The sequence below is a fragment of the Janthinobacterium sp. MP5059B genome, from assembly GCF_001758645.1.
GTDB classification, from domain to species: Bacteria; Pseudomonadota; Gammaproteobacteria; order Burkholderiales; family Burkholderiaceae_D; genus Janthinobacterium; species Janthinobacterium lividum.
In genome coordinates this window covers 1-57,671 of sequence record NZ_LRHX01000011.1, presented here as the reverse complement: position 1 = coordinate 57,671, position 57,671 = coordinate 1, and the positions used below count along the sequence as shown (strand labels likewise).

The 57,671-nt window shown below is 63.8% G+C and carries 47 protein-coding genes and 4 tRNA genes (1 of these 51 running past the window's edge); 31 read left to right on the top strand and 20 right to left on the bottom strand.

All coding sequences use genetic code 11. The features are described 5' to 3' along the window. The 8 genes from JAB1_RS14880 to JAB1_RS14845 all read left to right on the top strand — a co-directional run. Positions 1-752 carry the 3' portion of a crosslink repair DNA glycosylase YcaQ family protein gene (locus JAB1_RS14880; RefSeq protein WP_254672105.1) on the top strand. Its footprint begins 526 nt before the window's first position, so only the last 752 of its 1,278 coding nucleotides appear in the window; the start codon falls outside the window, past its left edge; its stop codon occupies positions 750-752. Then, entirely contained in the window at positions 749-1,741 is a 993-nt protein-coding gene (locus tag JAB1_RS14875) for a DUF2804 domain-containing protein (protein ID WP_070280453.1), read from the top strand. Before JAB1_RS14880 ends, JAB1_RS14875 begins: the two co-directional genes overlap by 4 nt. 111 nt (positions 1,742-1,852) lie before the next feature. Further along, complete coding sequence (locus JAB1_RS14870) at positions 1,853-4,519, top strand: bifunctional acetate--CoA ligase family protein/GNAT family N-acetyltransferase (RefSeq protein ID WP_070280452.1); 2,667 nt, start codon at positions 1,853-1,855, stop codon at positions 4,517-4,519. Between the two features lie 116 nt (positions 4,520-4,635). Next, complete coding sequence (locus JAB1_RS14865) at positions 4,636-5,292, top strand: hypothetical protein (RefSeq protein ID WP_139144566.1); 657 nt, start codon at positions 4,636-4,638, stop codon at positions 5,290-5,292. 193 nt (positions 5,293-5,485) lie between these two features. After that, the gene (locus tag JAB1_RS14860; protein WP_070280489.1) at positions 5,486-8,065 is read left to right on the top strand and encodes a DUF349 domain-containing protein; all 2,580 of its coding nucleotides are present in this window, start codon (positions 5,486-5,488) and stop codon (positions 8,063-8,065) included. Continuing rightward, on the top strand, positions 8,062-8,535 hold the full coding sequence (gene moaE / locus JAB1_RS14855; protein WP_034778112.1) for a molybdopterin synthase catalytic subunit MoaE: 474 nt from the start codon (positions 8,062-8,064) through the stop codon (positions 8,533-8,535). Before JAB1_RS14860 ends, moaE begins: the two co-directional genes overlap by 4 nt. A gap of 121 nt (positions 8,536-8,656) precedes the next feature. Continuing rightward, positions 8,657-11,263 carry an ATP-dependent chaperone ClpB gene (gene clpB, locus JAB1_RS14850; protein WP_070280450.1) on the top strand — a complete coding sequence of 869 codons (2,607 nt, stop codon included), beginning with the start codon at positions 8,657-8,659 and terminating at the stop codon, positions 11,261-11,263. Between the two features lie 160 nt (positions 11,264-11,423). After that, entirely contained in the window at positions 11,424-12,539 is a 1,116-nt protein-coding gene (locus tag JAB1_RS14845; protein WP_070280449.1) for a polyamine ABC transporter substrate-binding protein, read from the top strand. Positions 12,540-12,622: 83 nt separating this feature from the next. Here the strand turns inward: JAB1_RS14845 and JAB1_RS30550 are convergent, their stop codons facing one another. The 3 genes from JAB1_RS30550 to ppk1 all read right to left on the bottom strand — a co-directional run bounded on the left by JAB1_RS30550 (position 12,623) and on the right by ppk1 (position 15,499). Continuing rightward, positions 12,623-12,748 carry a hypothetical protein gene (locus tag JAB1_RS30550; protein ID WP_254926692.1) on the bottom strand — a complete coding sequence of 42 codons (126 nt, stop codon included), beginning with the start codon at positions 12,746-12,748 and terminating at the stop codon, positions 12,623-12,625. 172 nt (positions 12,749-12,920) lie between these two features. After that, a complete protein-coding gene (gene sixA, locus JAB1_RS14840; RefSeq protein ID WP_070254143.1) occupies positions 12,921-13,379 on the bottom strand; it encodes a phosphohistidine phosphatase SixA in 459 nt (152 codons plus the stop codon). 26 nt (positions 13,380-13,405) lie between these two features. Beyond that, on the bottom strand, positions 13,406-15,499 hold the full coding sequence (gene ppk1, locus JAB1_RS14835) for a polyphosphate kinase 1 (RefSeq protein ID WP_034778120.1): 2,094 nt from the start codon (positions 15,497-15,499) through the stop codon (positions 13,406-13,408). A 271-nt stretch (positions 15,500-15,770) separates the two neighbouring features. Between ppk1 and pstS the strand changes: the two genes are divergently transcribed. The 14 genes from pstS to JAB1_RS14765 all read left to right on the top strand — a co-directional run bounded on the left by pstS (position 15,771) and on the right by JAB1_RS14765 (position 30,296). After that, the gene (pstS, locus tag JAB1_RS14830) at positions 15,771-16,820 is read left to right on the top strand and encodes a phosphate ABC transporter substrate-binding protein PstS (RefSeq protein WP_034778123.1); all 1,050 of its coding nucleotides are present in this window, start codon (positions 15,771-15,773) and stop codon (positions 16,818-16,820) included. Positions 16,821-17,043: 223 nt separating this feature from the next. Then, positions 17,044-18,030 (top strand): phosphate ABC transporter permease subunit PstC, encoded by a 987-nt coding sequence (pstC, locus tag JAB1_RS14825; RefSeq protein WP_254672103.1) that lies wholly within the window; start codon positions 17,044-17,046, stop codon positions 18,028-18,030. 29 nt (positions 18,031-18,059) lie between these two features. After that, complete coding sequence (gene pstA, locus JAB1_RS14820) at positions 18,060-18,905, top strand: phosphate ABC transporter permease PstA (protein ID WP_070280447.1); 846 nt, start codon at positions 18,060-18,062, stop codon at positions 18,903-18,905. Between the two features lie 26 nt (positions 18,906-18,931). After that, entirely contained in the window at positions 18,932-19,726 is a 795-nt protein-coding gene (gene pstB / locus JAB1_RS14815; RefSeq protein WP_029496304.1) for a phosphate ABC transporter ATP-binding protein PstB, read from the top strand. A gap of 47 nt (positions 19,727-19,773) precedes the next feature. Then, a complete protein-coding gene (gene phoU / locus JAB1_RS14810) occupies positions 19,774-20,484 on the top strand; it encodes a phosphate signaling complex protein PhoU (RefSeq protein WP_034778131.1) in 711 nt (236 codons plus the stop codon). Between the two features lie 5 nt (positions 20,485-20,489). After that, entirely contained in the window at positions 20,490-21,179 is a 690-nt protein-coding gene (locus JAB1_RS14805) for a response regulator (RefSeq protein ID WP_034755074.1), read from the top strand. Between the two features lie 11 nt (positions 21,180-21,190). After that, positions 21,191-22,507: a phosphate regulon sensor histidine kinase PhoR gene (phoR, locus tag JAB1_RS14800; protein WP_034778134.1), complete on the top strand. Its 1,317-nt coding sequence runs from the start codon at positions 21,191-21,193 to the stop codon at positions 22,505-22,507. A 77-nt stretch (positions 22,508-22,584) separates the two neighbouring features. Next, on the top strand, positions 22,585-23,781 hold the full coding sequence (senA, locus tag JAB1_RS14795; RefSeq protein ID WP_254672101.1) for a selenoneine synthase SenA: 1,197 nt from the start codon (positions 22,585-22,587) through the stop codon (positions 23,779-23,781). A 33-nt stretch (positions 23,782-23,814) separates the two neighbouring features. Then, the gene (locus JAB1_RS14790; RefSeq protein WP_070280446.1) at positions 23,815-25,761 is read left to right on the top strand and encodes an ATP-dependent helicase; all 1,947 of its coding nucleotides are present in this window, start codon (positions 23,815-23,817) and stop codon (positions 25,759-25,761) included. A gap of 219 nt (positions 25,762-25,980) precedes the next feature. Continuing rightward, positions 25,981-26,895 carry an NAD-dependent epimerase/dehydratase family protein gene (locus tag JAB1_RS14785; RefSeq protein WP_070280483.1) on the top strand — a complete coding sequence of 305 codons (915 nt, stop codon included), beginning with the start codon at positions 25,981-25,983 and terminating at the stop codon, positions 26,893-26,895. 380 nt (positions 26,896-27,275) lie between these two features. After that, complete coding sequence (locus tag JAB1_RS14780; RefSeq protein ID WP_070280481.1) at positions 27,276-27,659, top strand: DUF5668 domain-containing protein; 384 nt, start codon at positions 27,276-27,278, stop codon at positions 27,657-27,659. Then, positions 27,649-28,464, top strand: a complete 816-nt coding sequence (locus JAB1_RS14775; protein WP_070280445.1) for a DUF5668 domain-containing protein — start codon at positions 27,649-27,651, stop codon at positions 28,462-28,464. The genes JAB1_RS14780 and JAB1_RS14775 overlap by 11 nt, the downstream gene beginning before the upstream one ends. Before the next feature lie 6 nt (positions 28,465-28,470). Then, positions 28,471-29,547, top strand: a complete 1,077-nt coding sequence (locus JAB1_RS14770; protein WP_070280444.1) for a histidine kinase — start codon at positions 28,471-28,473, stop codon at positions 29,545-29,547. Positions 29,548-29,558: 11 nt separating this feature from the next. Beyond that, entirely contained in the window at positions 29,559-30,296 is a 738-nt protein-coding gene (locus JAB1_RS14765; protein WP_070280443.1) for a LytTR family DNA-binding domain-containing protein, read from the top strand. Here the strand turns inward: JAB1_RS14765 and JAB1_RS14760 are convergent. The 3 genes from JAB1_RS14760 to JAB1_RS14750 form a co-directional block, all read right to left on the bottom strand. After that, on the bottom strand, positions 30,285-32,546 hold the full coding sequence (locus tag JAB1_RS14760) for an ATP-dependent DNA helicase (RefSeq protein ID WP_139144565.1): 2,262 nt from the start codon (positions 32,544-32,546) through the stop codon (positions 30,285-30,287). The genes JAB1_RS14765 and JAB1_RS14760 overlap by 12 nt on opposite strands. After that, the gene (locus JAB1_RS14755) at positions 32,543-34,195 is read right to left on the bottom strand and encodes a VRR-NUC domain-containing protein (protein WP_070280441.1); all 1,653 of its coding nucleotides are present in this window, start codon (positions 34,193-34,195) and stop codon (positions 32,543-32,545) included. The genes JAB1_RS14760 and JAB1_RS14755 overlap by 4 nt, the downstream gene beginning before the upstream one ends. Positions 34,196-34,283: 88 nt before the next feature. Then, positions 34,284-34,988: an SMI1/KNR4 family protein gene (locus JAB1_RS14750; protein ID WP_070280440.1), complete on the bottom strand. Its 705-nt coding sequence runs from the start codon at positions 34,986-34,988 to the stop codon at positions 34,284-34,286. 160 nt (positions 34,989-35,148) lie between these two features. Here JAB1_RS14750 and JAB1_RS14745 point away from each other — a divergent pair, with 160 nt between their 5' ends. Together JAB1_RS14745 and JAB1_RS14740 are read left to right on the top strand one after the other, a co-directional pair. After that, positions 35,149-36,366 carry an MFS transporter gene (locus JAB1_RS14745; protein WP_034778162.1) on the top strand — a complete coding sequence of 406 codons (1,218 nt, stop codon included), beginning with the start codon at positions 35,149-35,151 and terminating at the stop codon, positions 36,364-36,366. Positions 36,367-36,374: 8 nt separating this feature from the next. After that, the gene (locus JAB1_RS14740; RefSeq protein WP_070280439.1) at positions 36,375-37,001 is read left to right on the top strand and encodes a metalloregulator ArsR/SmtB family transcription factor; all 627 of its coding nucleotides are present in this window, start codon (positions 36,375-36,377) and stop codon (positions 36,999-37,001) included. A 114-nt stretch (positions 37,002-37,115) separates the two neighbouring features. On the opposite strand, the gene phaP is transcribed toward JAB1_RS14740, so the two are convergent. The 4 genes from phaP to JAB1_RS14720 form a co-directional block, all read right to left on the bottom strand. Further along, positions 37,116-37,727, bottom strand: a complete 612-nt coding sequence (phaP, locus tag JAB1_RS14735; RefSeq protein ID WP_034778166.1) for a TIGR01841 family phasin — start codon at positions 37,725-37,727, stop codon at positions 37,116-37,118. Positions 37,728-37,834: 107 nt separating this feature from the next. Next, positions 37,835-38,029, bottom strand: a complete 195-nt coding sequence (locus JAB1_RS14730; protein ID WP_034778169.1) for a hypothetical protein — start codon at positions 38,027-38,029, stop codon at positions 37,835-37,837. A gap of 47 nt (positions 38,030-38,076) precedes the next feature. Beyond that, positions 38,077-40,329 carry an ATP-binding protein gene (locus JAB1_RS14725; protein ID WP_070280438.1) on the bottom strand — a complete coding sequence of 751 codons (2,253 nt, stop codon included), beginning with the start codon at positions 40,327-40,329 and terminating at the stop codon, positions 38,077-38,079. A 91-nt stretch (positions 40,330-40,420) separates the two neighbouring features. Next, the gene (locus tag JAB1_RS14720) at positions 40,421-40,849 is read right to left on the bottom strand and encodes a helix-turn-helix domain-containing protein (RefSeq protein ID WP_070280437.1); all 429 of its coding nucleotides are present in this window, start codon (positions 40,847-40,849) and stop codon (positions 40,421-40,423) included. Positions 40,850-40,965: 116 nt separating this feature from the next. On the opposite strand from JAB1_RS14720, the gene JAB1_RS14715 reads away from it, so the two are divergent. Further along, entirely contained in the window at positions 40,966-41,817 is an 852-nt protein-coding gene (locus JAB1_RS14715) for an SDR family oxidoreductase (RefSeq protein ID WP_070280436.1), read from the top strand. Positions 41,818-41,903: 86 nt separating this feature from the next. Here the strand turns inward: JAB1_RS14715 and JAB1_RS14710 are convergent. The 4 genes from JAB1_RS14710 to JAB1_RS14695 all read right to left on the bottom strand — a co-directional run bounded on the left by JAB1_RS14710 (position 41,904) and on the right by JAB1_RS14695 (position 42,700). Then, a tRNA-Leu gene (locus JAB1_RS14710) sits at positions 41,904-41,988 on the bottom strand. Positions 41,989-42,056: 68 nt separating this feature from the next. Continuing rightward, a tRNA-Leu gene (locus JAB1_RS14705) sits at positions 42,057-42,141 on the bottom strand. Positions 42,142-42,209: 68 nt separating this feature from the next. Beyond that, positions 42,210-42,294, bottom strand: a tRNA-Leu gene (locus JAB1_RS14700). 321 nt (positions 42,295-42,615) lie between these two features. After that, positions 42,616-42,700 (bottom strand) — tRNA-Leu (locus tag JAB1_RS14695). A 387-nt stretch (positions 42,701-43,087) separates the two neighbouring features. Between JAB1_RS14695 and rnr the strand changes: the two genes are divergently transcribed. The 4 genes from rnr to JAB1_RS14675 all read left to right on the top strand — a co-directional run bounded on the left by rnr (position 43,088) and on the right by JAB1_RS14675 (position 48,047). Next, positions 43,088-45,637 carry a ribonuclease R gene (rnr, locus tag JAB1_RS14690; protein WP_034784001.1) on the top strand — a complete coding sequence of 850 codons (2,550 nt, stop codon included), beginning with the start codon at positions 43,088-43,090 and terminating at the stop codon, positions 45,635-45,637. 15 nt (positions 45,638-45,652) lie between these two features. Continuing rightward, a complete protein-coding gene (rlmB, locus tag JAB1_RS14685; RefSeq protein WP_034784003.1) occupies positions 45,653-46,396 on the top strand; it encodes a 23S rRNA (guanosine(2251)-2'-O)-methyltransferase RlmB in 744 nt (247 codons plus the stop codon). A gap of 192 nt (positions 46,397-46,588) precedes the next feature. Continuing rightward, a complete protein-coding gene (gene cysE, locus JAB1_RS14680; protein ID WP_070280435.1) occupies positions 46,589-47,338 on the top strand; it encodes a serine O-acetyltransferase in 750 nt (249 codons plus the stop codon). A 10-nt stretch (positions 47,339-47,348) separates the two neighbouring features. After that, on the top strand, positions 47,349-48,047 hold the full coding sequence (locus JAB1_RS14675; protein ID WP_070260269.1) for a YceH family protein: 699 nt from the start codon (positions 47,349-47,351) through the stop codon (positions 48,045-48,047). A gap of 15 nt (positions 48,048-48,062) precedes the next feature. Here the strand turns inward: JAB1_RS14675 and JAB1_RS14670 are convergent, their stop codons facing one another. Beyond that, a complete protein-coding gene (locus JAB1_RS14670) occupies positions 48,063-48,431 on the bottom strand; it encodes a tetratricopeptide repeat protein (RefSeq protein WP_070280434.1) in 369 nt (122 codons plus the stop codon). Between the two features lie 7 nt (positions 48,432-48,438). Next, positions 48,439-48,888, bottom strand: a complete 450-nt coding sequence (locus tag JAB1_RS14665) for a DUF4240 domain-containing protein (protein ID WP_070280433.1) — start codon at positions 48,886-48,888, stop codon at positions 48,439-48,441. Positions 48,889-49,080: 192 nt separating this feature from the next. Between JAB1_RS14665 and JAB1_RS14660 the strand changes: the two genes are divergently transcribed. Beyond that, on the top strand, positions 49,081-49,584 hold the full coding sequence (locus tag JAB1_RS14660; protein WP_070280432.1) for a DUF2199 domain-containing protein: 504 nt from the start codon (positions 49,081-49,083) through the stop codon (positions 49,582-49,584). 59 nt (positions 49,585-49,643) lie between these two features. Further along, the gene (udk, locus tag JAB1_RS14655) at positions 49,644-50,288 is read left to right on the top strand and encodes a uridine kinase (protein WP_070260278.1); all 645 of its coding nucleotides are present in this window, start codon (positions 49,644-49,646) and stop codon (positions 50,286-50,288) included. A gap of 24 nt (positions 50,289-50,312) precedes the next feature. On the opposite strand, the gene JAB1_RS14650 is transcribed toward udk, so the two are convergent. From JAB1_RS14650 to JAB1_RS29940, 4 genes are all read right to left on the bottom strand, one after another. Further along, the gene (locus JAB1_RS14650) at positions 50,313-51,482 is read right to left on the bottom strand and encodes an HlyD family type I secretion periplasmic adaptor subunit (protein ID WP_070280431.1); all 1,170 of its coding nucleotides are present in this window, start codon (positions 51,480-51,482) and stop codon (positions 50,313-50,315) included. Beyond that, complete coding sequence (locus JAB1_RS14645) at positions 51,479-53,623, bottom strand: ATP-binding cassette domain-containing protein (RefSeq protein WP_217494300.1); 2,145 nt, start codon at positions 53,621-53,623, stop codon at positions 51,479-51,481. Before JAB1_RS14645 ends, JAB1_RS14650 begins: the two co-directional genes overlap by 4 nt. Positions 53,624-53,651: 28 nt before the next feature. Continuing rightward, positions 53,652-54,947: a TolC family protein gene (locus tag JAB1_RS14640; protein WP_083299754.1), complete on the bottom strand. Its 1,296-nt coding sequence runs from the start codon at positions 54,945-54,947 to the stop codon at positions 53,652-53,654. A 110-nt stretch (positions 54,948-55,057) separates the two neighbouring features. Beyond that, positions 55,058-57,671, bottom strand: a 2,614-nt coding sequence (locus JAB1_RS29940; RefSeq protein ID WP_175445069.1) for a hypothetical protein, incomplete at its 5' end; no start/stop codon positions are given.

The window sequence follows — 57,671 nt, the reverse complement described above, 5'->3', positions numbered from 1 at the left end:
CCTCGGGCGTGCTGATGATCGCCAAGCGCCACAATTTCCAGCGCTATTACGACCTGGCCGAACGCGTTTTGCCGGGCTGGCACGACGGCTTGCTGCCGCCCGAAGAGCAGGTGCGCCGGCGCCTGCTGCTGGCCAGCGTGAAGGCGCTGGGCCTGGCGCGGGCCAGCTGGATCAGCGACTACTTCCGCACCAAACAATCGCGCGCCAGCCTGGCGCACGATCTGCAGGCGCTGGTGGACGAGGGCGCGCTGCTGCGCTGCACGGTCGAGGGCTGGATTGACGCCGTGTACGTGCATGCCGAGCATGGGGACTTGTTGCGCGACGCGGCGGCCGGCAAGCTGGCGTCCACCCTGACGACGATACTCTCGCCGTTCGACCCCGTCGTGTGGGACCGGCGCCGCGCGCTGGAATTGTTCGGCTTTGACTACCGGCTCGAATGCTACACGCCCGCTGAAAAACGCCGGTATGGCTACTTCACCCTGCCGATCTTGCGGCGCGGCGCGCTGGTGGGGCGCCTGGACGCCAAGGCGCACCGCGCGCAGGGGCGCTTCGAGATCAAGTCGCTGGCGCTGGAAGAAGGCGTGCGCCTCAGTTCCCGCCTGGTGCAGGACGTGGCTGGCGCCGTGCAGCGGCTGGCGCTCTGGCATGCCTGCCCGCAGGTCGAGATAGCCCAGGCGCGGCCGGCGGCTTTCGGTGTGCAGCTGGCCGAGGCCCTGCACGACGGCGGCGCTGCCGCAAGGCGGGCCGCATGATGCTGCCGCCGGCGCCTGCCCACTTGCTCGACGCGGATGGCGTGCCTTGTTTTGGCCGCTACACGGGACAGCTGGATGCCTTCGACTGGGTGGCGCTGGCGCCGCCGCATGCGCGCGGCGCCCTCTGGCGCCTGTTCCACCACAAGCGCTGGCACTATGTGGCCTTGTCCACGCCGACCCTGTTCTGCGGCGTGGCCATCGTCGACCTGGGCTGGACCAGCACGGCCTTCGCGTATGCCTTCGACCGCCACAAGGGCAAGATCGTGGCAAGCTTTTCGCAGGATGGCATTCCCGGCCTGTGCGCGTCCGTGGCGCCGCATGCGGGCGCCAGCAGCCGTTTCCGGTTTTTCTCGCAAAAAATCAGCATCGAAGCCCAGCCGCAGCAGCGCTACCGATTGCGGCTCGATTGCGGCCATTTCGGCATCGATGCGGAATTCGGCCCGCCCGTGGCCCCCACCTTGCTGGCCGTGGGACCCGTGGGCGAGGGCGGCAGCGTGCACGCCACGCAAAAGTCGGGCGGCTTGCCCTTGTGGGGCACGGTGCGTTGCGGCGCCATGGGCTACAGCTTGGACGACGGCGTGGCCAGCTTCGATTATTCGAACGGCTTGCTGGCGCGCGAGACGGAATGGCGCTGGGCCTCGGCGCACAGCCTGGACCTGGGTTTCAACCTGCAGGCTGGTTATTTCGGCGCGCATGAAAACGCGCTGTGGCTCGATGGCCAGCTGTATCCGCTGGGCCGCGCGCATTTCGACTTCAATCCCGACAATCCGCTGGCGCCGTGGCATGTATGGACGGACGACGATCTGCTGGACCTGCACTTCAAGCCGGAAGGCGCGCGGCGCGAGGATAAAAACCTGTGGATCGCCGCCAGCCGCTACATCCAGCCGATCGGCACTTTCAGCGGCTGGGTGCGCACCAGCGCGGAGTCTCCCAAGCGCATCGTGGCGCAGCTGGCCGGGGTAACGGAAAGCCACCGCTCGCGCTGGTAGGCGCACTGTTTTTTTGCGAAACGCGCGACAAGGTCAAGTTTTTGTGGCAAGGCATCCTATACACTGGGGCGTTACCAAGTAAGCCATTCCGGCAATCCATGAGGCCAGAACATGAGTATCCGTAATCTCGACAAGCTGTTCAAGCCGGCCTCGGTGGCCCTGATCGGCGCCACGGCGCGCGAACGCAAACTGGGCGCCATCGCCCTGTACAACCTGCTGGGCGGCGGCTACCAGGGAGATATCTGGCCCGTCAATCCCAAGTACGACGAGCTGATGGGCCTGAAATGCTACCGCAGGCTGGCGCACCTGCCCAAGGCGCCGGACCTGGCCATCATCTGCACGCCGCCCGCCACCATCACGGCACTGATCCGCGAACTGGGCGCGCTGGGCACGCGCGCGGCCATCGTCATGACGTCGGGCCTCGACCCCGTGCGCGAGCAGTCGCTGCGCCTGGCCATGTTGAAGGCGGCCAAGCCGCACCTGCTGCGCATCCTGGGCCCCAACAGCATGGGCCTGCTCGTGCCGAAACTGGGCTTGAACGCCAGCTTCGCCCATGTCGGCGCCACCAGCGGCAAGATCGCCTTCGTGTCGCAGTCGGGCGCGCTCGTGTCGGGCGTGCTCGACTGGGCCAACGCGCACGGCGTGGGCTTTTCCAAGTTCATTTCGCTGGGCGCCAGCTACGATATCGATTTCGGCGACCTGCTCGACTATCTGGCCGGCGATATCGACACGGCCGCCATCCTGCTGTACATGGAAGACATCCAGGCGGCGCGCAAATTCATGTCGGCGGCGCGGGCGGCCGCGCGCAGCAAGCCCGTCATCGTCCTGAAAGCGGGGCGCGAGGCGGAAGGCGCTGCCATGGCGGCCTGGCATACGGGTGCGCTGGCCGGCTCCGACGCCGTGTACGACGCGGCCATCCGCCGCGCCGGCATGCTGCGCGTGTATTCGGCCGAAGAGCTCTTCGATGCCGTGGAAACGCTCACGCATATCCGTTCCCAGCGCGGCGAGCGCCTGGCGATTCTGTGCAATGGCGGCGGCCTGGGCGTGATGGCCACCGATGCGCTGGTGAGCAGCGGCGGCAAGCTGGCCGAGCTGTCGCCCGATACCGTCATCGCGCTGGAAAAGGCGCTGCCACGGGGCTGGTCGCACGACAACCCGGTGGGCTTGCCCGGCGACGCGGCCGTGCAGCGCTATGCCGACGCCATCAAGCCGCTGCTCGACGAGCCGCAGGCGGACGCCTTGCTGCTGCTGCACGCGCCCACGGCCATGGTCTCGTCGATCGACATCGCCGAAGCCGTCACGCCGCTGATCAAGGCCACGTCGCGCACGGTGCTGTCGTGCCTGCTGGGCGGCACCACCGTGGCGCCCGCGCGCCAGGTGTTCAACCGGGCCGGCATTCCCACCTACGACACGCCGGAAAAAGCCGTACACGGCTTCATGCAGATCGTGCAATACCGGCGCAACCAGGAAACCCTGATGCAGGTGCCGGCGCAGCTGCCCATGTCGGCCACGCCGCGCCGCGCGCGCGTGCGCGAAATCGTCGCCGCCGCGCTGGCGGCCGGCCAGACGGTGCTGGGCGAATGCCGCTCGAAGGAAATCCTGGCCGCCTACGGCATTCCCGTCGCCACCACGCGCATGGCGGCCGACGTGGAAGAGGCGCTGGCCGTGGCGGCCGACATCGGCTACCCCGTCGCGCTGAAAATCCACTCGCCCGACATCGCCCACAAATCCGACGTGGGCGGCGTGGCGCTCGACCTCGATACGCCCGACATCCTGCGCACGGCCGCCGCCGCCATGCTCAAGCGCGTGCGCCGCATGCGCCCCGACGCGCTGATCGACGGCTTCACGGTGCAGCAGATGGCGCGCCGGCCGCAATCGCATGAATTGATCGTCGGCGTCACCACGGACGCCGCCTTCGGCCCCGTGATCCTGGTGGGGCAGGGCGGCATCGCCGTGGAGGTGACGGCCGACCACGCCATCGGCCTGCCGCCGCTGAACATGGTGCTGGCGCGCGACATGCTGGCGCGCACGCGCGTGTCGAAGCTGCTGGCCGGCTACCGCAACCAGCCGCCGGCCGACATCGACGCCATCTGCTACACCCTGATCCAGGTGGCCGAACTGGTGGCCGACATCGGCGAGCTGGCCGAGCTCGACATCAACCCGCTGGTGGCCGACGCGGATGGCGTGATCGCCCTCGACGCGCGCATCCGCCTGCAGCCGGGCCAGCAGCGCGACCGCCTGGCCATCCGCCCGTATCCGCAGGAGCTGGAAGAGCAGGTGACGTGGATGGATCAGCCGATCCTGCTGCGCCCCATCCGCCCCGAGGACGCGCCGCAGCACATGGACCTGTTCCACGCGCTGGACCCGGACGATGTGCGCCTGCGTTTTTTCACGTCCATGCGCGAATTGCCCGTGTCGCAGCTGGCGCGCCTGACACAGATCGATTACGACCGCGCCATGGCCTTCATCGCCACGCACACGGGACCGGACGGCAAGCCGGAAACCCTGGGCGTGGTGCGCGCCGTGGCGGACCCGGACAATATCCACGCCGATTTCGCCATCGCCGTGCGCTCGGCCCTGAAAGGCAAGGGACTGGGGCACATCCTGTTTGAAAAGCTCGTCGACTACTTCCGCAGCCGCGGCACGGAGGCGCTGGTGGGCGAGGCGATGGCGCGCAACAAGGGCATGCAGCGGCTGGTGAAAAGCTTTGGCGGCGAAGTCACGCCGTCGGAAGAGCCCGGCGTCGTCAATCTGCATATCGGCATGCGCGCGCCGTAAAAGAAAGCGCGGCTGGCCAGCCGCGGGTTTGTGCAGGATCAAACCCGTCCCTGTCGGTAGTCTTTACACTTTCACTTCCAGGATGACATATCCAGCGCGTTTTCGGGAGTGAGTGCATGCTTACGGCAACATATATATTGGTTTCCCTGTCGGTGGAACAGGCCAGCATCCGCATGAGTTTGTTGGCTTTTCAGAAATGCATGCATGTGCAGCTGCGCCACCAGAGACAGCTCAGCCTGGCGCAGCTGCAGTACGCGGGCGACTGGCTGGACCGGCTGTACCAGGGGGGCTACTGGCGCAAGGTGGAGATGTACCTGATCCCCGCCATCCGCCAGGCCGCGCCGCATGCCGATGGTTTGTTGAATGAAATCAACGGTTTGAACCACGCCGCGCTGGAAAGCATCAATATCGTGCAGCAGCGCGCCGGCGCCGCCATCGAGCATTCCGAATTGCAGGCCGAGCAGCTGTGCGCGGCCATCGACGCCTTTTGCGCAGCCTTGCTGCAGCGCCTGGAAAAAGAAGAGCGCGAACTGTTCGCCCTGGCGCGCAAGGTCATCGTTGGCGAAGCGTGGTTTGCCATCGCCTACCAGTTCCTCGCCCACGATGCGCGCGCGCAGGAGGCGCGCCGTGGCAAGGCGCAAGTGCTGCCCTTTGTTTTGCCAGCGCCTTTGCCAGCCCCCTTGCCGGCAGCCGGCGACAGCGCTGAAACGGCAGCGGATGGCGCACAGTCCGCGCCGGCCGTGCCGCCACCGCCGCTGCGCGCGCAGGCTTGAACGGGTAGCGAGCGCACACCCCGCCGGGGGGCGTCCGCCGGAGGGGCGTTTTTGTGATGCTGACTGGCGCGCCGCCATAGGAGAAAATCCAGGGAAAAGATCGCTTTATTCATTTGATAACTTGTTCAGCCCTGTCCGATGCAATACCCCGGGCTTTGTTATGATGGTGGTTTTGATCCACGCGAAACCCGTCATGTTCGAATTTCTCTTCAAGCGTTCTGCCAGCAAGACTGCCGTCCCCGATCCTGTCGTGGCAGAACAGGCCGCCGCCTCGGCGCAGAGCGCATCGCGCCGCGCCGAACAGGTTGCGCGTGCCCATGCCGTGGCCGGCGACGAAGCCGCCGCCTTAGAATTCATCCTGTCCAGCGAATTTGCCGATGCCCGATTGATCGCGGCCGAACACGTCCATGCCTTGCCCCTGCTGGAAAAAGTCCACCAGGCCATGCGCAACACGGACCGCCGCGTGGCCAAGCTGATGCAGGGTCGCATCGACCTGATCCGCCACCAGGCCGCCGAGACGCAGCGCGCCCAGGCCAGCATCGACACGGCCCAGCGCCTGTTGAACGATGACAAGCTGAGCCCGAACCAGGTCGCCGAGCTGGATCGCCAATGGCAAGTCATCAAGGCCACGCCGGAACTGGCGACCGCCTTCGCCGGCGCGCGCGCCGCCCTGGCCGCCCGCCTGGAAGCGCAAGTGGGACTGCAGCGCGCCGTGATCGATGCCGTCGCCGCCGCGCGCGCGCTGGCCAGCAATGGCCAGTCCGCCGGCGACCTGGCGCAGGCGCTGGCCCGTCTGGATGCGGAACATGCGCAGCATGCGCAATCGCCCGAGCGCGCTTCCTTGCCGAAACACCTGGAAAACGATTTCAGCCAGGCGCGCGAGCAGGCGCAATCCGCCTTGCAAGCCCTGCAGCAGCACCAGGCCGTGTTCGATGCGCGCCAGGCCGCACTGGTCGAATGGCAGGCGCAGGACGCCGCCACGCTCGATGCAGACACCTTGAAACGCGCGTGGCAAGCCCTGCCGCGCCTGCCCGAGTCGCCCTTGTCCGACAGCTTGCAGCAGCAATTTGCGGCCGTGCTGGCCAGCGCGCCGGCGCCCGTGCAGGCGGCAACGCCAGAGGCCGCAGCGGCCCATGCCGAGCCAGCGCCGCGCAAGCCGCGCCAGGAACACGCGCCCGTGTCGAAAGAAGCGACGGAGCAATTCTTTAAAGTACTCGACGCCATGGAAGCGGCCCTGCAGGATGGCTTGTTGCACGTGGCTTCCGAGCATGACAAGACCTTGCGCGATAGCAAGCACGGCCGGCTGACGCCTGCGCAGGCGGACCGCCTGGCCCACGTACGCGGTGAGTTCAAGCGCCTGGCCGACTGGGCGCGCTGGGGCGGCAACGTCTCGCGCGAGGAGCTGGTCAAGGCGGGCGAGGAATTGCCGGCGCAAGAACTCCCAATGGCCGAGCTGGCCAAGAAAGTGGGCAGCCTGCGCGAGCGCTGGAAGTCGCTCGACACCCTGTCCGGCCCGGCGCCCAAATCCCTGTGGGAACGTTTTGACGCGGCCTGCAGCCTCGCGTATGCGCCGGCGGCCCAGCATTTCAAGCAATTGGCCGAAGAGCGCCACGGCAATGCGGCCAAAGCCCAGGAACTGATCGCGGAAACGGCGGCCTTGGCGGCCGAAGAGAGCACCGACTGGAAACACGTCGCCTCCGCCTCGCAGCGGCTGCGCCAGGCGTGGACACGCCTGGGCACCATCGACCGCAAGGAAAAGAAACGCCTGGATACGGAGTTCGGCGCCGCGCTGGACGCCCTGTCGAAGCCGCTGGACACCCAGCGCCAGATCGAGACGGCGCGCCGCGAACAATTGATCGTCGAAGTGGGCTTGCTCAAGCCATCGGAGCGCAACACGGTCGACATGCTCAAGGCCTTGCAGGATAAATGGCAGGAACTGGCAAAAGCCCTGCCGCTGGAACGCCGCGCGGAACAGGCGCTGTGGCAGCGCTTCCGCGCCGCCTGCGACGATATCTTCGCCAAGCGCAAGGAAACGGCCCACGCGGCCGACCACGAGCGCCGCGAACACCTGCATGCGCGCGAAGCGCTGTGCGCAGCGCTGGAAACGGCCGTCGTGCCGGAGGGCGACGACAAGTCCCGCACGGCCTTCATCAACCACTTGCTGCGCGACACGCGCGCCGCCTGGAACGCTACCGGTCCCGTGCCGCGCGCCAGCGAAGCGAAGATCGAGCAGCGCTACCACGCGGCCGTGGCTGGCGTGCAAGCGCAAGCGGACGCCATCGCCGAGCGCGCAGGCGCGGCCCAGGCCAACGCCTTGCGCGACAAGCTGCGCCTGGTGCAGGCGCTGGAAGCTACTCTGGCCGAGGGCGATGCCGGCGCCGATGCTGCCGCCTGGGCCGAACGCTGGAGCGCCTTGCCGCCGCTCGACACGCAATACGAACGCAGCCTGCAGCAGCGCTTTGCCGCCGCCCAGGCCGCGCTGGGCGAGGGCGCTGACGCCTACGTGCAGCAATTGCAGGCCAACGAGGCCCGCTTGCTCGAGGAAGTCTTGCGCCTGGAAATCGTCGCGGGTGTCGACAGCGGCGCCGAATTTGCCCGCGACCGCCTGAAGATGCAGGTGGAAGTGCTGCAATCGTCGCTGAAATCGGGCCAGAAGCCGCTCACGCAAGTGTCGCAGCTGATGCAGCTGTGCGCGATTCCCGCCGCCACCGATGCGCGCACGGCCAGCCGCATCGAAACCCTGCTGCGCCGCATCGGAGGGCATGCCAAATGAGTACCAGTGTCCGCGTCCAGCACGCCGATTTTGACTTGAGTCAAGAAATCGCACAATTGCGTGCAGGCAACCCCAAGGTGGGCGCCGTCGTCGGCTTTGTCGGCACGGTGCGCGACATGAACGAGGGACTGGACGTGGCCGCCATGGAGCTCGAGCATTATCCGGGCATGACGGAGAAATCCATCGAGGCCATCGTCGAGCAGGCGCGCGGCCGCTGGCCCTTGTCCGGTGCGCTGGTGATCCACCGCGTGGGCCCCTTGCTGCCGCAGGAGCAGATCGTGCTGGTGGCGGTCTCGTCCGCCCACCGGGGCGAGGCCTTTGCCGCCTGCGAGTTCATCATCGACTACCTGAAGACGGAAGCGCCGTTCTGGAAGAAGGAAGACACGCCCGAAGGGGCGCGCTGGGTCGATGCGCGCGACAGCGATGAGACGGCGCTGGACAAGTGGACGGTAAAAGCAAGCACCATTTGAATCGTATCTGTCGCGCACGCTAGCATTTGCCCAAATGCAGCGGTTTTCTGCTTTGTGTATGCTTGAAAAGTACTGCCTCACCCCAATTTGGTTAACAACTAATTAACCGGGAGCGCTTTTCATGCGACAAGACAAACTCACTACCAAATTACAGGAAGCCCTGGCCGATGCGCAAAGCTTGGCCGTGGGCAACGACAACCCCTATATCGAACCAGTCCACCTGCTGACGGCCCTGTTGAATCAGGACGACGGCGGCGCCCGCTCGCTCTTGCAGCGGGCCGGCGTCAACGTGGGCGGCCTGTCCAAGGCCCTGGGCGCGTCCATCGAACGCTTGCCGAAGGTATCGGGCACGGGCGGCGACGTGCAGGTCAGCCGCGAATTCGTGGCCTTGCTGAATCTGGCTGACAAGGAATCGCAAAAAGCGGGCGACCAGTTCGTGTCCAGCGAAATGGTCTTGCTGGCCATGACGGATGACAAGTCCGACTGCGGCAAGCTGGCGCGCGAAAACGGCCTGACCCGCAAGGCCCTGGAAGCGGCCATCGACTCCGTGCGCGGCGGCAACAAGGTCGATTCGCAAGAGGCCGAAGGCCAGCGCGAAGCCCTGAAAAAATACACGCTGGACCTGACGGAGCGGGCGCGCAAGGGCAAGCTCGACCCTGTCATCGGCCGCGACGATGAAATCCGCCGCACCATCCAGATCCTGCAGCGCCGCAGCAAGAACAATCCCGTGCTGATCGGTGAGCCGGGCGTGGGCAAGACGGCCATCGTCGAAGGCCTGGCGCAGCGCATCGTCAATGGCGAAGTGCCGGAATCGCTGAAAGGCAAGCGCGTACTGTCGCTGGACATGGCTGCCTTGCTGGCCGGTGCGAAATTCCGCGGCGAATTCGAGGAGCGCCTGAAATCCGTGCTGAAGGAACTGGCCATGGATGAAGGGCAAACCATCGTCTTCATCGACGAGATGCACACCATGGTGGGCGCGGGCAAGGCCGAGGGCGCGATGGACGCCGGCAATATGCTGAAACCGGCGCTGGCGCGCGGCGAGCTGCACTGCGTGGGCGCGACCACGCTCGACGAGTACCGCAAGTACATCGAGAAGGATGCCGCGCTGGAACGCCGCTTCCAGAAAGTGCTCGTCGACGAGCCGACCGTGGAAGCGACGATCGCCATCCTGCGCGGCTTGCAGGACAAATACGCGCTGCATCACAAGGTGGAAATCACGGACGCGGCCATCATCGCCGCCGCCGAGCTGTCGCACCGCTACATCACGGACCGCTTCCTGCCCGACAAGGCGATCGACCTGATCGATGAAGCGGCGGCGAAGATCAAGATCGAGATCGACTCGAAGCCGGAAGTGATGGACAAGCTGGAACGCCGTTTGATCCAGCTGAAGATCGAGCGCGAAGCCGTCAAGAAGGAAAAGGACGAAGCATCGTTGCGCCGCCTGGGCCTGATCGAGGAAGAGATCGTCAAGCTGCAGCGCGAATACAATGACTTCGAGGAAATCCTGAAGGCGGAAAAAGCCGTGGTACAAGGCAGCACGCACATCAAGGAAGAGATCGAGCAAGTCAAGCTGCAGATGGAGCAGGCCACGCGCGAGAGCAACTGGCAGAAAGTGTCGGAGCTGCAATACGGCAAGCTGCCGCAGCTGGAAGCCCAGCTCAAGCAGGCTGACAGCGGCATCCCGAAACTCGACCCCGACCAGCCGAAGCTGCTGCGCACGGAAGTGGGCGCCGAGGAAATCGCCGAAGTGGTGTCGCGCGCGACGGGTATCCCCGTGTCGCGCATGATGCAGGGCGAGCGCGACAAGCTGCTGCACATCGAAGAGAAGCTGCATGAGCGCGTCGTGGGCCAGGATGAAGCGATCACGGCCGTGGCTGACGCCATCCGCCGCTCGCGCGCCGGCTTGAGCGACCCGAACCGTCCGTATGGTTCCTTCATGTTCCTGGGGCCGACGGGCGTGGGCAAGACCGAGCTGAGCAAGGCGCTGGCCACCTTCCTGTTCGATACGGAAGAATCGATGATCCGCATCGACATGAGCGAGTTCATGGAGAAGCATTCCGTGGCCCGCTTGATCGGCGCGCCGCCCGGCTACGTGGGCTACGACGAGGGCGGCTACCTGACGGAAGCAGTGCGCCGCAAGCCGTACAGCGTGATCCTGCTCGACGAAGTGGAAAAGGCGCATGCCGACGTCTTCAACGTGCTGCTGCAAGTGCTCGACGATGGACGCATGACGGATGGCCAGGGCCGCACGGTGGACTTCAAGAATACCGTCATCATCATGACCTCGAACCTGGGTTCGCATAAGATCCAGGCCATGGAAAGCGATGATCCCGGTGTCGTGAAGCTGGCCGTGATGGCCGAGGTACGCTCGCACTTCCGTCCCGAGTTCGTCAACCGTATCGACGAAATCGTCGTGTTCCACGGCCTCGACGAGAAAAACATCGGCGCGATCGCGAAGATCCAGCTGAAGATCCTCGAAGAGCGTCTGGCGCGCATGGACATGCAGCTGAGTCTGACGGACGCGGCCTTGCAGCAAATCGCCGAAGCGGGCTACGATCCGGTATATGGCGCCCGTCCGCTGAAGCGGGCGATCCAGCAGCAGATCGAAAATCCGCTGTCGAAGCTGATCCTGGAAGGCAAGTTTGGCCCGAAAGACGAGATCCGCATCGACGCCCAGAACGGCAACCTGGTGTTTACGGGCGCGCAAGTGGGGCTGGACAAGGTGTAATGTTGACCCCAGCGGCGAAAGGCTGTGGTCGGACCCTGAGGGTCCGACCCCGGTCTTTGCTTTTGGGTTGAATCTTAGAAGGGCGCGATCAGGCTAGACCTGATCGCGCCCTTCTTGCTATCATCGGCACTATTTTCTGACTAATTCCGGAGGCGGTACGATGGCAAACACATGGCAAGCAGGGCGGCGCATTGGAGTGGGATTGACCTTGGCGGCAGCCGTGCTGGCATTGCCTGCGCATGCCCAGGAAGAAAAAGTCCTGAACATCTATAACTGGTCGGACTATATCGGCGACGATACGATCAAGAATTTTGAGAAGGAAACGGGCATCAAGGTACGCTACGACGTTTTCGACAATAACGAAATCCTCAATGCAAAACTGGTGGCGGGCAAGTCCGGCTACGACATCGTCGTGCCGACGGCCCAGTGGGCGCGCCTGCAGATCGATGCGGGCTTGCTGCGCAAGCTAGACAAGAGCAAGCTGACGAACCTGGGCAACCTGGACCCGAACCTGCAGGCCAAGCTGTCGAAGATCGACCCGAACAACGATTACCTGGTCGACTGGCTGTGGGGCTACACGACGGTGGGCATCAACGTCAACAAGGTCAAGGCCGCGCTGGGCGGCATGCCCATGCCGGACAATGCCTGGGACCTGATCTTCGACCCGAAATACGCGGCGAAGCTGAAGTCCTGCGGCGTGTCCTTCCTCGACTCGCCGTCGGAAGTGCTGCCGGCCGCCCTGCAATACCTGGGCAAGCCCGCCTATTCGAAAGCGGCCGCCGATTACCAGGAAGCGGGCAAGGTACTGCAGGGCATCCGTCCCTACGTTACCCTGTTCAGCTCGTCCGGCTACATCAATGACATGGCCAACGGTTCCGTCTGCGTGGCGCTGGGCTGGTCGGGCGACATCAATATCGCGCGCCAGCGCGCCATCGATGCGAAAAACGGCAATGTGATCCAGGTGCTGGTGCCGAAGACGGCCGCCCTGATGTTCGACACCATGGCCATCCCGGCCGACGCGCCCCATCCGACCAATGCCCACCTGTTCATCAACTACATTTTGCGCCCGCAAGTGCATGCCAGCCTGAGCAACAAGGTGTTTTACGCGAATCCGAATCCGGCCAGCATCAAGTATGTACGCAAGGACATCGGCGAAAACAAGGCCATCTTCCTGTCGGACGCCGACAAGCAGCGCATGGCCGCACCGGAAGCGACCACGGCTGATATCCGCCGCTTGATGACGCGTATCTACACGAAGTTCAAGACAGGAGTGTAAAACGGGAGTGTAAAAACAAGGATGGCGCGAGGGACGGGCCTGTAGGCCGTCGCTGGCGCCATGCGATATTGCCGAGGTGAGCACTACTCGTGGTAGCGGTCCATCAGCTTGTGGTGACTGCCGCGCATTTCTTCGATCAGTTCAAAGGCGACGAAGCCGATGATGGCGGCGAAGATGGCGATGAAGAGAAAAACGAGGAAGGTTAACATGGTCTTTCAGCCGCCGTTGGACGGCTGTCCGCTGGGTTGCTCAATGTGCCAGAGCAGTGCTCCAACACGTAGTTGATGCAATTAAACTCTAGCAGATCGGCAGCGCTTTACAAGGCTGCCGAGTTGTAATTCCTGCCAGTATTTGTCCCAGCGCACTTTTTGCGCATTTCCTTCATTTCACTACCAGGTCATGCGCCATCACGGCTTTCAAATAGACGCTGATCGGATCGCCCGGTTCGCGCTGGGAAAACCACCATGCGCTGGCCTTGCGCAGTTCCCATTCCTGCTCTTCTCCCGTCAGCAGCAGGGCGGCCGCCTGGCCCAGGGTGGGCTGGTGGCCGACGATGAGCACGGTTTCCTTGCCGCCGGGCCAGTTGGCTGCCTTGAGGATATCTTCCGCCTCGGCGCCGGGCGCCAGTTCCGGCATCAGCTTGAACTTGCGGCCCAGCGCTTCGGCCGTTTGCAGGGTGCGCAGGGCGGGGCTGACGAGGATGCGGCAGTTTTCCGGCAATTGCGAAGCGAGCCATTCGCCCATGCGGCGCGCCTGTTTCTGCCCTTTGACGGTCAGGGCGCGTTCGAGATCGGGAACGCCCGGTTCGGCTTCTGCGTGTCGCCACAAGATGAGATCCATGTTGTGCTCCTCTGTGTTGAAATTGCCTATTCGCCGACCTCCGCGCCCGGCGTGCCCAGTGTGTGCATCAGGTATTGCTGGGCGCTGAACGGCGTTTGCTTGCCGCGTGGCTTGCGGCGCGCATAGTGGCCCGTCGGCTCCAGTTCCCATGCATTTGTATTATCCTTCAAATACGGATTCAGGCCCTCGGCGATCACGCGCCGCTTCAGCGCCCGGTCCAGTACGGGGAAGGCCACTTCCACGCGGCGGAAGAGGTTGCGGCTCATCCAGTCGGCGCTGGCCAGGTAGACATCGTGCGCCAGGTCGTTGCGGAAGTAGTAAATGCGGCTGTGTTCGAGGAAGCGGCCGATCACGGAGCGCACCTTGATGTTTTCCGACAGGCCAGGCACGCCCGGCTTCAGGGTGCAGGCGCCGCGCACGATCAGGTCGATCTTCACGCCATCGGTCGAGGCCGCATACAGGGCGCGGATCACGGATTCGTCGACCAGTGCGTTGACTTTCACGATGATGCGCCCGCGCCGGCCCGAACGGGCAATCTTCGCCTCGTTGCGGATCGCCTTGATGATCTCGCTTTGCAGGCCGAACGGCGCCAGCCACAAATGGTTCAGGTTGTGCGGCTTGGTCAGGCTGGTCAGGTGGATGAAGACTTCGTTCACTTCCACTGCCAGGTCCTGGTTCGCCGTCAGCAAACCAAAATCCGTGTACAGCTTGGTGGTGGTGGGGTGGTAGTTGCCGGTGCCCAGGTGGGCGTAGAAGCGCAAGGAGCCTTCTTCGCGGCGGATGACGAGCGCCACCTTCGCATGGGTCTTCAGTCCCACGACGCCGTACACGACTTGCGCGCCGGCCTGTTCCAGCTTGTCGGCCCAGTTGATATTGGCTTCTTCGTCGAAGCGCGCCATCAATTCCACGATGACGGTCACCTCCTTGCCCATCTTCGCCGCCGTAATCAGCGACTCCATCAGGTCCGAATTCATGCCCGTGCGGTAGATCGTCTGCTTGATGGCGACGACGGAGGGATCGTAGGCGGCGCTGCGGATGAAGTCGATCACCGTCTGGAACGACTGGTAGGGGTGGTGCAGCAGGATGTCGTGCTTGGTCAGGGCGGCAAAGATGTCGTTGCCGATGGCTTTATGCGCCAGACCGGGGAAAAACGGCGGAAAGCGCAGCTCCGGCTGCTTGACGTGGTCGATCATTTCCGACAGGCGCACCAGGTTCACGGGGCCGTTGACGCGGTACAAACGGCTTTGATCCAGGCTGAACTGGTCGAGCAGGAATTGCGACAATTCTGGTGGGCAATTGCGCGCCACTTCCAGGCGCACGGAGGTGCCGAACTGGCGCCCCACCAGCTCGCCCTTCAGGGCCTGGCGCAGGTTCTTGACTTCGTCCTCATCGACCCACAAGTCGCTGTCGCGCGTGACGCGGAATTGCGAATAGGCGATCACTTCGCGTCCGGCGAACAGGTCCGAGATGTGCGCGTGGATAACGGACGATAATAAACAGAAAGACACGCCATCGCCGGAAATCTCGTCCGGCAGCTTGATGACGCGTGGCAAGACGCGGGGCGCCTTGACGATGGCGATCGCCGTGCCGCGGCCGAACGCATCCTTGCCGCTCAGCGAGACGATGAAATTGAGACTTTTATTGACCACTTGCGGGAATGGGTGGGCCGGGTCGAGGCCGATCGGCGTCAGCAGGGGGCGCACTTCGCGGTCGAAGTATTGCTTGACCCACGCGCGCTGCGCCTCGTTGCGGTCGCTGTCGCGCAGCAAATGCACGCCCGCTTCGCGCAGGGCCGGCAAGACGTCGTTATTTAATATCTCGTACTGGCGTTCCACCAGCGCATGGCATTCCTTGCCGATACGCTCCAGGTTGGCAGCCAGGGCAGGGTGGCCCGCCAGCGAACCGCCGATGCTGCCGGCCGCCAGCAGGCTGGCCACGCGCACCTCGAAGAACTCATCCATGTTACTGCTGACGATGCACAGGTAGCGCAGGCGCTCGAGCAGCGGAATGTTCGGATCTTCCGCCTGGGCCATCACGCGCCGGTTGAAAGTCAGTTGCGACAGCTCGCGGTCAAGCAGGATGCCCGATTTGGTCACTTCCGTGTGCAGTTCAGGTTTCATATTCTTTTGTCTTTGCAGATAGTTAATTCTAGCCGTATTTCATCATGTATGACGCGTTGTGAGTGTAATCATGAAATATGACGTAAGCGTGACATAAGCTGTCATAAAGCGTCGCCCGCGCTGTCATTTTTCACGCCGAAAATGGCATTTCCCCGGGCGTAGCCAATTATTTCAGGAATTTTTACCCATGTCATAAAGCTGTCATATTCGCTTGCTAGACTGCGCAGCATTCAACCGGGACTTTGAGCCCTAACAACCCTGAGGACTTGATATGCAAATGAAGCAAATGTTCAAATTTATCGTCGTGGGTGCTTCGGCAGCGATGGCATTTTCTTCCGCTTCCGTCATGGCGGCAGATATGACAGGTGCTGGCGCAACCTTCCCGTACCCGATCTACGCCAAATGGGCTGAGACGTACAAAGCCAACACGGGCAACGGCCTGAACTACCAGTCCGTCGGTTCCGGCGCTGGCATCAAGCAAATCAAGGCCAAGACTGTTGAATTCGGCGCCTCGGACATGCCTTTGAAGGCAGAAGAGCTGGAAGAAGCGGGCCTGATGCAGTTTCCGGCCATCATGGGCGGCGTGGTCACCATCGTCAACCTGGACGGCGTGACCCCAGGCCAGCTGAAAATGACGGGTAAAGTCGTTGGCGACATCTACCTGGGCAAGATCACCAAGTGGAGTGCTCCTGAAATCGCCGCGCTGAACAGTGGCGTCAAGCTGCCGGACACGGAAATCACCGTGGTGCACCGCGCCGACGGTTCGGGCACCTCGTTCCTGTTCACCGACTTCCTGTCGAAAACCAACCCGGAATTCAAATCGAAAATCGGCGCTGGCTCGGCTGTGAAATGGGCCGTGGGCGTGGGCGGCAAGGGTAACGAAGGCGTCGCCGCCAACGTACAGCGTATCAAGGGTTCGATCGGCTACGTCGAGTGGGCTTACGCCAAGAAAAACAAGATGTCGCACACCCAGCTGCAAAACAAGGACGGCAACTTCCTGCAGCCTGACGACGAAAACTTCAAGGCAGCAGCCGCTTCGGCACCTTGGACGCAAACCCCAGGCTTCGGCGTGGTCCTGACCGACCAGGCTGGCAAGAACAGCTGGCCTATCACCGGCGTGTCGTTCATCCTGATGCACAAAGTCCAGGCTGACGCAGGCAAGGCAAAAGAAGTCCTGAAATTCTTCGACTGGGCCTACAAGAACGGCGGCCCTGCTGCCGTCGAACTGGACTACGTGCCGATGCCGGCATCGGTCGTGAAACTGGTGCAAGAGTCGTGGAAAGCCAACCTGAAAGACGCATCGGGCAAGTCGATCTACTAATCCGATAGTCTGAATACAGCAATATCCATCCTTGTCCCCGCCAGCAGCACGGCGGGGGCAGGGAGTTAGCCAGGACCGCTCGCAAGCCCTTGCAGACGGTCCTGGCTAAAGAAGCAACAATAAAACAAGAGTTCAAAATAGCGACACCGGCAGTACCACCCACATCTGGCACAATATGAGCGCACAATCTACCTCCTCCACGATCCCCATGCCAGGCGGCACCATGACCGATTCCATCAGTCACGCGCAAATGCTTTCCACCATGCGCAAGCAGCGCTTCCAGGATTTCATGTTCCACAAGGTGACGATGCTGTTCGCCCTGTCGGTGCTGATCGTCCTGGTCGGCATCATCATTTCGCTGATCATGGAATCGATACCGGCCTTCAAGACCTTCGGCCTGCATTTCATCGTGTCCGCGGAATGGGACCCCGTCAATGACCAGTACGGCGCCCTGATCCCCATCATCGGCACCCTGGTGACCTCGGTTATCGCCTTGCTGATCGCCTTTCCCGTCAGCTTCGGCATTGCCCTGTTCCTCACGGAAATCTGCCCGGCCTGGCTGCGCCGCCCGCTGGGTACGGCTGTCGAATTGCTGGCCGGCGTGCCATCGATCATCTACGGCATCTGGGGCCTGTTCGTGTTTGCGCCCCTGTTTGCCGACCACGTCCAGCCCATCCTGAAAGCCACCCTCGGCAACGTGCCCGTCATCGGCCAGCTGTTCAGCGGCCCCATGATGGGCATCGGCTTGCTGACGGCCGGCCTGGTGCTGGCCATCATGATCATCCCCTTTATCGCTTCCGTGATGCGCGACGTGTTCGAGATCGTCCCTGCCGTGCTGAAGGAATCCGCATACGGCCTGGGCTGCACGCGCTGGGAAGTCGTACGCAAGATCGTCTTGCCATACACCAAGACCGGCGTCGTCGGCGGCGTCATGCTGGGCCTGGGCCGCGCACTGGGCGAGACCATGGCCGTCACCTTCGTCATCGGCAACGCGAATAAACTGTCGTGGTCGCTGTTTGCCGCCGGTAACAGCATCACCTCCTTGCTGGCCAATGAATTCGGCGAAGCGCAATCCGAACTGCACGTGGCCTCGCTGTTCTCGCTGGCCCTGATCCTGTTTGTCATCACCTTTATCGTCTTATCCGCCGCCAAGCTGATGCTGGCTGGCATGTCCCGCAAGGAAAGGCAACGAAAAAATGAAGCCAAGTAAGCACTCTCGACGTTCCGGTCAAGCCGGCCATGAACCCTGTCTACCGCAAGCGCCTGTTGATGCACCGCATCGGCATCGCCCTGTCGGTGGCCGCCATGGCCCTGGGCCTGGCCGTGCTCGTGTGGATCCTGTTCACCCTGGTGATCAAGGGTTTCGGCGCCTTGTCCGTCGACCTGTTCACGCAAACGACGCCGGCTCCCGGCAGCGAAGGCGGCGGCCTGATCAATGCCATCGTCGGCAGCGCCCTGATGGTGGGCCTGGCCACCGTCGTCAGCACCCCGATCGGCATCCTGGCCGGCATCTACCTGGCCGAATACGGCGAAGAAAACAAGCTGGCGCAAGTGACGCGTTTTGTGACGGACATCATGCTGTCGGCGCCATCGATCGTCATCGGCCTGTTCGTGTATGCGCTGTATGTGGCCCACGTCAAGCACTTCTCCGGCTATGCGGGCGCCATCGCGCTGTCCCTGATCGCCGTGCCGGTGGTCGTGCGCACGACGGACAATATGCTGCGTCTGGTGCCGAACAGCCTGCTGGAAGCCGCGTTTGCCCTCGGCGCGCCGCGCTGGAAGGTCGCTACCCTGGTGCGCTTGCGCGCCGTCAAGGCCGGCGTCATCACCGGCGTGCTGCTGGCATTGGCCCGCATCGCCGGCGAAACGGCGCCGCTGCTGTTCACGGCCTTGAATAACCAGTTCCAAAGCTTCAACATGAATGCGCCGATGGCCAACTTGCCGTCCGTCATCGCATCGTTTGCGATGAGCCCGTACGACAACTGGCGCTCGCTGGCATGGGGCGGCGCACTGCTGATCACCTTCAGCGTGCTGGCCTTGAATATCCTGTCGCGCACCGTGTTCAGCCAAAAAGTCCCTAATTAAACAGATATCGAGCGAAGCGAACCCATATGAATACGCAAATGAATCCAGCCCAAGACCTGGCGCCAAAGAAGAAAACCATCGAGATTTCGGGCCTGAACTTTTTTTACGGCAAAACGCAAAGCTTGCATAATGTCAACCTGGACATCCACGAAAAGAAAGTGACGGCTTTCATCGGCCCGTCCGGTTGCGGCAAGTCGACCCTGCTGCGCACCCTGAACCGCATGTATGACCTGTATCCGGGCCAGCGCGCGGAAGGCTCCATCCTGTACCGCGGCCGCAACGTGCTCGACGCCGACCAGGACGTCAACATGCTGCGCGCCAAGGTCGGCATGGTGTTCCAGAAGCCGACACCGTTCCCCATGTCCGTGTACGACAACATCGCCTTCGGCGTGCGCCTGTATGAAGACCTGTCGAAGGGCGAGATGGACGAGCGCGTCGAGTGGGCCCTGAAAAAGGCCGCGCTGTGGGGCGAAGTCAAGGATAAGCTGAGCAAGAGCGGCCTGTCGCTGTCGGGCGGCCAGCAGCAGCGTTTGTGCATCGCGCGCGGCGTGGCCGTGAAACCGGACGTCTTGCTGCTCGATGAGCCGACCTCGGCGCTGGACCCGATCTCGACCTCGAAAGTGGAAGAGCTGATCAGCGAACTGAAACAGGATTACACGATCGCCATCGTGACGCACAATATGCAGCAGGCGGCGCGCTGCTCCGACTACACGGCCTATATGTATCTGGGCGAGCTGGTGGAATTCGGCGAAACGGACCAGATCTTCATGAATCCGGCCCGCAAGGAAACGCAGGATTACATCACGGGCCGCTTCGGCTGATCCATCCCGCATAGCGACCACAAGACAACTGAATACGGAGAGACAGCATGATAGGCGAACATTCATCCAAGCAATACGACAACGAACTCGAAGCGATCCGCTCGAAAGTGCTCCTGATGGGCGGCATCGTTGAAACCCAGTTCCTCGACGCGATGACATGCTTTCGCATCGGCAACCCGGAGCGGGCCGACCGCGTGATGCGCGAAGACGACGTCGTCAACCAGCTGGAAGTGTCGCTGGACGACGCCTGCAGCCACCTGATCGTGCGCCGCCAGCCGGCCGCCAACGACTTGCGCACCATCATGGCCACCATCAAGGTGATTACCGACCTCGAGCGAGTAGGCGACGAAGCGACGAAAATCGCCCGCGTGGCGAAGAATCTGCACAAGCGCGGCAACGGCGTCGTCAACCATTACGAGATGGTGCGCGGCATAGCCAACACGGCCACCGACATGCTGCACGACGCCCTGGACGCATTCGCGCGCAACGATGGCAAGCAGGCTTTACAATTAATTGCACAAGATGCCATCATCGACCATGAGTTTCGGTCTATCATGCGCAACTTGATCACCTTTATGATGGAAGATCCGCGCACGATTTCGGCGGCGCTCGATACCCTGTGGGTGGCCAAGGCCATCGAACGGATCGGCGACCATGCGAAAAACATCGCCGAATACGTGATCTACGTGGTTGAAGGCAAGGACATCCGCCACACCAAGGTGGCTGCTCCCGCCATTTCCGAGGAGCTCCCTGAGTAAGCTTTATGGCATCTGATAAAACCACGGTATTGATTGTTGAAGATGAGCCGGCCATCGTTGAACTGGTGACCTATTCGCTGCGCGAATCCGGCTGGAATTGCTGTTCTGTACAAAATGTCGCCGATGCCTGGGAATTCATCCAGCACCGCACGCCGCATCTGATCCTGCTGGACTGGATGCTGCCGGACCAGACGGGCTTGCGCCTGCTGTCGCGCATCCGCGCCGACCGCAATTTCGCCGCCATCCCCGTCATCATGCTCACCGCCAAGAGCATGGAAGAAGACAAGCTGGCCGGCTTGAACAGCGGGGCCGACGATTACGTCACCAAGCCGTTCTCGCCGCGCGAGCTGCTGGCCCGTGCCAAGGCGCTGTTGCGACGCAAGAGCCCGGAACACGCGCAGGCGCCCATGCGCGCCGGCAACGTGGCACTGGACCCCGTCAGCTGCACGGTGATGATGGATGAACAGAAGATCGATATCGGCCATGCCGAATACAAGCTGCTGAAATTCCTGCTGGCCCATCCGGAGCGCGTGTTTTCGCGCAGCCAGCTGCTCGACAAGGTGTGGGGCGACCATGTGGTGATCGAGGAACGCACGGTCGATGTCCACGTATTGCGCTTGCGCAAAGCCTTGAAGGAGGCGGAAAGCCTGATCAAGACGGTGCGCAGCGTCGGCTACATGTTGTCTGAAAAGTAAAGCTGGCCTCTATGAATCCGAAATTGCTGTTCTGGGTACCGGCCGCCTTGCGCATGGTGCTGGCGCTGCTGGGCGTGGCCGTCGTCTGGTATCTGTTTGGCGCCACGTATGCGCTGGGCATCGCCTTCGTGCTGATGGCCATGATGGTGTTCGTGCAGCTGTCGTATCTGTTCCAGCTGAGTAATTGGCTGGACAATCCGCAAAGCGCCAAGCTGCCCGACGGCTGGGGCGCCTGGACCAGCATCTTCGCGCGCCTGTACCGCATGCGCCGCGACGACGAGAAAAACCAGGCCGAGCTGACGGAATGGCTGGCGCGTTTCCGCCAGGCCATGCACCTGCTGCCGGACGGCGTCGTCATCATGGATGACGTGCTGTTCCTCGAATGGTGCAACCCGGCCGCCGAGAAGCATCTGGGTCTCACGCACGAGCGCGACAAGGGCATGCGCGTGACGAACCTGATCCGCAGCCCCGAGTTCATGGATTACATCATCCTGGGCCGCTACGACCAGCCGCTGACGATCACCTTCCGCAACCGCAAGCTGATCGTGCAGATCATTCCGTTCGAAAACCGCCGCCAGATCCTCGTCACGCACGACGTGACGGAGACGGAACGCATCGAAATGATGCGCCGCGACTTCATCGCCAACGCCTCGCACGAACTGCGCACGCCGCTGACGGTCATCGTGGGCTTCCTGGAAATCGCTTCCGCCGAGCTGGACCTGGACGCCGCCACGCGCGCCGCCCACCTCAAGCTGATGACGGAGCAGGGCCACCGCATGCAGCATCTGATCGAGGATATGCTGACCCTGTCGCGCCTGGAATCGGTCGACTATCCGCTGCGCCCCGAGCCCGTGGATATCAAAAAGCTCATGCAGCAAGTCTTGCGCGACGCCAAGGGCTTGTCGGCGGGCAAGCATGAAGTGACCATGGAATGCAACGGTCCCGATGTGCTGGGCAGCTACGACGAGCTGTACAGCGCGTTTGGCAACCTGGCTTCGAACGCCGTGCGCTACACGCCGGCCGGCGGCACCATCACCCTGCGCTGGCAGGATGGCCCGGCCGGACCGCAATTCATCGCGCAAGATACGGGCATCGGCATCAGCCAGGAACATATCTCGCGTCTGACGGAACGTTTCTACCGCGTCGACAAGAGCCGTTCGCGCGAAACCCAGGGCACGGGCCTGGGCCTTGCCATCGTCAAGCACGTGCTGCTGCGCCATGGCGGCACCTTGGCCATCCAGTCCGTGGCCGACAAGGGCAGCAGCTTTATCGTCAGCATGCCCAAATCCGTCGTCACGCCGCTGCAGGGCGAGCTGCTGGTCAAGTAGGCCGGGGGAGGGGAGCATCCCCTCCCCGTTTCCCGTGCGACTAGTGCAAGGATGGCATAAGTCGTTACAATCAGGCCATGACTTTAATCAACGCCTCTTTTCGCCACGCCGGCGCGCAGCAACTGGCCCAGTCGCTGCAGGCCGCGCGCCAGGATACTCTTTCCCTGTTCGACTGTTACGTCACGGCCGGACTGGACGTGGTGGCCGGCTTGCCCCGGCATCCGCGCCTCACGCCACCCTTGTGGCAACTTGCGCACATCGCCTGGTTTGCCGAGTGGTTCATCCTGCGCGAAGCCGCTTCCAGCCATCCGGCCGACGCCATTTATAACTCCCTGCTGACGCGCGGCGACGACTTGTTCGACGCCAACATGGTGGAGCATCGCGCGCGCTGGAAGCTGGAACTGCCCAGCCCGGGCGCCGTGAAAACGTATTGCCACGAGGTGCTCGACAGGGTCTTGGATAAACTCTCGCGCGAAGCCAATGTCGACAGCGCCCTGGCGCCGTACCGGCTGGCGCTGGCGCATGAAGACTTGTGCGGCGAGGAAATGCTGGCCGGCTTGCAATGGATGGGCCTGGAGGCGCCGGAATCCCTGGCGGCCAGCCCGGCCTTGCCGCCGGGTGCGGGCGAGATCGCTTTTCCTGGTGGCACCATTGAACTGGGCTCGCCGCGCGGCGCCGGGTTTGCCTTCGACAATGAATCGCCGCCCTACAGTTGCTACGTGGCGCCGTTTTCCATCGATGCCTGCGCCGTATCCAACGCCCAGTTTGCCGATTTTGTCGCCGATGGCGGCTACCAGAACCGCCAGTTCTGGAGCGCGGCCGGCAGCGCCTGGCTGATGCAGCAGGAGCGCTCGTCGCCCCTGTACTGGCTGCGCGAAGCAACGCAGTGGCGCACCATGCGTTTCGGCCAGCGCACGACCTTGCCGCCGAACGAAGCCGTGCGCCACATCAACCTGTATGAGGCGCAGGCGTATTGCGCCTGGGCGGGGCGCCGCCTGGCGACCGAGGCGGAATGGGAGTATGCTGCGCTGTCCGGCCATCCGCGTTTCCATTGGGGCCAGGTGTGGGAGTGGACGGCGACGCCGTTCGAGCCGTATCCGGGCTTTGCGGTGGATGCCTGGCGCGAATATTCCGCGCCATATTTCATGCAGCACCAGGTGCTGCGCGGCGCCGCCTTCGCCACGCCGCCGCGGCTGCATTCGGCCCGCATGCGCGCCTTCCATGCGCCCGAACGGGGCGACATCTTTGCCGGCCTGCGCACCTGCGCCTGGTAGCGCGCCGAGAACAGACATCATTTCAGGATACCCTTGAGTACAGATAACGCCCCGCAGTTCATTCCCAAACGCATTACGCCCACGCCGGAGCAGGTCGCCATCCAGACGGCGCAAAAGAAAGTGGTGCTGATCGACGCCAATGCCGGCGCGGCCAAGACGACGACCCTGGCCCTGCGCCTGGCCGAAGCGCTGCACCGGGGCCGCGCGCCCGAGCGCATGCTGGCCCTCGTGTTCACGGAGGCGGCGCGCGTGGCCCTGCGCCAGCGCCTGCTGGAAGTGGGTGTGCCTCTGGGCGTCGTCAAGCGCCTGACCGTCGACACTTTCGATGCCTTTGCCGCCAAGGTGCTGCGGCAGCTGGAAAACATGCAGGTGGCATCCATGCGCAGCGATGAAGAGTTGCGCCCGGTAGCCTGGGAAGCGCTGGAAGTCGTGTCGGAGAAATACGCTCACCGCTACCCGCTGGAAATCAATACGACGAACGGGGCGATCGCCGAATTCCTGAAACTGCAGCTGCGCACCAAGGCGCGCCTGGATTTTCAAAATCCCGACTTCGAGAGCAATTCCCTGGACGACAATCTGGAAATGCTGGGCATGTCGCGCACGCATTATCTGTGGCTGCGCGAATATGAAGGCTTGCGTGGCGCCGACACGGGCGACATCCAGTTCCGCGCGCCATTCGACGCCACCTACGACCTGGTGCGCATGCTCGATGGCGACGAGCCGCTGCGCCAGCAATTGCCGGCCTTCCAGATCATCGTGGCCGATGAATTGCACGATCTGAACGAAGCGTCGTTCCGCCTGCTGACCATGCTGATACGCCGCGGTAATGCGTTTTTCTGCGGCGCCGGCGACAAGGATCAAGTCATCTATACGTGGTCGGGCGCCGACCACCGCTTCCTGCGCCAGCGCTTCGAGCAGGAATTCCCCACCTTGCAGCGCCTGCCGTTGACGGCGTCCTACCGTTACGGGCCGCAGCTGGCGCATGCCGTGGGCGTGCTGAAAAACAAGGCCAGCGTGTCGGCCCTGTCGCGCGCCACGCACATCGAAGTGCTGCAATACGAGCATATGCAGCCGCAGGCTTGCAGCGCCCAGCTGATCGCCGCGCTCGAACACGCGCATGCGGGCACGACGGCCATTTTGCTGCGTGACCGCGACCAGGCCATCCGCGTGGAAACGGCGCTGTTCCAGAGCGGCATCGCGTATGGCCTGGTGGACATGAACAGCTATCTGCTGAGCCTGGAAGTGCTGATGCTGCGCGGCATGGTCGCCATCGCCCGCAAGGATTTACATACGATCAAGAGCGGCCCGCGCCGCGGCGAGATACTCGAAGCCCTGGTGGCGTTCGCGGAAATCCCGTTTACGCGCGGTGAGCTCCAGCAAGCCAAGGCCGATGTGGCCAACTATCCCGACTTGCTGGAAGGCTTCTTGACGAACCAGCTGGCCAAGTCGCAGAACCAGGACAAGGCGGCCCTGACTCTGGCCGCCGTCGATTACCTGCGCGCGCTGCCCCCCGACGCCCTGGCAGGCGACGCCCTGCAGCACATCTTTGGCCTGATGCAGCTGGAACAGACGGCGCGCCGCATCTACGTCGACCCGGCCCAGGCGCGGGTCGTCGCCCGTTCCCTGCACGGTTTTATTGCCGTGTGCCGCGAAGCGGGCGTGGCGCTGGGCGGCTTTGCCGGCTGGCTGGGCGAGATGGAAGAAGCCGTGACGGTCTCGACCGGCAAGGCCAAACTCGTCATCGCCTGCATCGACCAGATCAAGGGCCTCGAATACAACCACGTCATCTTGCCCTACCTGGCCGTCGATGAATTCCCGCGCAGCAAGACCGATCCGCTGGAAGAGGAAAACCGCTTCTATGTGGCCGCCACCCGCGCGCGCGACAGGCTCACCCTGCTGACGCCGGAAGACCCCGCCTATCAGAGCCGCTACATCGCCGCCCTGCAGCTCAAGCAGAAGATTATTGCGCCGAAGTCATAGATCTTTTGCTGTGCGGCTGCTTTTTGCGAAGGCGGAAACGGCGCATACTTTGTCGGACTGATCACAATCGATCTGAACTTACAAAGGAGGAACGACGCCTAACAAAACCGTAGCGAGCGGCGATGATTTGTGGCTAAGAAGCGCAACCGTGCTAGAGCACGGTGAGCATCGCAGGCCGCAAAGCGCGACGCGCAGCAGGTTTTGTTTGGCGTCCACGGCATGAAAGTGTTTTTGACAGGCGCGGCAGGTTTTATCGGCAGTTCCATCGCGGCGGGCCTCGTGCGCGCCGGCCATCAGGTGACGGGCCTCGTGCGCAAACCCGAGCAGGTGGCCGAGCTGGCCAGCATCGGCGTGCACGGTATCGTCGGCACCTTGAACGACCGCGAGCTCATCATTGAGCAGGCGAAGGCGGCGGACGCCGTCATCAATGCGGCCAGCAGCGACCACCGGGGCGCCGTCGAAGCCATCATTGAAGCGCTAGCTGGCAGCAACAAGCCTTTCCTCCACACCAGCGGCTCGTCCATCGTGGGCGACGCCTCGGGCGGCGAGGGCACGGAACAGATCTATTACGAAGACAAGCTGCCGGCGCCCACCGCCGACAAGGCGGCCCGCGTGGCCATCGATGACTTGATACTGGCCAGCGCAGGCCAGGGCGTGCGCGCCAGCGTCTTGTGCAATACGCTGATCTACGGCCATGGCGCCTTGCCGCGCGACAGCGTGCAGCTGCCCCGTTTGCTCAAGCAGGCGCGCAAGAGCGGCATCGTGCGCCACGTGGGTCCGGGCCGCAACATCTGGTCCAATGTGCATATCGACGACGTCGTCAGCCTGTATTTGCTGGCACTGGAAAAATCGCCGGCCGGCACCTTTTACTTTGTCGAATCGGGCGAAGCGGCTTTCCGCGACATGACGGCCGCCATCGCCACCGCGCTGGACTTCGGCCCCGCGCAGGACTGGCCGCTGCCCGAGGCGATTGCCGAATGGGGTTACGAGATGGCGTCGTATGGCCTCGGTTCCAACAGCCGCGTGCGCGGCGAGCGGGCGCGCAAGCTGCTGGGCTGGCAGCCGCAGGGTCCATCCGTGCTGGCATGGATCAAGAACGACATGCTCCATCCTCCGCACGCCATCGCCGCTTGATGCAGCTCAGCAAAACTCCATCAGTGTGCGCTAGCGAACGGTGCTGTATGGCGATCGGGAGTATGATGTCTCTGCTTGGTTGAGACGCACTGCCGTGAAGTTGGCGGCATGTTCGATCTTCCAGCAGGTCAGCCGGTCGCCTCAAGGATCGGCACCAGATTTCTGCCGCCGGCGCGCTTGCGCCATGCGGCTGTGCACTGCAACTCCAGGTCGCGGTGTGTGCTGCGAACCCCTTCAAGGCCGGCTTTAGCCGGTCTTTTTTTGCCTGTTGCTACTTCCCCGCGCCATTCACCGCCACCTGTCCGCCATTCGCCGAAGCGGTGTTTCCCCCTGCCTGAAATCCGCGTATCTTTACGATCAACCAACTTCAAGGGGTGACCGTGAAACCTGAACCAGCTTATTGCCGCCGTACCCAGCTGCTGTGGGGCGTGCTGCTGATCGCCATCGGCGCCGTCATCCTGCTGGACCGGCTCGATGTGATCTATCTCCACGATTACTATTCACTATGGCATTATTGGCCGGTGATACTGGCCGTCTTCGGCCTGAACAAGCTGCTCACGCCCGTCTCCGCCAAGCAGGTTTTGAGCGGCCTGTGGCTGATCTTTTTCGCCGCCTGGTGGTATGTGTCGTATGAAGAACTGTGGAACCTGAGTTTTTATAATAGCTGGCCCGCCTTGCTGATCGCCTGGGGCGTAGGCCTCGTGCTGGAACCGCTGTTGAACAAACATTTTATTGCCTACCGGGAGTCCGAGCATGAAAAATAAACCGCCGCTGCACTCGCCATCGCAGATCGTGCTGGGCGTGATCGTCATCGGCCTGGGGCTGCTGTTCCTGCTCGATAACCTCGGTTTCATCAATATTCGCTACACCTTCCGTTTCTGGCCCACGGCGCTGATCGTGTTTGGCCTGCTGAAACTGTCGCAAAGCCGCAGCGCGAACGGCTATCTGGTGGGCGGCATGCTGGTGCTGCTGGGCGTGGCCTGGACCCTCAAGCACATGGGCATCTTCTACATGAACTGGGACTTGCTGTGGCCCTTGCTGATCATCGGCCTGGGCGTGGCCGTGGTGTCGAAGTCCTTGCCCGGCGCGCAGCAGCGCCAGCGCCGCCGGCGCTTTTTCGCGCAGCAGGACGGTACCGCCGCGCCTGACTCGTTCGGCCAGCCCAGAAATGGCGCCGTGTCGCTCGACAAGGACGCTGCCGATGCCACTGCGGCACCCGGCGCCAGCGGGCAGGCGGACGACGACAGCATCATCGAAGTGACGGCCATCCTCGGCGGCTATGTGCGGCGCGTGTCGTCGCAGCGCTTCAAGGGCGGCGATATCAATGTCATCATGGCCGGCTGCGAAATCGACTTGCGCCAGGCATCGATCGAAGGCGAAGCCGTGCTCAACGTATTTGCCCTGTGCGGCGGCGTCACCATCAAGATTCCGCCTGACTGGAGCGTGGTGCTGCAGGGCACGCCCATCCTCGGCGGCTTCGAAGAAAAGACCATCGTGCCGCCGAACCAGGCCAAGCGCCTGTACGTGACGGGCTACGCCATCATGGGCGGCCTGGAAATCCGCAACTAGGCGCGCATGTCGGGGCCCTTGTCGAAGCGGCGCGGCGCCGTGGTGGTGTTCCTGGTCTGCATCGCGCTGGGCCTGGCCCTGGCCTTCATCCTGGCCAGGGTGGCGCACGCGCCCTGGCTCAATGCCGTCGTGCTGGTGGTGCCCGCCACGCTGGTGTATGCGATCGGTTCGGGTTTTTCCGCGTTTTACCTGTGCCGCGCCTACCCCTTGCACGCCCGCCATCCGCTCGCCATCGCCGGCGTGATGGGTGTGGCGGCCCTGTTCGCGGGCTTGTTGTGGGCTACCCTGCTGCAATTTTTGAACAGCGTCAGCCTGTTGCTGGAGCTGCGCTGGCTGGGCGTGAACCTGACGCAATCGCTGCTGGCCCTGTTCTTCGGCCTGGGCGCACTGCTGTATTGCCTGGCTGCCGCCGTGCATTATCTGTTGCTGGAATTCGTGCGCGCCAGGATGGCCGAGCAGCGGGGGCTGGAAGCGCAACTGACGGCGCAGGAAGCGCAATTGCGCATGCTGCGCACGCAGATCGATCCGCATTTCCTGTTCAACAGCCTGAACTCCATCAGCGCCCTGACGTCTATCGATGCGGCGGGCGCGCGCCAGATGACGGTGCAGCTGGCTAGTTTCTTTCGCCAGAGCCTGAGCCTGGAAGCGCACAAGCACATCACCGTGGAACAGGAACTGGTGCTGATCCGCCATTTTCTCGCCATCGAGCAAGTGCGTTTCGGCGCACGCCTGCAAGTGGCGGAAAGCCTCGACAGTGCCGCGCTGGCGTGCTTGCTGCCCCCCATGCTGATACAGCCGCTGGTGGAAAATGCCGTCAAGCATGGGATTTGCGGCTTGACGGAAGGCGGCCTGATCGCCATCGAGGCGCGGCGCGTGGGCAGCCTGCTGCAGATCGCCGTGCGCAACCCGGTCGATGCGGATCAAGGGCCGGCCCGCGGCAATGGCGTGGGCCTGGAGAATGTGCGCCAGCGCCTGGCCGGCGCGTATGGCCACGAGGCCAGCGTGCACTGGGGCCGGCGCGACGGCCATTTCGAAGTGATGATTTCCATGCCGGCGCAGACCGGCGACACGGAGGAAGCATGATGCAGGCGAGAATGCGGGTGGCCATCGTCGATGACGAATTGCTGGCGCGCAGCGTGTTGCGCGAATACCTGGCGCGCCATGACGATATCGACATCGTGGCCGAGTGCGCCAACGGCTTTGAAGCCGTCAAGGCCATCGCGGACCTGGAACCGGAACTGGTGTTTCTCGACATACAGATGCCGCGCCTCGATGGCTTTGAAGTGGCGGAACTGATCGGTGCCAAGACAAAGTTGATCTTTGTCACGGCCTACGACCAGTACGCCTTGAAAGCGTTCGAATGCCATGCCCTCGACTATCTGCTGAAACCGTTCAGCGAACAGCGCTTCGACCAGGCGCTGGCCCATGCGCGCGCCAACCGCAGCCTGCCCGCCGCGTCCACTGCCGTGCAAACGCTGGCGCGCGAAGCGGCCACGCGCGCCGCGCCTTTGGACCGCGTGCTGATCCGCGACGGCGCCAAGGTCCACGTCATCGCCAGCGCGCGCATCGACTACATCGAGGCGCAGGACGATTACATCAGCATCCGTTCCGAAGGCAAGTCCTACCTGAAAAGCCAGCGGCTATCAGAGCTGGAAACCCAGCTCGACCCCGCCAAATTCCTGCGCGTGCACAGGTCGTATCTACTCAATATCGACGGCATTAGCCGCATCGAGGCGGCAACGAAAGACAGCCACGTGGCCATCCTGCGCGATGACACGAGGATACCCGTAAGCAAGGCGGGCTACCAGAAGCTTAAGATACTAGTTGGCTAGCTGCACATCCCACCACGTCGGCAAGAGCTGGCGGATTTCCGGGCGCGAAAAGCGGTCGTCGATCAGGTAGACGACGCCCTTGTCCGACTGCGTGCGGATGACCCTGCCGGCCGCCTGCACCACTTTCTGCATGCCCGGATACAAGTATGTATAGTCGTAGCCGGCGCCGAAGATGTCGCCCATGCGCTGGCGGATCTGCTCGTTGACGGGATTGATCTGCGGCAAACCGAGGGTGGCGATGAAGGCGCCGATCAGCCGCGCGCCGGGCAAATCGATACCTTCGCCAAACGCGCCGCCGAGCACGGCAAAACCGATGCCGCGCGTGTCCAGGCCGAAGCGGCCCAGGAATTGCGCGCGGGCAGTATCGTCCATGCGGCGCGGCTGCTGCCAGATCGGCACGTCCGGGTAATGCTGGGCAAAGAGGGTGGCCGTCTTTTCCATGTAGTCAAAACTGCTGAAGAAGGCCAGGTAGTTGCCCGGCGTTTCCGCGTACTGGCGCGCCATCAGCTGGGCGATGGGCAGCAAGGATGCGGCGCGGTGCTGGTAGCGCGTGGAAATGGTGTCGGCCACGCGCACGGACAATTGTTCTGCCTGGAATGGCGACTCCACGTCGACCCAGGCCGTGTCGGCCGGCATGCCCAAGGTGTCGCTGTAGTAATTCCACGGGCTCAGGGTGGCGGAAAACAGGGCCGTGCTGTGGCTGGCCGCGAAGCGTTCCTTGAGAAACGGTGCCGGCACGATGTTGCGGATGCAGACAGTGGAACCCGTGTCCGTTTTACTGACGTCGAACAGCGAATGTTCGCCGAAACTCTCTGCCAGGCGATTGATCAGCAACACGTCGAAATAAAAGCGTTGCAAGTCTTCATCGAGCGCCGCCGCGTGCTCGGCCAGGTAGTCGCCGATGGCTGTGGCCACGCCTTGCAGGGCGCCAAAGAATTTGTCCGGCAAGGAGGGATGCACGTGGTAATCGCCATCCTGTTCTTTCAGTAAAGCCGTCCACTGGCGCGAGAGGCGGTCCAGCGGCTTTTTCAGCGCCTCGGGCGCGAACTTGCGCAGCATTTTCAGGTTGACCTGCGCCAGCTCGGCCGAGTACATGCTGCGCGCGCGCGACACCATATTGTGCGCCTCGTCGACCAGCACATTGATTTTCCAGTCGTGGGCCAGGGTCATGCCGTACAGCATGGCGCTGAGGTCAAAATAGTAATTGTAGTCGCCGATGACGACGTCGCTCCAGCGCGCCAATTCCATGCCCAGGTAGTACGGGCAAATGCCCTGCTGCAAGGCGATGGCGCGCACGGCTTCCTTGTCGAGGATCAAGCCGCTGGCCAGTGCCACCTCGCGCGCCAGCGGCAAGCGGTCGTAAAAACCCTTGGCCAGCGGACACGATTCGCCATGGCACGCTTTGTCAGGATGCTCGCAGGCGCTGCTCTTGGCGCTCAGTTCCAGCACGCGCAGCGGCAGCAGGGGCGCGCTGTCTTTCAGGATGGCGCAGGCGTCGAGCGCCATTTGCCGCCCCGGCACCTTGGCGGCCAGGAAAAACAGTTTATCCAGGCCATGCGCGGCCGTCGCCTTCAACATGGGAAACAGGCTGCCCACCGTCTTGCCGATACCGGTCGGCGCCTGCGCCAGCAAGCCGCAGCCACGGCTGCTGGCCTTGTACATGGCCTCGGCCAGCTGGCGCTGGCCCGGACGAAAGTCCGCATGGGGAAAGGCCATGGCCGTGAGCTGCGCGTCGCGGCTGGCGCGGTGCGCCATTTCCTGTTCGGCCCAGTCGAGGAAGAGGGCGCAATGCTGTTCGAAGAAAATACGCAGCGCCTCGGCCGTGCATTCCTCGTGCATGATGGTTTCCTTCTGGCTCACGATATCGAAATACACGAGCGCCACGCGCAGCATGGGCAGCTTCAGTTGCTGGCACAGCAGATGGCCGTAGATGCGCGCCTGCGCCCAGTGCAGCTGGCGGTGGTTGGCAGGCATCTTGTCGAGCTCGCCCCGGTAGGTCTTGATTTCTTCCAGCTGGCGGCGCGCCGGGTCGTAGCCATCGGCGCGCCCGCGCACGTGCAGGGGGCCGAAGTCGCCGGACAGGCTGATTTCGCGCTGGTAATCGTCGTCGCGCCGGCTTGTCACGGTGGCGTGGCCGGCCATGCCTTCCTGCGCCGTGGGCGAGGGTGTGAAACGCAAGTCCAGGTCGCCCACCTTGGCCGTGAATTCGCACAGGGCGCGCACGGCGATCGTGTACCTCCTGGCGCTCATGCGGCCACCTGCCATTGCAGGTAGCACACGCTGACGGGCATGGCGTGCTCGGCGCAATACGCGATCCAGCGCAGCTGGTTGTCTTGCAGGCGGTCGCCCGGACCCTTGACTTCGATCATGCGGTAGCGCTGTTCGGCCGGCCAGAACTGGATCAGGTCGGGAAAGCCGCTGCGGTTGCTTTTGATGTCGAGCAAGATGCGCTCGAATGCCTTCTTCAGATGCGCTGCCGGAATGCAGGCCAGCGCCAGGTCCAGCAAGCCGTCGTCCAGCACGTCCCAGCTGACGAAGGGCGAGACGATGCCGTACTTGGCGGCAAGCGTGGCGCGGATGGTGGCCTGGTAACTGCCGTCGTCCAGCTGCGCCAGGCAGGCGGCAAAGTCGCTGCTGCGGCGCAGGTAAAAATCGGCGCTGTGCAAGTCGGCCGGACCACGGTGGAACGGGTGGAAGAAGGCGCCCGGCATGGCCTTGAAGATGGCGGGCCAGCACAGCAGGCCGAACAGTGAGTTGATCAGGGTGTTTTCCACGTAATACACGGGCGCGCCGTCCTGCATCAGGTGTTGCTGCACCACTCCTTCCACGTAGCACGCTTGTTCCGGGCAGGGCAGCCGCAGGTCGATGCGCTCCACGGCTGCTGCTGCATTGGCCGCCTGCTTCGCATGGCCCAGCTTGCGCCGCAAACGGGGGGCCATGCGCAGCAGCAATTGCTGTTCCGCTTCGCTTTCCGGCGCGGCCAGGGCGATCAGCAGGCGTTCGTAGGCCGCTTGCGGCTGTTCATCTTTTTCCAGGACGCGGATGGCGCGGCCACGCGCGCCCGGATAGCGGCAATCGGCATAGGCACGGTAGGCGGCCGGCCAGTCCTGGCATTTCTCCAGGTGCTGGGCTATCTGGAAGCGCAGTTTGTCGCGGCGGCTGGCCAGCCAGGTATTGTCCTCGGGTAATGGCAGCGCAGCCAGTTCCTGCAGCACCTCGTCGGCTGGCGCGCTGTCGTTGTAGCGTTCGCGGCACTGGTGCAGCACTTCATAGTGCTCGATATCCTGGCGCGTGCGAAAGCCCCTCGACTGTGGCGAGAATTCCACTTTTTCATATTGATATACACCGAGGTCGGACAGCACGAATTCCGACCAGTCCTGGTGATAGTTGCCAAAGTAAATCAGGCGCAGGCGGTCGCACAGCGTTTGAAGTCCGATGCGGTACAGTACGTCGGTGCAGGCCGGATGCCAGGCGGAGAACGGTTGACTTTCCGCATGCAGTACGCGCAAGGCCTCCAGTTGTTCCGCCTTGCGCGCCACCTTTAGCGGTGCGTCGAGGCGGAAGGCCTGGGCGATTTCCGCTTTCAGCAGCAAGTCGAACAGTTCATCGAGCGCAATGACGGGATCGGCCTCGACCCAGCCGGTGGCCAGCAAAGCCAGGGCGGCCGCGCGCGTGTCGCCGATTTCCGGGTAATTGAGCTTGCTGGCGCGAAATAGACAGCCCTTGCGCATGACGAGGCGCACGAACAGGGCGCGCGACGGCTGCGGCAGTGCGCCGAATGCGGCGATGAACTGTGTTTCTTCAGCACTCAGCAGATCGGCGTAGCGCGCGCTGATCCAGTTCAGCACGTCCTGGAAATTATCCAGATAGTACAGGGGATTTTCCAGGACTCTCAACATGGGGATGGCAATAGGGCAAGGTGATCGATTTTACTGTGTTTATATACAGTTTAAACCTTCAGCCGCCGCTTGCCCAGCGATTTTATGTTCAGTCAGCCCCGCTGTAGGCAAAACAGCTGTCGAACTTTTCGTAGGGAATCAGTTCGGCGCGCAGGCTGGCCAGTTCGATATCGGTCAGCAAGCCCCGGTGCGTTTCCGTGCGCCCCTTTGGCAGCGCCACCTCGTAATCGATGATGTCCCTGGCCAGCAAGGATTGCAGCACCTCGGCTTGCCGCGCCGTCAGGTAGCGCGCGTGGGTGCCCAGGGTTTTTGCCAGTTGATCCTTGAATTCCTCGTCGCCGACGTCGTTGTACGTATCCTGGTCGGCCATGCTGTTCAACAACATGTGAAACAGGAAGTCCTGCAGGTTCTTCGCCAGGTACTGGGCTTCATCCTGGTCGTGCCATAGCAGCACGATGGGCATGTCGCCATCGTGCTGGCCAGACGCGAAAAAGCAGTAGTGGTCGCCCGCGCCCGTTTGCGCGAACGGGATGAACTGGAAGGCGGGATCGATCTGCCGGTAATCGTCCGCGTCCAGCAAGCTTTCCACTTCCGCGGCAACGGCCTGGATGTTGAGCAATTCGAAATCGTCCGCATGCAGCAGCAGGGTGGGGCGGTCCGTCAACGTGGGATAGACCAGCTTGTACCAGTCGGGGCCATATTCACCCACGGCCAGCATGCCGTCGCTTTCCAGTTGCCGGTACAGTGAAGGGTAGGTAAAGCCGTGTTGCCGTTCAATTTCTGACAGTGTCATGTTTGCCCTGTTAAACGTGAGTCATGGGGCAATGATAGCCGAGGCGATGGCGCGCACGGTTTACGCCATGGCGTGAACGCTTGGCATAATTAATAAACATTTTAGTTTACTTATGTGGCGTGCTCACGTAGTCTTGCCAGACAATATCCATCGAGCCCGCATGAAAAACATCATCCTGATTTCCGCCGCCTGTTTGCTGGCGCTGCTGTCGACCATCGGCGCCTCGCTGCCGTATCCGATCCTGCCGCCCCTGTTTGCGGCCGAAGCGCCGAATGCCTTCAATAATTTTCTCGGCTTGCCGTCCAAATTGCTGTTCGGCCTGGCGCTGACCATCAACCCGCTGGGATTGCTGATCGGTTCGGCCTTGCTGGGACCGCTTTCCGACCGCTATGGCCGCCGCCCCTTGCTGATGCGCACGGCCGTGGGTGCCGCCATCGGCCATGCCATCACGGCCTGGGCGCTGGTGATCCAGTCCTACCCGCTGTTCATCGTCGCCCGTTTCATCACCGGTTTGCTGGAGGGAAACGGCGCCGTGGCGCGCGCCATGCTGGCCGACCAGTTGACGGGACCGCTGCGCCTGCGTGCCATGTCGTGGCTGAACGGCGCGTTTTACCTGGGCTGGCTGGTGGGCCCGATCCTGGCGGGGGCGACCTTGCATTGGGGCGTGACGGTGCCGTTCTGGATCGCCGCCGCCGCCCTGATGCTCGTCGCCGTGCTGGTGGCCGTGGGCTTGCCGCGCGAAACGCCGTCGTTGCTGACGACGTCGTGGTGGCAAGTGGCGCGCGACCGCCATTCGCTGAACCTGCTGCGCCATGAGGAGCTGCGCACCCTGTTCATCGTGCAGCTGGCGCTGACGTGCGGCGTGGCCAGCTTCTACGAGTTCTATCCGCTGTGGCTGGTCGAGACGGCGAATTACCACGCACAGGAGATTGCCTGGGTGAATGTGGGCCTGTGCGGCACGATGACGGTCACGTCCTTGCTGGCGGGCGGGCCCAGCCGCCATGCGCCGCTGCTGCGGGCCAGCTGGTATGCCTGCGGCGTGGCGCTGGCCGTAGGAATCTTGGCACTGGGTAATATCTGGGTGGGCATCGCTGCCATCGTGCTGTTCGGCATTCCGAATGCCTTGTACAACACGGTGATCCAGGGCTGGTGCGCCGAACGCTTCAGCGCGCACGGGCAGGGCGCCGTGATGGGCTTGCTGGCCACCACCTTTTGCATCGCCAACATCGTCGTGGCCCTCAGCGGCTCCGTGCTGACCCTGATCGACACGCGGCTGATCCTCGTCGCGGGCGCCTTGTCCGCCGCCTGGGCCGCGTGGCGCATGGCGGCCTGGCGCCGCCAGTTGGCCGGCGTGGGCGACACGCAAGCCGTGGCATGAGCGCAAGCATGAATACGTCGGAGCAGATCCTGTTCCTGCTGAAGATGCGCGGGCCGCAGACGGCGCAGCAACTGGCGGCCTTGCTCGATATCACGTCCATGGGCGCGCGGCGCCAGCTGGAAGCGGCGCTGGAACGTGGCCTGGTGGCTTTCGAGGACGTGGCCGACGACAAGGTGGGGCGCCCGTCGCGGCGCTGGACGCTGACGCGGGAGGGCCATGCACGCTTTCCTGATCGCCATGCCGACCTGACCCTGGAATTGATAGCGCAGGTGAAAAGCCTGTTCGGCGACGAGGGCCTGGATAAACTGATCGGCGCGCGCGAGCGCAGCAGCGAAGCCGCCTACGGCAAGCTGGTCGACCCGCAGCTTGCGCTGGCGCAACGAGTGGACAGCCTGGCGCGGGCGCGCGATGGCGAGGGGTACATGGCCCATGCGGAACCGCAGGACGATGGCAGTGTCTTGCTGGTGGAAAACCATTGTCCGATTTGCGCGGCCGCCACGGTATGCCAGAATTTCTGCCGCTCGGAGCTGGCCATCTTTCAACGGGTACTGGGGGGCGATTGCACGGTGGAGCGCAGCGAGTATCTGCTGGAGGGGGGGCGTCGCTGCGTGTACCGGATCGTGCCGGTGAAATAATTGGGGTCAGTTGTAGGTCGGGTTAGCGCTGCGCGCGTAACCCGACATCACCATTGGCGCCAACAATGCGTCGGATTACGCGCGGCCTTGCCGCGCTAATCCGACCTGCATCACTTATTTCTTGGCAGCCTTCGGCTTGGCGGCAGGCGCTGCCTTTTCAGCCGCGGCGGTGGCGCCGCTCGTCGCCTTTTCCGTTGCCTGCGCCACTTGCGCGCTGGCCTTGGCGATCTGCTCTTCCACGGTTTTCACGGCCTGTTTCGTGGCCTTGGTCACCTGCTCGTAGCCGAGGAAGGCGTTGTCGATGGCGGCCTTGACGATGGCGACAGCATTTTCCGAACCTGGCGGCACGTTTTTCGTGACGTCGTAGATCAGGGCGCTCAGATTGCTTTTCGCTTCAGCCACGTGGGCTTCGGCGGCCGTGGTGAATTCCGTGTGGATTTCCTTGATGATGTCGTCGAGTTGCTGTTTATACGCTTTTGCGCCGGCCACGCCCGGTTGCAGCTGGGCGGCGGCGGCGGCCATGGCGGCCTTCGGATCCTTGGCCTGGCTGATTTCCTTGCTGGCGGCAAGGCCATCCTCGATGCCGGACTTGGCGGTGGCCATGTTCAGCGCCAATACCTGTTCCACGCCTTGCACGGCCTTGGAGGTGAGGGTGTTGAAGGTCATCAGCTGGAATTCAAACAGGGCCTTGGTGGCCGATGCGAATTGTTCGGGATTCGTAAACATGTGGTCTCCTCGGTTTGAATAGATACGTTCTTATCGTTCCATACTCTTTCGACGCCGCAATGCCATCGCTTGATCTCAAGCCGGTGCCCCGTGTGGTCATGGCCCCATTATTTAACAAGCGCCGGTTTTTCGCAACGGCTATCTTTGTACGGTCCCGAGGCCAGTTCCCAGCCAAATCCCAGGGTCGATTGGGCGCACGACAGGGTGCCGTCGATCTTGCTGCGCCATTTGTACCAGGGGGCAGGGCCGGCCGAGGCCCACGCGCAGGCGGCCAGCAGGGCCGTGGCGATCAGGTATTTCATAGTTGCTCCGAAAGAAAAGCCTGCCGGCATTGTAGCGCGCCTGCCGTTCAGGGAGCGGGCGATTGCGGCGCCGTGGCGGGCAGTTGCAGGGTGAAGGTGGTGCCGCTGCCGGCACCGGTGTTGCTGGTGGCGTCGATATGGCCGCCCAGCACGCCCGTGACGATGTTGTGCGCCACATGCAGGCCCAGGCCAGAGCCGCCGGAACCGAGCTTGGTGGTGAAGAAGGGGTCGTAGACGTGCGCCAGGTCGTCGGCGGCGATGCCCACGCCCGTGTCGGCGATGGACAGGGTGATCGTCTGCCCATCGTCGCTGTCGCGCGCCGTGATGGCGATGTTGCCGCCGCTGCGGCCCTCGAAGGCATGGCGCAGGCAATTTTCCAGCAGGTTGCTCAGCACCTGGCCCAGCGGGCCCGGATAGCTGTCCATGGCCAGGCCGTCCGGCACGTCCTGCGTCAGGCTCAGGCCGGCGGCCTTGAGCGGCGTGGACATGGGCAGCATCAGTTCGGCGACGAACTGGCGCAGCAGGAAGTGGCGGCGCTGCGAACTGGCGCGGTCGACGGCGATCTGCTTGAAGCTCGAGACCAGGTCGGCGGCGCGCTGCAGGTTGCGCAGCATGATGGCGTCCGCCTCGCTGGCCTGGGTCAGGTAGGCGCCCAGTTCGGAGCGGCGCAGGCCGTCGAGGAAGCTGGCCTGGATTTCGCGCGTGCGTTCGGCCATGGTGGTGGCCACCACCAGGCCGTTGCCGATCGGCGTATTGAGTTCATGCGCGATGCCGGCCACCAGCGCGCCGAGCGCGGCCAGCTTGTCGCGGCGCACCAGTTCTTCCTGCGTGATGGACAGGTTTTCCAGCGCGGCGGCCAGTTCGAGGTTCGTTTGCTCCGAGTGTTCCTTGGCCTGCGTCAAGGCCGCCGTGCGTTCGGCCACCAGCTCTTCCAGGTGGGCGCGGTGGCGCTGCAGCTCGCGTTCGTGGCGCATGCGGCCGATGGCGATGCCGGCCAGGTCGGTCGCCGTGTCGATCAGTTCCAGGTCGCGCGCGTCGGGCTGGCGCACTTCGCGGTAGTACATGGCGAACGAGCCGAGCACGGCGCCATCCTGGCCGAAGATGGGGCGCGACCAGCAGGCGCGCAGGCCGAACGGCGCGGCCAGCTCGCGGTAGGGCGCCCACAGCGGATCGCGCATGATGTCGGTGACCACCACCGGTTCGCGCAGGAACATGGCGGTGCCGCAAGAGCCCACGCCAGGGCCGATGGCCACGCCTTCGAGCAGGGCCATGTATTCGGGCGGCAGGCTGGGACCGGCCGCGCTGTGCATGTGGATGCCGTCATCGTCGAGCAGCATGATGGAGCAGAGCACGCCGCGCGACTGGCCTTCGATCAGCAGCAGCAACTGGTTCAGGGTGGGGATCAGGGGCGCGCCCTTGGCGACCATTTCCAGCAGGGTGCTCTGGCCCGCGCGCATGGCTTCGGCCAGGTTGCGTTCGGTCAAGTCGATGATGCGCGCATGCACGAGCTGGCGGCCCGGCACGGACAGGCGCATCAAGCGGATTTCGCAGGCGATCGGGTGGCTGTCGCGGTGGCAGCAGCTGGCGCGGAAGACGACGATCTTGCCTTGCAATGTATCGCGGATCTTTTCTTCCAGCAATTGTGGCGAGGCGCTGCCATCGCTCTGATGCCTGGGGAACAGGGGCTCCATGCCGCCTTGCAGCAGCTCGGCCAGCGGCATGCCGAACAGTTCTTCGGCCAGGTGGTTGGCGTCGATCAGCAGGCGGTTGTCGATATCGAACAGCAGCACGGCGTCGGGCGAACCGGCCAGGATGGAGTGGTAATTGACTTCCAGCGTTTGCGGATGCAGGGGGCGCGGTGGCGTGGCGGGAGCGGCGAAGGGGCGGGCGGCTGGCGCCTCGGCCTTGTGCAGCGCCAGTTCCATGAGGATTTTTTCCGCCACGTCGCGCGCATTGAAGGGCATCTTGATGTAGTCGCTGGCGCCGGCGCCCACGCTGCGGCCCTGTTCCTCGGCGCTGGGAGTGGCCGACATCAGCAGCAGGGGCACGCCGTGGCGTCCGCCCGCATTGCGCAGGCGCATGCAGGTGGCGCCGATATTTGTGCCCGCCAGCGCCGCGTCGAGCAGGATCAGGTCCGTGCCGCCGGCCGCCAGTTCCACGCCTTCGTCGATATCGCCCGCCAGTCCCGTGCCCAGGTTATGCCGGTCCAGCACATACAGCAGTTCGCGCACATCATTCGGCGAATTGCTGACCAGCAGCACATTGGCCCGGTCGGTGATGGAGGAAATCAACTGGTTCATGGTATCGCGCCCTTACGCGGTTCATGGGCCTAGTATTACATCAAGGCAAGTAGGAGTAAACGATAATTCTTGATGACCCAAAGCAATCTGTTCAAGCCGCTTTTTGCGCTGCCGGTGCCGCTTCCAGGGCCGCGCGCGCCTGTTCGATGCGCGGGTAATTATCCTCGATCCAGTCGACCAGCACGGCCAGGCGCTCGGCCGCCTCGCGTCCCAGCGGCGTCAGGCTGTATTCCACCTTGGGCGGTATCACCAGATACGCCTGGCGCAGCACGAAACCGTCGCCCGCCAGCGCTTCCAGGGTTTGCGCCAGCATTTTTTCGCTCACGCCGCCCACTTCGCGGCGCAGTTCGCTGAAGCGCCGCGTGCCGCTCAGCAGCAATACCAGCACCAGCACGGCCCAGCGGCTGGTCAGGTGGCTGAGCACGGCGCGCGACGGGCAGGCCGCCGCCAGCAGGTGCGCCCCCTGGTTTTGGCGGGCGAGGGCGGTGCGCAGGCTGTCGCCGGGAGTGTCTGTGGACATGATAGTTGGACCTGTAAATGTAGATTTCATTCATACTTACCAAAAGGTACGTACTTACAATAAGTAAGCAATAGTCCTATTATAGGGTTTTACCACCCACGTACCAAGGAGAAATCATGATCGTCATCACCGGCGCCACAGGCAATCTGGGCCAGCACGTCATCGCCAGCCTGCTCACATCCATCCCCGCAGCCAATATCATCGCCGCCGTGCGCAACCCGGCCAAGGCCGCCGGCCTGGCCGCCCAGGGCGTGCAAGTGCGCCAGGCCGATTACAACGATGGCGCCAGCCTCGATGCGGCATTCAAGGGTGCAACGAAGATCCTGCTGATTTCGTCGAGCGAAGTGGGCCAGCGCGCGCAGCAGCACCAGAACGTCATCGATGCGGCCAAGCGGGCCGGCGTGGCCTTGCTGGCCTACACCAGCGTCTTGCGCGCCGACACGTCGCCGCTGGGCCTGGCCGCCGAGCACGTGATCACGGAAACGGCCATCCGCGCATCCGGTCTGCCGTACAGTTTCCTGCGCAACGGCTGGTACCTGGAAAACCATACGGAACACCTGGCGCCCGTGCTCGAGCATGGCGTCGTGCTGGGCGCGGCGCAAAGCGGCCGCTTCTCGTCCGCCGCGCGCCTTGACTACGCGGCGGCGGCCGCCGCCGTGCTGACGGCCGAGCAGCCGCAAGCCATTTATGAACTGGCTGGCGACGACGGCTTTACCCTGGCCGAGTACGCGGCCGAAGTGGCGCGCCAGTCGGGCAAGGCGATTGCGTATAAGGATATGCCGCAGGCGGACTTCAAGGCGGCGCTGGTGAGCGTGGGTGTGCCGGAAGGGTTTGCCGACCTGCTGGCCGACTCCGATGCGGGCGCGGCCAAGGGCGGCCTGGAAGACAATGGCAAGCAATTGAGCGCGCTGATTGGCCGTCCGACGACGAGCCTGTTTGGGGCCGTCAAGGCGGCACTGGCCAAATAAGGGAAAGGGCCGCGGCAGCGCGGCATCTTGAAATGAAAAAAGCCGCAAACTCGTGAAAGTTTGCGGCTTTTTTGCGAATTAGGTAATGGTGCCCACGAAGGGACTCGAACCCCTACACCCGAAGGCACATGGACCTGAACCATGCGCGTCTACCAATTCCGCCACGTGGGCACTGATGCTGCTTGTTGCTGTATCTTACTACTGTACTGCGGACTACAACGACAACAACTCGTTGCTGGTGGTGCCCACGAAGGGACTCGAACCCCTACACCCGAAGGCACATGGACCTGAACCATGCGCGTCTACCAATTCCGCCACGTGGGCATTGTGCTGCTTGTTACTGCTATCTGCTACTTTACTGCGGATCACAACAATAGACAACTTGTTGCTGGTGGTGCCCACGAAGGGACTCGAACCCCTACACCCGAAGGCACATGGACCTGAACCATGCGCGTCTACCAATTCCGCCACGTGGGCATTGTTACTGCTTGCTGCTTGTCGCTGCATGTTCTGCAGCGAGGACAAAATCATAAGGGCTGGCGTGCATTCGGTCAATCAACATTTTGCACTTTTCTTCAAGAAACATGTTTTTTCGCCTGAAAACGGCTGTTCCCTATGAAAAAAGGTTAAATCTGCCTATTTTTTCAGCGATTTCCCGTGGCTTGCTGTCGATGGGCGTGCCGTGCTGCCTGGTTGTCGCAGCGTGGCCAGCTGGCGGGAGGGGAGGGAGTTTTCGTCGCGGAAATGAAAAAAGCCGCAAACTCGTGAAAGTTTGCGGCTTTTTTGCGAATTAGGTAATGGTGCCCACGAAGGGACTCGAACCCCTACACCCGAAGGCACATGGACCTGAACCATGCGCGTCTACCAATTCCGCCACGTGGGCACTGATGCTGCTCTATTACTTGTCGCAAAATAACTTCGCAACAATTCTGCTATTATAACGGCTTGAAGAGTTTTGCGCCAGATGAGCTTTCGCTCCATACTGCACATCAACCCTGTACCGCTTTCCTGCAACTGCATTCCCGTGAAGGTTTGTCGCTGCAAGAGACCGAGATTATAGAGCAATATTTGCCGAAGTCAAATGCATTGCGCAGCTTTTCTCCTTTTTTTCATCGGCGGGGCACTTGTTCGGTTTCCGCTACGCTGTCCGTTAGGCAAACCAAGGCGTCCTCCGGTACACTACCGGACATCACCGTGTCAATATTGACGGTGATGTCATCGGTCTTTGTCTTCCGTTTGATCACTGTCAATAACAACTATAGAAATACTTTTGAGCCAAAATACCCACACCATCCCCAGCCGGGAGGACATTCTCGGCATATTCCGCAGCGTCAACGCGCCTCTCGACCCGCAGTCTCTCGGGAAAACGCTGCAAGTGCATGCCGATTCCATGGATGTCCTGGTCCGTCGCCTGAAGGCGATGGAGCGCGACGGCCAGCTCAAGTCTGACGCCAGCGGTGTTTTCAGCCTGGCCGACCAGAGCGCGCTTGTCGCCGGTCGCGTTACCAGCCACCGCGACGGCTTCGGCTTTGTCATTCCCGACGACGCCAGCGCCGACCTGTTCCTGCCTGAGAAAGAAATGCAGAAAGTACTGCATGGCGACAAGGTCATGGCCCGCATCGTCGGCACGGACCGCCGCGGCCGCCCGGAAGGCACGATCGTCGAGGTCACTTACCGCGCCAATACCCATGTCATCGGCCGCCTGATCCAGGAAAACGGTACCTGGGTCGTGGCGCCGGAAGACCAGCGCATCGGCCAGGACATCCTGGTGACCGGTTCGGTGGGCAAGGCGAAGGCCGGCCAGATCGTCAGCGTCGAGCTGACCGAACAACCGATGCGCTTCAAGCAGCCTGTCGGCAAGATCGTCGAAGTGCTCGGTGCGCTCGATGATCCCGGCATGGAAATCGAGATTGCCGTGCGTAAATTCAACGTGCCGCACGTCTTTTCCGCCGCCGCCCTCAAGCAAGCTGAAAAGCTGCCCTTCGAAGTGCGCGCCGCCGACCTGAAAGACCGTGTCGACCTGCGCGACGTGCCTTTGGTCACCATCGATGGCGAGGACGCACGCGATTTCGACGATGCCGTGTATTGCGAACCCGTCAAGATTGGCCGCGCCAACTGCTTCCGCCTGATCGTGGCGATTGCCGACGTCAGCCATTACGTGAAGCCGAACGACGCGCTCGATGCCGATGCGCTCGAACGCAGCACGTCCGTCTACTTCCCGCGCCGCGTGATCCCGATGCTGCCGGAAAAACTGTCGAATGGCCTGTGTTCGCTGAACCCGGCCGTCGACCGTTTGACCCTCGTCTGCGACGCCGTCGTCAGCGACAAGGGCGAACTGAAGGCTTACCAGTTCTACCCGGCCGTGATCCATTCGGCCGCGCGCCTCACGTATGACGAAGTCGCTGCCGTGCTGGGCAACACCAAGGGACCCGAAGCGGCACGCCGCGCGGACATCCTGCCGCACCTGCAAAACCTGGAAGCCGTCTACCGCGCCTTGCTGAAAGCACGCACGGAGCGGGGCGCCATCGACTTCGAGACGACGGAAACGTATATCGTCTGCAATAGCGCCGGCAAGATCGAAAAGATCATCCCCCGCACGCGCAACGAAGCGCACAAGATCATCGAAGAGTGCATGCTGGCGGCCAACGTCTGCGCGGCGGATCTGTTGCTGCGCAACAAGCATCCCGGCACCTACCGCATCCACGCCAGCCCGACCAAGGAAAAGCTCACGCAAGTGCGCACCTTCCTCAAGCAGGTGGGCCTGAACCTGACGGGCGGCGACACGCCATCGGCATCCGATTACCAGACCCTGATGCAGCAGATCAAGGCGCGTCCCGACGCGGCCCTGCTGCAAACGATGCTGCTGCGCTCGATGCAGCAAGCCGTCTACAGCCCGGACAATATCGGTCACTTCGGCCTGGCGTACGAGGCATATGCCCACTTCACCAGCCCGATCCGCCGCTATCCCGACCTGCTGACGCACCGCGCCATCAAGGCCATTTTGCAAGGCAAGAAATACGAGCCGAAGCTGTCCGAAAAGACCGTGCTGAACACGAACGTGTCGAACGCCACGCGCAAGCAGCAAGCGAAGGACAAGGCCGACGGCAAGCCGAAGAAGACGGACCTGACGATCTGGGACGCGCTGGGCGTGCATTGCTCGGCCAACGAGCGCCGCGCCGACGAAGCGTCGCGCGACGTGGAAGCCTGGCTGAAGTGCTACTTCATGCAAGACAAATTGGGCGAAGAGTTCACCGGCACCATCACCGGCGTGACCACCTTCGGCGTCTTCGTGCAACTCGATACCCTGTTTGTCGAAGGCCTGGTGCACGTCACCGAGCTGGGCACCGACTACTTCCAGTACGACGATGCGCGCCATGAATTGCGCGGCGAACGCACGGGCAAGCGCTACCAGCTGACCGACCGTCTGACGGTGCAAGTGGCGCGTGTCGACCTGGAAACGCGCAAGATTGACCTGCGTTTGGTTACCGATGCGGAACTGGCGGGCGAAGATGCGCCAGCCAAGCCGAACGGCGCCGGCAAGCGCAAGGGCGAAAAGAAATCCATGGTCAAGCCCGGTCCTGCGACCGAGCAGCGCCATGAGATCAAGGCCAGCGTCAACAACGGCGGCAAGGCCGGCAAGGGTTCCGGCGGCCGTTCCAATGGCGCCAAGGCGCAAGCCAAGCCTGCAGCCAAGGCAGCGCTGAAGGAAGCCCCCAAGGCCGCCGAACCTAAGCGCAGCAAGAAACCAGCCGCGGCACCCGCTGCGGCGGCACCACGTGCAGCAAAAACTGTATCAAAATCAAGCAAGAACAAGCGATAAAAGAAACGATAACAAATGAAGAATAAAATGATTTTCGGCTTCCACGCCGTCACCTCGCGTCTGCGTCATGAAGCGTCGTCCGTGGAAGAAATTTTCGTCGATGCCAGCCGCGTCGACGGCCGCATGAAGGACATGATCGCCGCCGCCAAGGCTGCCAACGTGCGCGTCATGCCTGTCGACTCGTCGCGTCTGGACAAGATCGTCGGCACGCGCCGCCACCAGGGCGTGATCGCGTTTGCCTCGCAGCTGTCGCTGGCGCGCAATCTCGATGAGCTGCTGGACGCCATCGACGGCCCGCCGCTGCTGTTGATTCTCGACGGCATCACCGACCCGCACAACCTGGGCGCCTGCCTGCGCGTGGCCGACGGCGTCGGCGCGCATGCCGTGATCGTGCCGAAGGACCGCGCCGTGGGCTTGAACGCCACGGCCGCCAAGGTCGCCAGTGGCGCCGCCGAAACCGTCCCGTACATCACCGTGACGAACCTGGCGCGCACCATGCGTGAACTGAAAGAGCGGGGCATCTGGCTGATCGGTACCTCGGACGACGGCGAAAAAGGCTTGTACGAAGCCGATTTCACGGGTCCGACGGCCCTCGTCATGGGTTCCGAAGGCGAAGGCATGCGCCGTTTGACGCGCGACACCTGCGACATCCTCGTCAGCATCCCGATGTTCGGCTCCGTCGAGAGTCTGAACGTGTCGGTCGCTTCCGGCGTCTGTCTCTACGAAGCCCGCCGCCAGCGCATCGCGAAAGAAGGCTAAAAAACGTCCAGGGCGGCGTTGCATTGCCTCGCCGTACTTTTGTACTGTCTTCGGCAATGCGCCTTGCCCTGAACGTTTTGTAGCGCTTCTTTGATATGCCGCCGCCCTTGAGGCGGCGGTTGTTTATCTGCCTCCCCGGCAGCACGCCGCCGAATACGCTACCATTTGCGTTCCATCTTATTCATTGTCATTATGTTCCACCACCTGCGCGAAGATATCAACAGCATCATTGAACGTGACCCTGCCGCCCGCAATGGCTGGGAGGTGCTGACCTGTTATCCTGGCCTGCACGCCATCGTCATGCATGGCTGGGCGCACTGGTGCTGGACGCGGCACCTGAAGTGGGTAGGGCGCTTCATTTCATATATCGCCCGCATCATCACGGGCATCGAGATCCATCCGGGCGCCGTCATCGGCCGGCGCGTCTTCATCGACCATGGCTTCGGCGTGGTGATCGGCGAGACGGCCGTCGTCGGCGACGACTGCACCATCTACCAGGGCGTGACCTTGGGCGGCACGTCGCTGCACAGTGGCGCCAAGCGCCATCCGACGCTGGAGCGGGGCGTCATCGTCGGCGCAGGCGCGCAGGTGCTGGGCAGTTTCACGGTGGGCGAGTACGCCAAGGTGGGTTCGAACGCCGTGCTGCTGAAACCCGTGCCGTCCGGCGCCACGGCCGTCGGCAATCCCGCGCACATCGTGCAAAAGGATGTCAGCGCCCTGCGCGAGGGCAGCACGGCCCATTTGTTCGCCGCATATGGCGTGACGCCCAACGGCGACGATCCGCTGTCGAAAGCCCTGCAAGGCTTGATCACGCATGCCGTGGCACAGGAGCAGCGCATCGAAACCATCCTCGCCACCCTGAAGGCGGCGGGCATCTGCTGCCAGGGCGTGCCCGAGTGTGATAAATTCGATTCCGAGCAAATGAACAAGCTGGTTGATTAAGGATACAGGCATGACTACAGACGCAAACGCAGCAGAAAAAAGCAGCGACAATCCCAATCTGCTCGACCCCTTCGAGATCCGCGTGCTGGCCGTGCTGGCCGAAAAGGAAGCGCTGACGCCGGACAGCTATCCGCTGTCGCTGAATGCCCTGACGAACGGCTGCAACCAGCTGTCCAGCCGCGACCCCGTCATGGCCCTGTCCGAAGAAACCGTCTACGACGTGCTGCAGCGTTTGATGCAGCGCAAGTTCGTCAACGGCATCACGCAGGCGGGTGCGCGGGTCGCCAAGTACGAACACCGCATGCGCATCAAGTGGTCGCTGGAACAGGACAAGCTGGCCATCCTGACGATATTGATGCTGCGCGGCTTGCAGACGGCGGGCGAGATCCGCAGCCGCAGCGGCCGCGTGCATGAATTCAAGTCCGTGGCGGAAGTGGAAGCCGGCCTGCAATTCTTGATCGACAAATACCCGCCGCTGGTGGCCAAGCTGGCCGTCGCGCCCGGCGCCAAGGAACCGCGCTACGGCCATCTGCTGGGCGGCGAAGAGGCGCTGGCGCAGATCGAGACGGCGGCAGGTTTTGCGGGCGCCGTCAGCGCGCCGCAGCAGGGCAGCAGGGTGGCCCAGCTGGAACAGGAAGTGCTGCAATTGCGCAGCGACTTCGATGGCCTGGCGGCGCAGTTCGAGGCGTTCCGCAAGCAGTTCGAATAATTTCCGGGCACGCGCCTATTGGGCTTGCGGGTCGAAATAGGCGGTCCAGGTCAGGCTGGACGCGGCAAGGCCCTGCGCCTTGCCAAATTGCGTCATGGCCTTGCGTGGTTTTGCCAGTCCCGCCAGGGCCACCCCCAGGTTGTAATGGGTATGACTGTCCGTCGAACCGAGCTTGAGCGCCGTTTCCAGTACGTTGACGGCGTCCCTGTACTTGCCCTGGTCGCACAGCACGGCGCCCAGGCAAGTGATCAGGGCCGTGTCTTGCCGGGCCGCTTGCAAGGCGCTGCGCAACACGGCCTCGGCTGCCGCCATGTGCGCCTCCCATTGCCCGGCATCGCCTTCGGCCAGCTGGATATGCGCCCTGCTTGCGGCGATGGCGTCCATTGCCGCCTTAGCCAGGCCAGGCGGCGGAATTGCTTCCGGTTTCATAATCGACGCTGGCGGTAAAATCCCAGTCATCGGTGTCACGCCCTGTCTTCTCGGACCAGGCCTCGGGAGCGACGCTCAACAGTTCTTCCAGCCACTTGTCCGTTTGGTCGGGCATCAGCGTGGGGTCGGCCAGCACGCTGTCATACGTGGCCTTGCCCGAGCCGACGACGAAACAGCGCGCATACAGGAAACCGTCATCCGACTTTCCTGAGTTGCCGGCATGGTCCGCAAACACCTTGCCATCGAGCTGGTACAGTGCCTGAGCCAGGCACTCCTCGAAGCCCTTGATGTCCTTGACCGGCAACTCGGCGAGTGCTTCGGTCAATGGTTCCACCGCGGCATCGGCATCGCCGTCTTCCAGGGCTTCACGGTCGATTTGCTCTATCAGCTGCCAAAATTTTTCTTCGTTCATTGTTTATTCCAGGTAAATAGTCTATCGATACTGAAAGAGATCAGGCATGCAATGCCCTTGGCGCGATGCGTCCCGTCTGTGCATTGTGGGCTTGTTTAGAATATCATCTTGCCCGAATGCCAAGCGCACGCTTTCCTCAAGTAACTCTTTGTAATCAACACCGCATACAATTCGACCAAGCGTCCTTCCCACATGACTTTTTCCTTCCTGTGCCGCTCCTGCGGCGAGACTCACACGGGCATGCCCAGCTTCGGCGCCGACGCACCGTGGCTGTACCAGCAGATGGCGCCCGCCGAACGCGAAGCGCGCTGCCAGCTCGACAGCGACGCTTGCATCGTTGACGAAGCGCACTGCTTCGTGCGCGTCACCCTCGACATCCCCGTGCACGGCGCGGACGAGCCGTTCAGCTGGGGCGTGTGGGTATCGCTGAGCGGCGACAGCTTCGACGCATGGGACGCCTGCTTCAACGATGCCAAACGGGCGCACATCGGCCCCTTCTTCGGCTGGCTCAGCACGCAACTGCCCGTGTATCCCGCTACCCTGAACCTGAAGACCCGCGTGCACCTGCGCGACGATGGCATGCGTCCGGCCATCGAGCTGGAACCGACGGATCACCCGCTGGCGGTGGAACAGCGCGACGGCATCACGGCAGAGCGGGTGGCCGAGCTGTATGCGCAGCTGATGCATGGCGATTGACAGGCCCGGCTTTTCAGCCGCTCCCTGTCGGTCCGCGCACGTTTCCGGTATCATTCGGCATGAATACTATTTCCTTCCAACCGTTTGTTATTGGTGTCGCTGGCGGAAGCGGCAGTGGCAAGTCCACCGTATCCCAACAAGTGCTGGCGTCCTTTGGCGCCGACATGGTCTCGGTCGTGATGCAGGACGACTACTACTGCGACCAAACCCATCTCTCCCCTGAAGTGCGCAGGCAGCAGAATTACGACCATCCGCAGGCGTTCGAGTGGCCATTGCTGGTGCAGCACATCCAGGCCTTGCGCAATGGCGAGGCGATCGAGATGCCCGAGTACGACTTCACGCTGCACAACCGCTCCGACAGGACCATCTTGGTCAAGCCGGCGCCGGTGATCGTGATCGAAGGCCTGTTTGCCCTGTATGACGAAGACTTGCGCAACATGATGTCGCTGAAGATCTTTGTCGACACGGCCTCCGACGTGCGCTTCATCCGCCGCATGCAACGCGATATCACGGAGCGTGGCCGCTCGGTGGAAAGCGTCATCGAGCAGTACCTGGAAACCGTGCGCCCGATGCACAAGCAATTCATCGAACCGACCAAGCGCAATGCCGATGTCATTTTGCCGCATGGCGCCAACGGCCCCGCGGTCGACATGATCACGGCCAAGGTGGCCAGCGTCATTGGCCGATTGAAACCGGCCGGCTGAAGCAGGCTGACGCAGCCCGCTGCGTCAGCGTTCCCCCATCGACTCCGAGAATGTCTTGGTGATCGGTTTCGTCAGGTAGCGCAAGACCGTCTTGCGGCCCGTGTTGATTTCCACCGTGGCCGTCATGCCGGGCTGGATCAGGATCGGCTCGCCATTCTTGCCCATCAGATTGCGCCCGCTGGTCTTGATCTGCACGCGGTAGTACGGCTGCTCGTTGCCCTTGTTGTCTTCACTTAAGGTGTCCGCGCTGATGTAGCTGACGGTGCCGCGCAGGCGGCCGTAGATGCCGTAGTCGTAGGCGTCCAGTTTCACGGCCGTGGGCAGGCCGGGCTTGATGAAGGCGATGTCGGCCGGCTTGACTTTCGCCTCGATGATCAGGTCATCGTCCGTCGGCACGATCTGCAGGATTTCCTCGCCCGGCTTGGCCACGCCGCCCAAGGTCGTGAGGCGCACGTTGCGCACGATGCCGTCGGTGGGCGCGTAGATATCCGTCGAGCCCAGCTGCTCCTTGCGCTGCGTGACCGTCTGCAGCACGCCGGCCAGGTCTTCCTGGGCTTTCACCAGGTCCGTCTGGCTGTCCTGCAGGTATTTGTTGCGCCGGTTGGTGATCTGCGCCTGGATATCGACCACCTGCCGCCGCAGTTTCAATACCTCGGCGCGGCTGACATCGCCCGTTTCCAGCAGCGGCAGATTCATTTCCAGCTCTTCCTTGATCAGCTTCATGGCGCTTTCCAGCGAGCTCACTTCCGCCTGCACTGCACCCTGGCGCTTGCTGAACAGGGCCAGCTGGTTGGCGCGAAATTCCGGGAACGCCTGCAGTTCGGGCGGGAACTTCGGCGCGCCGCCAAACACTTCCGCCTGCAGGCGCGCCACGGCCGCCTTCAATCCGGCCGCCTTGGCCGTGCTTTCCAGGTAGCTCGTCTCGGCCCGCGTGCGGTCGAAACGGGCCAGCAATTCGCCCTTTTTCACGATGCTGCCTTCATGCACGCGCAGTTCGGCCAGCACGCCGCCATCGGCCACCTGGATGATCTGGTTGCGCGAACTGGCGATCACCTGGCCGTTGGCGCGCGTGACCTGGTCCAGCTCCGCCCATGAAGCCCAGGCGATGACACCGGTCAGCGCCGCCGTGCAGCTCCAGATCAGCACCCGGCCCCGTTTCGCTTCTTCCCGCGCTTCGACCTTGGCCAGTTTCATGCCACCGCTCCTTGCGCCACCGGCGCTGCTTGCGGTGCCGGGGCAGGGGCGGGTACGGCTTGCGGCTTGCCCGACAGCTTGGCCAGCACGGCATCGCGTGGGCCGTCCAGCAGCACCCGTCCCGCCTGCAGCACCACCAGGCGGTCGAGCAGGGGCAAGAGGGCGTTCTTGTGCGTGGTGGCGACCATGGTCACGCCTTCGGCCGCCAGTTCGCCCAACAGCCCGACGATGCGCGCTTCCGTCTTCGCATCCATGGCGCCCGTCGGTTCATCGAGCAGCCAGATGCGCGGCTTGGCCAGCAGCAAACGCGTGACGGCGATCAACTGGCGCTGGCCGCCCGACACGCCGCGCCCGCCCTCGGTGATGCCCAGCGCCAGTCCCCGTGGCTGGCCCAGTATCAGTTCGATCAGGCCCGTGCGTTTGGCGGCCGCCAGGATCGCTTCCTCGCCCGGGTCGGCCAGCCCCAGTAGCAGGTTGTCGCGCAGGGTGCCGCTGAACAGCCGCGTTTCCTGCGGCAGGTAGCCGACCATTTCGCGCACCACGGCCGGCGCCAGCAGGGCCATGTCGACGTCGCCCAGGTACACCTTGCCTTCGGCCGGCTGGTACAGGCCCGAGGCCAGTTTCAGCAGGGTGCTCTTGCCCGAACCGATGGCGCCCACCAGGCCGACGCGCTCGCCGGGTCGGATGGCGAGGTTTTCCACTTCCAGCGCCACCTTTTGCGCGCCGCCATACGTGAAGCGGATGCGTTCGAAGCGCAAGCCCGTATCGAGGCTGCGCGGCGTCAGCGCGAACTGCGCATTGTCCGCTTCGTTGGGCAGGCTGATGACTTGCTCCAGGCCGTCGATCGAGGCGCGCGCATGCGCCCACTGCACCATCACGGCGGGCAGCTGCACGATGGGCATCAGGGCGCGGTTGCTGATGATGGTGCACGCCATCAGGGCGCCCATGGTCATCTGGTTCTCCGCAACGAACCACGCGCCCATGGAGATCAGCGCCACGTTGGTCAGCTGCTGGAAGGCGGCCGTGATGTTTTGCGACAGGGCCGCATAGTCGCGGATATTCTGCTCCGCGTGGCTGCTCTCGGCCACCAGTTCGGCCCAGCGCGCCTGCATCATCCATTCGGCGCTGCTGCCCTTGAGCGTTTCGACGCCGTCGACGGCTTCCACCAGCAAGCCCGCCTTGCGGTTGCTGGCGTTGAGGTTCTTGCGCGTATGGCTTTCGATGGCGCGCTGGAACATCAAACCGCACACGAGGGCCAGCGGCAGGGCCACCAGCGGCACCACCACCAGCCAGCCGCCGATAATGGTGATCATGGCGAGAAAAATCACGGCGAAGGGCACGTCCGTCAGCACGAACAGCGATGTCGACGTCAGCACGCCGCGCACCATTTCAAAGCCTTTTACCTGCGCCGCCAGGGTGCCGACGGAAGCGGGGCGCGCCTCCATGCGGATGCCCAGCATGCGCTGGAAAAACCACTCGGACAATTCATGGTCGACGTCATTGCACGAGTGGTCGACGATGCGGCTGCGCACCTGCTTGAGGATGAATTCCAGGCCGATCGACAGGGCCACGCCCACCACCAGCACCCACAGGGTGCTGAAGCTCTGGTTCGGGATCACGCGGTCGTACACCTGCATGGAAAACAGCGAAGTGGCCATGGTCAGCAGGGTCACCAGCGCGGTGGCCAGCACGGCGTCGACAAACACGCTTTTCTTCAGCCACAGGGCGTTGCGCACGAGGCCCAGGGCGCCGGGGCGGGCGCCGCTTTTTTCGCTGCGGCGCGGCAGGCCCACGCAAGCCAGGCCGGCCAGTGTCGCCAGCTGCAAGGCGCGCCCATCGATGCCTTCGCCGCGCCAGGCGCCGTCGGCGCCGCGCGACTGCAGCAAGCCCCAGCCCGTGCTGGCGCTGTAGACGGCGAATGGCAGCTCGCCCGGCGTCGGCTCGTGCAGCGGACGCGCCGCGCCTTCCAGCCCGGCCGCCTGCCAGAGGGTGGTCAGTACCATGGCGGGCGGGCCGCTGTCGTCGGCGTCATCGAGCTGGCGCTGCAGGTCGGCCAGGCGCGCGGCGGGCACGTGCTGGCCCGTCAGGCGGGCGGCGCGCTCGATGAGTGTCAGCAAGCCATGTTTGATGGAGGTATCCACGCTGTCTCCTGTGTGCATCATGTCGGTGTCAATTCGCGCGCGCCATGCCTGCCGGCGCCGTGCGCCCGGTCAGGGTGCCCGTTTGCGCGGCCAGGCGCAGGCTGGCGGCGATGGCTTGCGCGCGCGTGTCTTCCAGTGAAAACTGCGCCTGGGTCGCTTCGCGCACGGCATTGAGCACGTCGTTCCAGCTCTTGCGGCCGATCACGTACTGGCGCGCATACGATTCGAATACCTGCGTCGAGGTGGTGCTGGCCTCGCCCGCGTTGCCCAGGCGCTGGCGGCTCGCTTCGGCCTCGTTCCAGTCCAGGGTGAAACGCTCGCGCACTTCGCGTTCGGCCACGTCGTGCGCGGCGCGCGCGCCTTCGCGCCGGGCCACGGCGGCATCCACGCCAGCCTTGGCCGACAGGCCGGCGCCCGGCTGCGCCTGCAGTACCAGCATGGCGCGCGTGCGGTTGTCGGCATTGATGCCGCCGCCCGTCGGCTTTTCCATGCGCAGCACCACTTTCGGCATGTAGGCCGAGCGCTGCATGGTGATTTCGGAATCGGCTGCCTGCGCCTCGAAATCGAGGCGGTGCAGGGTGGGGGAGTAGGCGATGGCCTGGCGCATGACCCGCTCCAGGCTGGCGTCGGGCAGCGGTTCGCCCACGCCGATGCCCGTGGCGCTGACGAGGCGCACGGGCTTGCCGGCCAGTTGCGACAGCTGCGCCAGCGCGTTTTCCAGCGCCTGGCGTGCATTCGATACGTCGTTGGCCGCCTGGTAGGCGCGCGATTCGGCCAGGCGCTGGTCCGTCTGCGAGCTGACCGACTGCACCACGCGGCGCTTGATCATGTCCAGCAGGCGCTGGTGCTCGGCCAGGCCCGCCTCGGCCGAGCGCACGCGCGCCGTCTGGCGCAGCGCTTCCGTGTAGGCGGCGATCACGCGCAAGGAGAGGGTCAGGCGTTCTTCCTCGATGGCGGCGCCGGCCGCATCGACCCGGCTGCCGGCGGCATCGATGCCGGCGTCGATGCGTCCGCCGCTCCACAGCGGCTGCTCGATGCGCACCACGCCGCCCGTTTCCTGCGAACCGGTGGGCACTTCTGCCGACAGGCTGGGAAAGCGCTGCCACTGCGCGCCATCGAGTTCGGCGCGCGCGGCCGCCTGCGCCGAACGCTTGCCCTGCACGGCGGGATGGTTTTGCAGCGCCTGCTGCAAGACCTGGTCGAAGCTCCAGGCGGTGGCGCCCTGGGCGCCGGCGAAAGACGATACCGATGCCATGGCCACGGCCGCCAGCAAGGCCGCGATGCGTGGCAGTGAGGATAGTGCTGGGAAACCGCGTAATCTCATCCCGTATTTTTCCGGCCCGAAGCCTGACGCATTTCAAGGTGTGGCGGGAGCGCGCTGTCTTGCGCTCCCGCCGCCGTGCCAGGCGCGGCGCCTGGCGTGGGTGCCCTGCTTCAGACGACGAAGTTGGCCGCCGTCAGTTGCGTGATGTTCACCCCGCTCAGCAGCACCAGCGCCGTGTCGATGGCATTGGCGTTGCTCAGGTCACTCGAGTGATACACCGTCACGGCGCCGCTGTTTTGCGCATCGGCGATGACGATGTAGCCCTGGCCCGACAAGACGCTGTCGTCGGCTGCGATGGCGCTGGCCGCCGCGCCGATCGACACGGATGTGCCGTCGAAGATGAACAGGTTATTGTTGCTGAAGTCTGTGCCCACGTTGACGCCCACGGCCACCGACGCCGTCAGGTCGGCGATGGCCGACATGTCGATCACGTCGCCGCCGGCAGCCGGCAGGCCGGTGCTGAAGTCGGCCACCGTCAGCGGGTTGTGCAGGGCATTCTGGCTCAGCACGAACAGCTGGCTCGCGTCCGTCAGGTCGGCCTGGGCCTGGGCTGCCGCCGCTGCGGCGGCATCGGCATTCGCCGCCACCGTCAGCGAGCTGGCGTCCGTCAGGTCCGCCTGCGCCTGCGCCTGCAGGGCGGCTGCTGCTGCCGCATCGGCTGCCAGGTGCAGGGCATTGGCGTCCGTCAGGGCGGCTGTCTGCGCCGCTGCCAGCGCCGCTGCCGCTGCCGCATCGGCAGCCTGGGTGAGGGCCACGGCATCGGTCTGGTCGGCCAGCGCTTGCGCGGCGGCGGCGTTGGTGGCGTCCGCATTCGCCACGACGGCCAGGGCACTGGCGTCGGTCTGCGCGGCGATGGCGTTCGCCTGTGCCAGGGCCACGTCGGCAGCCTGTGCGTCGGCATTGGCCTGGGCCGCTGCCGCATCGTCCGCATACGCGGCACTCGCATTGGCGTGCGCTTGCGCCGCTGCTGCTGCCGCGCTGGCGGCGGCCGCATCGTCGGCTTGCGCCGCTTGCAGGGCAAGCAGGGAAGCGGCGGCCTGCGCCTGCGCCAGCGGCGCTGCCGCATCGGCCGCATGGGCGGCAAGTGCCGCTGCCGCCGCGTTGTTGGCGTTGACCGTGGCCGCTGCTGCCGCCGCATCGTCGGCCTGTGCCGCCTGGGTGAGCGCCAGCGAGATGGCGGCTTGGGCGGCGGCTGCGGCCGCGGCGTCATCGTCGTTTTGCGCCGCCGTGGCGGCGGCCAGGGCGGTGGCAGCCGTTGCTGCCGTGCTGATGGCCAGCGCATCGGCGGCGATGGCGGCCGTGTGCGCGGCGGTGGCGGCGGCGGCATTGGCCGCTGCCTGATTGGCTGCCGTGTCGTCGGCCTGCGCCGCCTGGGCGGCGAGCAGTGATGCTGCCGCTGCGGCGGCGCTGGCGCTGGCGGCAGCATCCGCGGCTGCCGCTGCCGTGGCAGCCGTTTGCGCCAGCGCTGCGGTGGCGGCGGCATCCGCAGCTGCCTGGTCGTCGGCGACGGCGGCGTCGTGCGCTGCCTGGGCGTTGGCGGCATTGGCCGCTGCCAGCGCGGCTGCCGCGTCGTCTGCCTGCGCCGCTTGCGTGGCTGCCAGGGTAATGGCAGCGGCAACGGCCGCTGCCGCTGCCGCAACATCGGCATCATGCGCGTTTTGCGCCGCCAGCTGGGCGGCCGCTGCCGCTGCCGCGGTGGCGGCGACGTTGGCGTCCGCTGCCAGGGCTGCGTCCAGGGCCAGTTGCGCATTCGCGGCGGCCGTGGCGGCCGCTGCCGCGGTGGCGTCATCCGCCTGGGCATTGAGGGTGGCGGCCAGGGAAATGGCCGCTTGCGCCGCTGCCGCTGCCGCAGCGGCATCGGCGTTCTGCGCCGCGACGGCCGCCGCATGCGCGGCAGTCGCATTGGCGGCAGCGGTGGCAGCCGCCGCATCGTCGGCCTGCGCCGCCGCCAGCGCCGCATGGGCGGCAGCTGCATTGGCATTGGCCTGCGCCGCGTCATCGGCCGCACTCTGGGCGGTGAGGAGGAGGTTCAGTTTCAGCGTCCTGTCATTGTCGGCATCCAGGGCGTTGGTATCGGCCGTTACCGCCGCGTTCAGGTTGGCGATGGCCGCATTGAGCGCGGCATGGGCATTCAGGGCTGCCGTATCGGCCAGCTGCGCCGCCAGGGTGGCGGCCGCCGAAAGGGCGGCCGTGTGCGCGGCATTGGCGGCGGCATCGTCGGCGGCCAGCGCGGCGCTGGCTGCTGCCAGTGCATTGTTGGCTGCCGTTGCGAGCGCGGCCAGCCCTGCATCGGCCAGCAGCGCGGCATCGGCAATGAGCTGGGCCGCTGCCGCTGCTGCCGCCGTGCTTGCCGCCGTGGCGTCGTCGGCCAGGGCGGCATTCGTGGCGGCGAGCGAGGCGCTGGCCGTCAATATCGCCGCGTTGAGTGTGGTCGTGGCGGTATTCAGGGCCGCTTGCGCGTTGGCCGCCGCCGTGGCTGCTGCCGCGGCGAGGCTGTCGTCGTTCAGGGCCTGGTTCAGCGCGGCCAGCGCGCTCGCAGCGGCTGCCGCGGTCGTGCCGACAGCCGCATCGGCGGCCTGCGCGGCCAGCGTGGCTGCCAGCGAGACGGACGCCGTGAGGGCGGCGGCGGCAGCGGCAATATCGTCCGCTTGCGCATGTTGCGTGGCGGCGGCCGAGATGGCTGCCACGGCGGCGGCCGCAGCGGCAGCCGTATCGGCGGCGGCA

Excerpts from the sequence above, each read along its gene's own strand:
- JAB1_RS14870 (WP_070280452.1), top strand. The coding sequence starts at position 1,853 with ATGAGTATCCGTAATCTCGACAAGCTGTTCAAGCCGGCCTCGGTGGCC.
- pstS (WP_034778123.1), top strand. The coding sequence starts at position 15,771 with ATGCAAATGAAGCAAATGTTCAAATTTATCGTCGTGGGTGCTTCGGCA.
- JAB1_RS14675 (WP_070260269.1), top strand. The coding sequence starts at position 47,349 with ATGACTACAGACGCAAACGCAGCAGAAAAAAGCAGCGACAATCCCAAT.
- pstA (WP_070280447.1), top strand. The coding sequence starts at position 18,060 with ATGAACCCTGTCTACCGCAAGCGCCTGTTGATGCACCGCATCGGCATC.
- JAB1_RS14665 (WP_070280433.1), bottom strand. The coding sequence starts at position 48,888 with ATGAACGAAGAAAAATTTTGGCAGCTGATAGAGCAAATCGACCGTGAA.
- JAB1_RS14660 (WP_070280432.1), top strand. The coding sequence starts at position 49,081 with ATGACTTTTTCCTTCCTGTGCCGCTCCTGCGGCGAGACTCACACGGGC.
- JAB1_RS14725 (WP_070280438.1), bottom strand. The coding sequence starts at position 40,329 with ATGAACCAGTTGATTTCCTCCATCACCGACCGGGCCAATGTGCTGCTG.
- JAB1_RS14740 (WP_070280439.1), top strand. The coding sequence starts at position 36,375 with ATGAATACGTCGGAGCAGATCCTGTTCCTGCTGAAGATGCGCGGGCCG.
- udk (WP_070260278.1), top strand. The coding sequence starts at position 49,644 with ATGAATACTATTTCCTTCCAACCGTTTGTTATTGGTGTCGCTGGCGGA.
- sixA (WP_070254143.1), bottom strand. The coding sequence starts at position 13,379 with ATGGATCTCATCTTGTGGCGACACGCAGAAGCCGAACCGGGCGTTCCC.
- phaP (WP_034778166.1), bottom strand. The coding sequence starts at position 37,727 with ATGTTTACGAATCCCGAACAATTCGCATCGGCCACCAAGGCCCTGTTT.
- JAB1_RS14805 (WP_034755074.1), top strand. The coding sequence starts at position 20,490 with ATGGCATCTGATAAAACCACGGTATTGATTGTTGAAGATGAGCCGGCC.
- clpB (WP_070280450.1), top strand. The coding sequence starts at position 8,657 with ATGCGACAAGACAAACTCACTACCAAATTACAGGAAGCCCTGGCCGAT.
- pstC (WP_254672103.1), top strand. The coding sequence starts at position 17,044 with ATGACCGATTCCATCAGTCACGCGCAAATGCTTTCCACCATGCGCAAG.
- JAB1_RS14640 (WP_083299754.1), bottom strand. The coding sequence starts at position 54,947 with ATGAGATTACGCGGTTTCCCAGCACTATCCTCACTGCCACGCATCGCG.
- JAB1_RS14650 (WP_070280431.1), bottom strand. The coding sequence starts at position 51,482 with ATGAAACTGGCCAAGGTCGAAGCGCGGGAAGAAGCGAAACGGGGCCGG.
- JAB1_RS14875 (WP_070280453.1), top strand. The coding sequence starts at position 749 with ATGATGCTGCCGCCGGCGCCTGCCCACTTGCTCGACGCGGATGGCGTG.
- cysE (WP_070280435.1), top strand. The coding sequence starts at position 46,589 with ATGTTCCACCACCTGCGCGAAGATATCAACAGCATCATTGAACGTGAC.
- JAB1_RS14670 (WP_070280434.1), bottom strand. The coding sequence starts at position 48,431 with ATGGACGCCATCGCCGCAAGCAGGGCGCATATCCAGCTGGCCGAAGGC.
- JAB1_RS14845 (WP_070280449.1), top strand. The coding sequence starts at position 11,424 with ATGGCAAACACATGGCAAGCAGGGCGGCGCATTGGAGTGGGATTGACC.
- JAB1_RS14765 (WP_070280443.1), top strand. The coding sequence starts at position 29,559 with ATGCGGGTGGCCATCGTCGATGACGAATTGCTGGCGCGCAGCGTGTTG.
- JAB1_RS14865 (WP_139144566.1), top strand. The coding sequence starts at position 4,636 with ATGCTTACGGCAACATATATATTGGTTTCCCTGTCGGTGGAACAGGCC.
- JAB1_RS14720 (WP_070280437.1), bottom strand. The coding sequence starts at position 40,849 with ATGTCCACAGACACTCCCGGCGACAGCCTGCGCACCGCCCTCGCCCGC.
- JAB1_RS14750 (WP_070280440.1), bottom strand. The coding sequence starts at position 34,988 with ATGACACTGTCAGAAATTGAACGGCAACACGGCTTTACCTACCCTTCA.
- JAB1_RS14760 (WP_139144565.1), bottom strand. The coding sequence starts at position 32,546 with ATGAGCGCCAGGAGGTACACGATCGCCGTGCGCGCCCTGTGCGAATTC.
- JAB1_RS30550 (WP_254926692.1), bottom strand. The coding sequence starts at position 12,748 with ATGTTAACCTTCCTCGTTTTTCTCTTCATCGCCATCTTCGCCGCCATC.
- JAB1_RS14860 (WP_070280489.1), top strand. The coding sequence starts at position 5,486 with ATGTTCGAATTTCTCTTCAAGCGTTCTGCCAGCAAGACTGCCGTCCCC.
- JAB1_RS14755 (WP_070280441.1), bottom strand. The coding sequence starts at position 34,195 with ATGTTGAGAGTCCTGGAAAATCCCCTGTACTATCTGGATAATTTCCAG.
- JAB1_RS14745 (WP_034778162.1), top strand. The coding sequence starts at position 35,149 with ATGAAAAACATCATCCTGATTTCCGCCGCCTGTTTGCTGGCGCTGCTG.
- JAB1_RS14715 (WP_070280436.1), top strand. The coding sequence starts at position 40,966 with ATGATCGTCATCACCGGCGCCACAGGCAATCTGGGCCAGCACGTCATC.
- senA (WP_254672101.1), top strand. The coding sequence starts at position 22,585 with ATGACTTTAATCAACGCCTCTTTTCGCCACGCCGGCGCGCAGCAACTG.
- JAB1_RS14775 (WP_070280445.1), top strand. The coding sequence starts at position 27,649 with ATGAAAAATAAACCGCCGCTGCACTCGCCATCGCAGATCGTGCTGGGC.
- pstB (WP_029496304.1), top strand. The coding sequence starts at position 18,932 with ATGAATACGCAAATGAATCCAGCCCAAGACCTGGCGCCAAAGAAGAAA.
- moaE (WP_034778112.1), top strand. The coding sequence starts at position 8,062 with ATGAGTACCAGTGTCCGCGTCCAGCACGCCGATTTTGACTTGAGTCAA.
- JAB1_RS14770 (WP_070280444.1), top strand. The coding sequence starts at position 28,471 with ATGTCGGGGCCCTTGTCGAAGCGGCGCGGCGCCGTGGTGGTGTTCCTG.
- phoR (WP_034778134.1), top strand. The coding sequence starts at position 21,191 with ATGAATCCGAAATTGCTGTTCTGGGTACCGGCCGCCTTGCGCATGGTG.
- ppk1 (WP_034778120.1), bottom strand. The coding sequence starts at position 15,499 with ATGAAACCTGAACTGCACACGGAAGTGACCAAATCGGGCATCCTGCTT.
- rlmB (WP_034784003.1), top strand. The coding sequence starts at position 45,653 with ATGAAGAATAAAATGATTTTCGGCTTCCACGCCGTCACCTCGCGTCTG.
- JAB1_RS14785 (WP_070280483.1), top strand. The coding sequence starts at position 25,981 with ATGAAAGTGTTTTTGACAGGCGCGGCAGGTTTTATCGGCAGTTCCATC.
- JAB1_RS14730 (WP_034778169.1), bottom strand. The coding sequence starts at position 38,029 with ATGAAATACCTGATCGCCACGGCCCTGCTGGCCGCCTGCGCGTGGGCC.
- phoU (WP_034778131.1), top strand. The coding sequence starts at position 19,774 with ATGATAGGCGAACATTCATCCAAGCAATACGACAACGAACTCGAAGCG.